Here is a 57,671-nt window from a genome sequence, read left to right on the forward strand (position 1 = left end):
CATGGTATTTTAATTCACCTTAGTTTATAATCTTTGGTGAATTATATCACAAGAGGAAATCATGAATCTGATCGACGCATCATCCGCCAAAGTGTTTACCATGCATGACGCCACATTCACTGGCCTTGCATCCCCCAGCCGCGGCTCAACAGAAAATTCAGCCTGGATCGTTGAACTAAGTGCCAACAAACCCGGCGTCGCGCACCAACTGACACGGGAAGAGATATTTATCTGCCTTTCAGGAACTGCGAAAGTAAGCCTCGGAGACGATCATTACACGCTGAGTGCAGGTGCATGCCTGATCGTACCTGCCCATACCCGTTTTTCAATCAGCAAGACCAGTGATGAGAATTTCAGAGCCGTAGCGATCTTGCCAGTAGGGGCTGAGGCAGTGCTGGAAGATGGCAAGACATTCACGCCACCATGGGCGCTGTAACCACACATTAACTACACATTAACGACTCATTAGCGACACATTAAAAAAGCAAGATGACTAGCATATCATCTTGACAATATCCGGGATATCCAGAATATGAAATGGATGATAAGGTCCATATCAAATTCAAATGATGATTCCGTATTTTTTTGCACTATACTCAAGTACGGCTCAACAACTTAGTCAGCTTTGCTGCCTGGGTTGTCACTTCCCGCGTCCGCCAGACGCATCATGGAGTCGTTATGCATATAGAAGAAACCCTCAGGCTGGATTTCAAGGACGTATTAATACGCCCAAAAAGGTCCACCCTCACCTCGCGCTCTCAGGTCAATCTGGAACGCGAATTCGTTTTCCATCATTCCCGCAAGACTTATCACGGCATCCCCATCATTGCTGCAAACATGGATTCTACCGGCACCATGGAAATGGCCGCTGCACTGGACCCGCATCAGTTATCGGTAGCCCTGCACAAGCATTACGATGAAGACGCACTGGTCGACTATTTCTCTGCTTTGCAAAAGAAATCGACGGCCTTTTATTCGATGGGTATTACCCAGTCCGATTTTGAGAAATTCTCTGCCGTCATGGCGCGCGCTCAGAACGCCATAGAATATGTCTGCATCGATGTGGCGAATGGTTATACCGAGGGCTTTATCAATTTCGTCAAAAAAGTGCGCACCACTTATCCACACCTGACCATCATGGCAGGCAATGTGGTGACCGGTGACATTACTGAAGAACTGATACTGGCCGGTGCCGACATCGTCAAGGTGGGCATAGGCCCGGGCTCAGTCTGCACAACGCGCAAGATGACAGGCGTGGGTTATCCGCAATTATCAGCCGTGATTGAATGTGCGGATGCTGCGCATGGCCTGGGCGGGCAAATTTGCGCCGACGGTGGCTGCGTTGTACCGGGTGATCTGGCCAAGGCGTTTGGTGCCGGTGCAGACTTTATCATGCTGGGTGGCATGCTGGCTGGTCATGATGAATGTGCTGGCGATCTGGTAGAACGCGATGGTCAGCAATTCAAACGCTTCTACGGCATGAGCAGCCGTGCCGCGATGGACAAGTACGCAGGTGGCGTTGCCAAATACCGTGCGTCAGAAGGCAAGGAAGTATTGATTCCTTACCGCGGCCCGGTAGAAACAACCTTACAGGACATACTCGGTGGCGTGCGCTCAGCCTGCACTTATGTGGGCGCGCACAAACTCAAGGAGTTGACCAAGCGCACGACCTTCATCCGGGTCACCCAGCAATTGAATGAAGTGTTCGGAAAATCCTGACCTGAATAAATCCTGTTTAGTACTAAACAAAATTAACATAATCTCGTAACAATACTACAAGCCAGCTTCGCAAGAAGTTGGCTTTTTTTTCATAATTATTATCAATTAAATGATTTAGCCTGCATTTGGCATAAATCATGCATAGATATGCGATATTTATGCCATTTTGACAGGTGAATTTTCATGATTTCAATCACATCTGTGATTTGAATATTGCTAAGTGCCTACATCCATGGCAGGATAGCCGTTCGGATTTGTGAAAATTTCCTGCGCAGCGAGCAAAATGATTTTGCACCAATTTATTGCAATTGTTTTGAAATGCACTATTTTCATGCGAACATTCTTTTCGCTGTAATACAGCCGATTGCTTGATTTAACTTTAGCTTTAAAAACGGTCTTTTGTCTGGAGTAATATGAAAACGGTAGTTACTAAAACAACAGGGAAGTTATCATTTCTCACTTTCAGCCTGGCATCCAGTGCCTTGCTCATTACTGCCTGCCAAAAAACACCGGAGCCTGCTCCTGTTACCAGTGCACCAGAGGCACCTTCATCGACAGCCATGCCAACTGGTTTGGTAAAAAATCCGGTCAAACATGCTGATACTGCCGATGTGACGAAGTGGATGGATATGGCATCCAACAAGTCAGCCGCGCAAATCGCCAAAGAAGAAAAACTGGCGAAAGAAGCTAAAGAGGCCAAAGAAGCAAAAGAGGCTAAAGACGCCAAGGATGCAAAAGCGGCAGCAGAAGCAAAAGCCCTGGCAGCCAAGGTAAAAGATGCGCCCAAAGCGGCATCAGCAACGGCTACTGCACCTGCCCCGGTACCTGTCGTCGCTGCACCCAAGCCGGTAGAAACGCCACCGCCAGTAGTCGCTGCTGCACCAAAGCCTGCACCAGTTGCGGCACCGGTTGAAAACCTGACTTTAAAAGTCGTCTCCAGCGTCCAGCCCAAATACCCCAGCACTGCAGTACGCGCAGGCATCACCTCAGGTGTAGTCAGCGCACGCGTGCATATTGATACGGATGGCAAGGTCTCGCAGGTAGAAATTGTCAAAGCCAATCCACCCAAACATTTTGACAGGGAAGTGATTGCGGCGGCATCTCAATGGAAGTACGCGCCGATTTCCAAGCCACTGACCACTTTGCTGGAATTTAATTTCAAGCTCGACAATTAAGACTAGCCATAATAAAAAGAGCCTGCCTGATGAAAATCAGGCAGGCTCTTTTATTTGCAGCTGTATTAAGGTAAGTATTCAGTCCGGTATTCAACCCAGACGCAAAGTCTTGCGCTGGTCCTGGTTGGCGGCTTCTGCCTTTTTGAACTTGCCGGTCTTGATGACATTGCCGCCCTCGGGCAGACCTGCGACCTTGAACACACCCACCACCTGATGCAGATTATCTGCCTGCTCAAGCAGGCTCTGGGCCGCAGCGGCGGCTTCTTCTACCAGAGCGGCATTATGCTGGGTCACCTGATCCATCTGTGTGATCGCCACATTCACCTGTTCTATGCCGCGGCTTTGTTCGCCCCCTGCGGCGGCAATTTCACTCATGATCTCGGCCACCTGTTTGACGGATGTCACGATCTGGTCCATGGTCACACCGGTTTCATCCACCAGTGCAGTGCCTGCATCGACTTTAGCCACAGAGTCACCGATCAATTGCTTGATCTCTTTGGCAGCACTGGCTGATCTTTGCGCGAGATTGCGAACTTCAGAAGCGACTACGGCAAAACCGCGCCCCTGTTCACCTGCTCTTGCCGCTTCCACCGCTGCATTCAAGGCGAGGATATTGGTCTGGAAGGCGATGCCATCGATGACGCCGATGATATCAACGATCTTGCGTGAGCTGTCCTTTATCGCACCCATGGTACTCACCATTTGCCCAACCACATCACCGCCCTTGCTGGCAAAGTCAGATGAGGACATCACCAGTTGATTCGCTTGCGAAGCACTGGCTGCATTATGCTGCACGGTTGAAGTCAGCTCCTCCATCGATGAAGCTGTTTCTTCGAGTGAGCTGGCCTGACTTTCAGTGCGCTCAGACAAATCCAGGTTACCGGCGGCAATTTCGTTCGATGCGGTGAAAATCGTGTCAGTACTGGTCCTGACCTGGCTGACGATGTTAATCAGGCTCTGATTCATATTGAACAAGGCTTGCAATAACTCACCTGTTTCATCTTTGGAACTGATCTTGATATCCTGACGCAAATCACCAGCGGCAATATTGTTGGCGATATCAATCGCGTAATTCAATGGGCGGGAAATACTGCGCACCAGCCACACACCCATGGCAGACCCAAACAATACAGACAATACAATGAACAGGGCTGCAAATACCTGGAAGCTGCGGAAGAAACTTTGCGAAGCTTCATACTCAGATTTACCTACGCTGAGCTGCAATTGTATGAGCCCATCCATCGATTCTTTCATGGATAAAAACAAGGGATCTACTTTGCCATGGAATAATTTTGAAGCCGCATCCATGTCCTTATTTTTTAACGCTGCCAAAGTCGGATTCAGCCCCTCGTCCAGAAATAATTTGCGCCTTGCTGCAAACTGGTCTGCCAGGACTTTTTCTTCTGGCGTCAGGTAAGTCGCCATGTATTCACCCCAGATCTTGCTCGCCTCAGCCTTGCCAGCTTCAACAGCAGCAATGTGGGCAGACGCTTTTTCCGGGTCATCAGTGATGGCCTTGGCGGTAATGACCTGATTTCTCATGATCAGGCGTATCACGCCATCCAGTTGGCCCAGCGCTACCAGCCTGTCGTCATACACAGTCTTGATGGAATTATTGCTGGCGTTCAAACTCAGAAACCCTGCAGAACCTATCGCCAGCACCAGCAGTGACAATAGAATGAAGCTGAAAATGAGCTTGGTCCTGATGCGAATATCCTGAAACATACTGGCCTCCGTAACGTCGGGCGGATGATGAAGAAACATGATTAAGCGTATTGCCTGCCTGACAAATTAATTCAAAGTACAGGGCAAAGTACAGGGCAAACGGGGACATGCGCATCTGGGCTGGCCTGATGCGTGATTTGACTTTAAATGCTAAAAGGCAATAACTCAAGGCATGACAAGTAATTCAACAATGCTGAGCTATTTTCCCCACAAAGTATGAAGAATTGTTTCCATACGCAAATATCGATATGAAATTTGGAAAATGTGAAAATTATTTTGCCTGATTGTCTATATCACTGGCAGCCAGCTTGCGCAAAACCTGCGCTGCTGCCATCAGGCCAAAAGAAGCAGTGACAACGATGGAAGAACCAAAACCGGCGCAATTCAAACCTGTCACAGCAATATTGGCATTAGTACTGGCATCGGCACCTGCACCAACTTCGCAAGCCTCGGCAGGCTCAGGCATGCTGAGCGCTTCCATGGAAAACACAGCATCAATACCAAATTTGCTTTTTGCGCCACGCGGAAAACCATGGTTCTGGCGCAGGCGCTTGCGTACCAGTGCCAGCAAAGGTTCTTGCTCGGTGCGTGAGAGATCACGAATTTCTATCTTGCCGGGATCAGTCTGCCCGCCTGCTGCACCTATGGTGATCAGCGGTATCGCATGCTGGCGGCAATAGGCGATCAGTGCGGTCTTGGCTTTGACATTGTCGATGGCGTCAATCACATAATCAAAACCCGGCTGGCCCAGCATGACATCGAGATTGTCTGGTGTGACAAAGTCTTCGACCTCATTTACCTTGCAATAGGGATTGATCAGTGCAATCCGTTCGGCCAATGCAGTAACCTTGGCTTTACCCACTGTATCGGTATTGGCCTGTATCTGGCGATTGATATTTGATTCAGCCACATTGTCGAGGTCTATCATGGTGATGCGGCCTATGGCACTGCGCGCCAGCGCCTCTACCACCCATGAACCTACACCGCCCACGCCTATGACGCAGACATGCGCCTGCTTGAAACGCTCAAGACCTGCCGCTCCATATAAACGGGCAATGCCACCAAAGCGGCGTTCAAAATCGATATCTATTACATCTTGCATAAGAAAATTGCGCCAAAAGGCTGGACATTGTAAGCAGGCGCTATTTTACTTGATGCGGCTCCAGACGTGACTTTAACGCCCGGCTTTGCGCTTCAAATCAGAGAATAGCGAAAATACCCATGGCCGGGTCGCCATCAACAGGGCCATGCCCTGTCTTTGTTCTGATGACAAGCTGGCATCAATATCTGCCAGCTCATTAAACTCAGTCAGCAACCGTGCGATTTTTCTTTGTAAAACAGCAATCGAAGCAGCACTGAGCTCGCGCGTTTCAAAACGCAAAGTCGCCTGCTCATCATGAAAATCATTCTGCAAGAATTCTTCCATAACCTTAGACTGGTATTTTCTGCGTATAGGCCCATCCTCACGCCATTGCAGAGTGGTATGGGTCAGTAACTTGATGCGGTTATGTGGATGCAGCTCTATCAATTCCAATCGTTCCAGCTTCATCAACAACTGCAATAACTCCGTTTCTGCAATCTCAAATTGCCTGGCAATTTCACGGACTTGCCACTGATTCAGCAAGAGATAAAAAACGCCCAGCAACCTGGGCTGGTCCGCCAGGGTCTGCTCTTGCAAGTCAGATAATTCCCCCTTGAGTTCCTGCTGGCCGCGTGCGAGTCTGGCCAGCTCCAGGAAATCCAGTTCCAGTAACTGACATATCGCCTCCAGCCTGCGCACAGTGAAAGTCGATTCAGAAAACAGGCGTTTCACGCTGGCTTCACTGATTTGCAGATGTGCCGCCAGTTGTGCATAGGTCAGGCCTTTTTGCTTCAGGTGCTTTTTCAGGGCAATCGTGATTTGCTGAGTCAGGTTCATGGCGCGTCCATTTTTGGGATAAATAGAATTGTATGCATTAAGGCAAGACCAAAAGGCTCACTGCAGAGACACAGAGACTCTGAGAAAAGCACGGGCACTCACCTCAGTTGTACTTCGCTTTTCTCAGTGCCCCCTCTGTGCCTCTGTGTTGAAAGGTCTTCTGTAAAAACTGAACGTGGCTTCATAAACGGCCAAGAGTATTGATATTCAATACTAATTTTTATTAGATTGTATATCAATACCTCGAATTGCAAAATGCAATCTTCTATCAAGGAGAAAAAGCATGCACGAGAACCACACCACGTACACGGTCAATGATATTCATTCCGCATTGAACCTCACCAGGGTCAGCGAGATCATAGAAATAAGCAACCTCCCTCAGCTTGCCGCCACGCTGGAAAAAGCCAAAAGCCAGGGGAAGAAAATTGCCATCAGCGCAGGCAGGCATGCGATGGGTGGGCAACAGTTTGCAGAAGATGCCATCTTGCTGGACATGCGTGGCATGGACAAGGTACTCAGCTTTGACCGTGAGCTGGGCATTATCACGGTAGAGGCTGGCATACAATGGCCAGCTCTGATTGATTATCTGGAAGCTGCGCAGAAAAACAGTATGCAGCCATGGGCAATACGGCAAAAACAGACCGGTGCCGATGACCTCAGCATAGGCGGTTGCCTGTCAGCGAATGTGCATGGTCGGGGCTTGCAAATGCGCCCTTTTATTGCTGATGTAGAGAGCTTCAGTCTGCTGGATGCACAGGGCAGATTACAGCACTGCAAGCGCGATACAAACAGCCATTTATTCAGACTGGCAATAGGCGGCTACGGTGCATTTGGCGTAATCACCAAAGTCAGTCTGCGCCTGAGCCAAAGACAAAAAATGCGGCGCGATGTCAGCATCATCTCGCTGGATGAATTGATGCCTGCATTCCAACAACGCATGGAAGCTGGCTATGTGTATGGCGACTTCCAGTTTGCCATTGACCCTGCCAGCCCTGACTTTTTGCAGCGAGGTGTTTACTCCTGTTATTGCCCGGTATCAGACGCCAGCAGCATACGCGAAGAACATGCCCTCAGCGATGAGCAATGGCAGCAATTGCTGATGCTCGCGCATGTAGATAAGAGCCGCGCCTTTGATTGTTACGCCCAGCACTATATGGCCAGCTCAGGCCAGATTTACTGGAGTGACAGACTGCAGCAAACAACCTATCTTGACGGCTATCACAAAAAAATAGACGAAATGCTCGGGCACCAGGGTTCGGAGATGATAGGTGAATTATATGTACCCAGGGCTGCACTGCCAGCCTTCATGCATGATGCCGCACAAGACTTTCGCCAGCATGCTGTCGATCTCATTTACGGTACCGTGCGTTTGATAGAAGCCGATACAGAAAGCTTTTTGCCATGGGCGAGACAAGACTATGCCTGCGTGATTTTCAATCTGCATACTGAACATACAGAAAGCGGTATCGCCGCAACCGCTGCAGCTTTCCGACGACTGATTGATCTCGCCATCAAACGCGATGGTAGTTTTTATCTGACCTATGGTCGCTTTGCCACAGTTGAGCAAACTCGCCATTGCTATCCAAACTTTGAAAACTTCCTGGCGTACAAACAGCGTCTTGATCCTGAGTCGCTATTCCAGAGTACCTGGTTACGCCATCATACGGCCATGTTTGCAACACACCTGGAGCAGGCGGCATGAAGACAGATCAGGCCAGCAACACCGCTCTTATCGTTGCAGCCGGGGTACAGATGCTGGCGCGTGATCCGGCTTACGCAGGTTTGGTACCGGCAGCCATGGCGGCGCATGGCCAGCGTTTATTACGGGTCAGCCACCCGCGCCTGTCCAGTCTGACTGCACGGCACTGGTTTCGCAGCCTTGCCTACGCAGCGGCAAAAATTACCCTGCCCGGCATCTTGCAGCACTATGTATTGCGCAAAATACTCATCAGGGAATATGTCGTCCGCGCAATCACTGCCGGTACCCGCCAGATCGTTTTGCTCGGTGCGGGTTACGATACCTTATGCATGGAGCTTGCTACGCCATATCCAGACTTGAGACTGATAGAAATCGATCACTCGGCTACCCAGGCGATCAAGCGCGCTGCGGCTGGAACATCGGGGGCAGCAGCGGCCGCAGGAGCGCATCGCATACACTATATAGCTGCCGAACTGGGTAAGCAAAAACTGAATGAGGTATTAAACAACTGCAAGGCATTCAATCCTGACCTGAAAACCCTGTTCATCGCAGAAGGCTTGTTGATGTATTTAACATGCAATGATATAGCCAGTTTGTTGAAACAAATGCAGATGGCAGCCACCAAAACAGCATTGGTTTTTACCTGGATGGAGATTCAGGCAGATGGCCAGCCCAATTTTCGGCCAGCCAGCAAGATTATCGACTTTTTCCTGAGGAAAAAAGCAGAACCCTTTTTATCTGGCATGCCGCAAGACAGGGTTCCGGTATTTTTAAAGCAACTAGGCTATGCCTTGCAAGACTTGAAGGAAAGCATTTCTGTATGCCCGCAGGACTGCCGTATCAAACCGATTGCCGGAGAATATATCTGCATGGCTGAGAGTCTGTGAACCTGAATTTGATATGACGCAAGCAGGGCCAGCCTGTCTATTGCATAATAAGCGTATCAATACAGGTAAAGTGAACATGAATACTCTATTCGACAGCGCCCCAGGCTTTGATCAGCCCCTGGCCGTTCTCAAGCATTGCCATGACCGCATACGCAAGCAACTGGCGACCATGGGCAAGTTGCTGGAACATTTGCCTAGCCACGGCGCAGACCAGGATGCGCAGCAGGCGGCGCAGTCTGTCTTGAATTATTTTATCAAAGCAGCCCCCTTGCACCACGAAGATGAAGAAATCAACCTCTTGCCTGAACTGCAAGCAACGGCCAGGGACGAAGATGCCAGCTTGCTGGCCACCCTGCTGCCAAAAATCCTGAGCCAGCATGAAGACATGGCCGCGCAATGGGGCAAGCTAGAAAAGCAGCTAACTGCCATTGCCGCTGCAAGTGCAGCAAATCTGTCTGAGGCCGCGGTAAAAGACTTTCAAGCCCTGTATAACGAGCACATGCAGACAGAAGAAACACAGATCGCCCCGATGGCGAAACGTCTGTTTTCTGATGCACAAATGGCCGCCCTGGGTGCTGCCATGCAGGCAAGGCGTGGCATTGCTGCATAAAACAAGCTGCAAAGACCCTGCAATATTTCTGACTATTTTATGAAGGATGAACATGTCCATCGCTGATATCCGCACCGACTACAAAAAAGCCAGCCTGGCTGAAGCTGATGTACGGTCTGAACCTTACAGCCAGTTTGCCAGCTGGTTCGATCAGGCCTTGAAAGCTGATGTGCCAGAACCCAATGCCATGACACTTTCGACAGTTAGCACTGATGGCAAGCCCAGCTCACGCATCGTCCTTATCAAGGAATTTGATGCGCGCGGCTTCTCGTGGTTCACGAATTATGATAGTGCCAAAGGCCAGGACCTGGAGAACAATCCTCATGCTGCGCTGCTGTTTTTCTGGATTCCTCTGGAGCGCCAGGTGCGTATAGAAGGCCGCATAGAAAAGCTCAGCGACGCAGAAAACGATACCTACTTCAATAGCCGCCCGCTGGGCAGCCGTCAAAGTGCACTGGCGTCGCAACAAAGCCAGCCTATCGCGGACAGGCAAGCGCTGGAACAAAAAATGGCTGCGGTGGTGGCAGAATTCGGTGATCAACCTCCTCGCCCTGCCCATTGGGGCGGCTACCGCCTGCTGCCAGAGCGCGTCGAATTCTGGCAAGGCCGCAGCTCGCGCCTGCACGACCGTATCGTCTATACCTGCGATGAAAATGGCGCATGGAAAATTTCCCGCCTGCAACCTTAAAGCTGTTCAACAGCCCTGACTATTCTCTTTGAGAAGATATTGACGAGATAGTCAGGTGCCCAAATTGGCATGAGGGTATACAGAGCATGATATCCTCGGTGTTTTTTTACCGACACCAAAGTCCATGCCCAAGAAAAAAATCTTGCTATTAAGCGTATCCGCTGGCGCTGGTCACAAGCGTGCCGCCCAGGCCATACAGGCAACGGCGCTGGCCTATCCCGCCGATACTGAAGTCTTGCATCTGGATGTAATGGATTTTGTTACCGCCGGATTTCGCAAGATTTATACTGATTTTTATATCAAGCTCGTCAATAAAGCGCCGACGCTGTGGGGTTATCTCTACCATGCGTCCAATGAAGCGCAATCTGATAGCACCATGGAAAAACTCAGGCGTGGCATAGAGCGCCTGAATGCCCGCCCATTGCTGCAAGCCATAGCTGATTTTGCGCCAGATGTCATCGTCTGCACGCATTTCTTGCCAGCAGAAATGCTGTCCCGCCTGTTACGCAAAGAAAGGCTGCATTGCCCGGTCTGGGTACAGGTCACCGACTTTGATTTGCACAGAATGTGGGTCCATGATCACATGGCTGGCTATTTTGCCGCCAGCGAAGAAGTGGCAGACCGCATGCGCATCAATGGCATACCGGCTGAGCGCATTCATGTCACTGGCATCCCTATCATGCCCGCCTTTACGCAGCATCTGGACAGGAAAATCTGTGCGGCAGAATTTGGCCTTGATCCTGCGCTGCAAACCTTCATGCTCATGGGCGGTGGTGCGGGCCTGGGCGGCCTGGATGAAGTCGCAGAGCGCCTGCTGTCATTGCCAGGCAATTTCCAGCTCATCGTGCTCGCGGGTAAAAATGCGCCTGCACTGCAAGCCTTGCAAAAACTCGCCCTGCGTTATCCTGGCCGCCTGCTGCCTCAGGGCTTTACCGACAAGGTAGAACGCCTCATGGCTTGCGCTGACCTGGTCATTACCAAACCCGGCGGGCTGACTACCTCCGAGTGTCTGGCCATGGGTTTGCCCATGATCGTCAACTCACCAATACCGGGGCAAGAAGAGCGCAATGCTGACTTTTTGCTGGAACAGGGCGTTGCGTTGAAAGCCTATGATGATGTCAGCCTCGCTTACCGCTTGAATTACCTGTTGCAGCACCCAGATAAATTGCGCGACATGCATGACAAGGCGCAGGCTTTGGGGCGCCCTAAAGCAGCAACGCAGGTCTTGCAAGCCATATTGGATACACCGGTTTAAGTTCTGGTTTGACTATGATATCTGCTAACAACTCAGTTAACAATTCAGCTAACAATTTAGCCAATCGTTCAGCTAAAAGCGCATTCGTGCCCTTCCTGGCCTGTTTTGCCTTTGCCTGCATCCTGGCGCTATTTTTTGCGCAAGTAGAAATCCAGATAGAAGGTAGCGCAGGCTGGGCCGCCAACTTGCCTACCTGGCGCATAGAAAAACACTGGCTGCTCGATATCTTCTGGGGTGGCCGGGCGATGACGGGTTACCATGCCTGGGTGTTCCCTTTCATCACTCTGTTTTTTCATTTCCCCTTTGCTATGCTGCAGCAATGGACGCTGAAGCTGGAATGCCGTGCGATTGCCAGCATCATGACATTCTGGGTAGCAGAAGATTTTTTATGGTTTGTCATGAACCCGGCCTATGGCATCTCGCGCTTCAATGCCCATGATGTACCATGGCATGTGCACTGGCTACTGGGCGTGCCCACTGATTATTGGCTAGGCTTCATCGGTGCGACTTTTCTCTATATTTATTCGTACAAACAACATGCAAAACAAGATGCGAAATAAACGATTCAGGACCGGCCTGAAAACCTGGACTTCATTGGCCAGGCTGGCCGCTCTATCCTGCTCCGGTATGCTATTGATGTCCACAATAGCTAGCGCACAAACTGTAAGGCCTGAAGACTGGGCCACTCCGGTTGCAGAGACTCAAAATCTGTATCGTGTGAACCAGGACTTTTACCGCAGTGCCCAGCTCGGCAGCAAAGATGTGGCGCTATTGCAATCACTCGGCATAAAGACTGTGGTCAGCCTGCGCTCGTTTCATTCTGATACCAGCATATTCAAAGATTCCAATATCAAGCTGCAACGCATAGGTATCAATACCTGGAGTATCAATGATGCCAATGTCATCTCGGCTCTGCGCGCCATCAAGGCGGCAGAGAAGGACGGCCCCGTGCTTTTGCATTGCATGCATGGTGCGGACCGTACTGGTCTGGTAACAGCCATGTACCGCATCCTGTATCAGGCCTGGAGTAAAGAGAAGGCGCTGGAAGAGTTGATGAAGGGTGGCTATGGCTACCACAGCATGTGGAAAAACATCCCGGAATATTTGAAAAACGTGAACATAGAAAAAATACGCGAAGGTATCGACAAGCCATGAAGCATGCAATTGTTTTAATCGGTATCACTGCGAGTTTACTGGCGCTATCGACCACACAGGCAGCACAACTGGACGCCAGCAAATTCACTGAAACACAAGTACAGTTAATTGACCAGAGCAAGCCAGACAGCAATGGCAAAACCTTTGCCGCAGGTACTATCCTGAATGCCCCGGTTGCCAAAGTCTGTGCCGCCATACAGGCGTATGAAGATTACCCGAGCTTCATGCCGAATACCGCCAAGGCAAAAGTCACACGTCAAGCCAATGAATCTGCCCTGGTTGATTTCACCCTGAACCTGCCATTAGGGAAAGTGAAAAAATACCGCCTCAAGATGACGCCCAAAGTCAGCCCGGCCACATGCAACCTGAGCTGGAAGTTACAGCCCTGGGAAGGCCTGAAGCAGGAAGAAACCATCGCCGACACCTCAGGGTATTGGGAACTGACTCCTTTGGCAGATAACCCCAGAAAGACTGTCGTCAAATATCAGGTATTCACTGATCCGGGGCCTGTGCCCATGGGCCTGGGCTGGATAGTCGATAGCATGAGCAAAGACAGCATACCGAAAATGATGGATGCACTCAGGACCAAGCTGCGTTGATCATTATCATTGACAGCCTGCGTTGATTACGTAAAAAAAGGAGAGTCGGCAACTCTCCTTTTTTCTATGCAGCGAATTCGTTGATTCAACACCATTTCAACCCATGCTAGCCTATCAGCTTGCTGGCGAACATCTTCCTCGCTTTGGCGACTTTAGGCGCCACCACGAATGAGCAATAGCCTTGCTCAGGATGCTGGCGGAAATAATTCTGGTGGTAGTCTTCCGCAATATAAAACATCGGTGCCTGGCTGACTTCAGTGACGATGGCGTCATCCCAGACCATTGCCATTTCCTTGACCACTTGCTCAGCAGTTGCCTGCTGTTGTGCATCATGGAAAAAAATGACGGAGCGGTATTGAGTGCCAGTGTCATTGCCCTGACGGTTCAGCGTAGTAGGATCATGGATGGTGAAGAAAATCTCCAGCAATTCCCGGTAACTGACGATGGCAGGATCAAAAGTCAGGCGCACTACTTCTGCATGTCCGGTTTTGCCGGTACAGATTTGTTCATAAGTAGGTTGATGCACTGCGCCGCCAGAATAGCCGGACTCTACTTTCAATACCCCGCGAATTTGCTGGAATACCGCCTCGGTACACCAAAAGCAACCGCCGCCTAAAGTGGCAAATTCAGTGGATGTCGTGCCCATGTCTTTCTCCTTGTTTAGATACAAGCTTAGTCTGTATCTGGCCCATTTTCTTACATTTATGAACTATTTGCTCACGATTTGCGGGCTAAGCCTTATTTGCTGACGCACACCCGGCTTATCCGGCTTCTTGCTCGGGCTGAACGCTTACCACCTGCATTTGCATCTGCATCTGAGCAATATGAGGACGATGAGCAAAAATACATTAATCGAAACCTGGTCAAATGTGAATTAATGTAACGGGACAACTGAAAGATTACAAAAACTTACACGAGAACATGAAAGGAAATACTTGGTATACGACTAAAATATTTCCTCAATTTTGGTACTGTCTGCTTCCACTTCCAGACGCAGTGGCGAGTCAGTTTAATATCCTCAGACATCCGGTAGAGATAGTGGATACCAGAATTTAATTGCCAAATCCTGCTGGCACATATTTTTTCTTTGTCATTTCAATAAGTACATCATGTTAATTGACGTTATCAAAAACGGTTTCAGGACTATCTTCAGAGTACGCCATGACCGCGAACTGCCACCACCTGGCCCCAAGCCGGCATTTGGCAGCACCGTGGTCTATAAACGTCTGAAGATGCAATTAATTGTACCAATTGACTATGAGCAATGGGATTGGCTGACCGAAAAAGGCTGGCGCACACTGGATATGCGTTCAAACCGCCGTCGCTACTTCAAGGTGCCGCGCAAAGCGGTGACACGTCTGTTACATGCCAATGAAACAGACCGTGAAGTACTGTTACTGCAAATCATAGAACACCGCTATGACAGGTCACGTCTGCACTAATTGCAAAAACGCAACAAAACCCAATATCCGGCATATTTTATAAACCATTGCAGCAAAACTTGCATTCGCATTAAGAAACTGGATTTTTGGCAATATGCCCGACAGCATTTTCTTGATGCACACCGTCAAAAATTAAAATCCTGACAATACTCAAGCAGGCTGCAAGCGGTTAAAATGCCCGCATGCAAAATATAAGTCATGACGCTGAGGTTCAGAACGAAGACGATCTCGCTCTGCAGACCTATTTCAAGCCTGGTATTACTCCCGAAGACGTTTCCGCTGTATTCCCCCTGAAGCGTGGCCAGCCTGTACTACAGGCTTTTACGGCTTTGTTTCATGGTGGCTTCAACGGCGTATTGCTGCGCCTGTTGGTTTTGCGGGAATTGACAGCCGATGTGGAAACGCCGTCGCTGAGCCGGGCCGATATCAATGCCAAACTCGGTTATCTCGAAGCAGATGCTTTGGAGACTGTGCTGTCACGCCTGCGCTCTACCGGCCTGCTGATCTGGGATGCCAGCCAGTCGGTCTATCGCATTGCGCCAACTGCGCGCAATGTACTGGCGGCGATAGAGTCCTTGCTGCAAGTCGAAGAAAACAATGACCAGGCTGAGATGAGCTATATGCTCACCCAGGTCGCCGGTGCCCAGGCTGTGGGCGGGGTCTCGGTAGAACAATTGCATCATTTGCTGGGCCGTCTGATTGAGTTGACGGAAGAATTCTCGGATGCGATTGCTTCCGGTTCAGAATTCCAGTTGCGCACTGCCCAGCAAAAATGGCATACCGCCTGCGACTGGGTGGAAAAAGGCTCAGAGATTATCCACGCCATCACCAATGACAGCCGTGCAGATGCTGCGACCCACAGGGCAGCGCAGGCCATAGGCCGTGCCCAGAGTGCCTTGCTGAATATGCAGGGCATGTTCTCAAGAGCTTTGAACCAGATTGAGCGCCAGCGTGTACACCTGGGTCAGTCTGGCTTGTCGACTACCGATATCAAAACCTGGTTGCTGCAAAAGGATGACCTGGCCGCACTGGCTGACGATGCATTGGCCAAGCCGGTAACGCCGATGTTCATTACGCCTTCAGAAATGATAGACGTGGCCGAGAGTGAACTGCTGAGCCACCGTGTATCGGCGCTTGTCGGTGCCTTGCCTGCCGGTGAAAATGCACCATCGATCGCCAATGATGATAGCGATGCCCTGCATGAACTGGATCACTGGCTGGCCTTGCTTACCGAGGCTGACGCATCAGACAAACCGATCTCGCTGCAAGATATTTTATTACCGTCGAATTTTTCGATTGCGTCTTACCGCGCGTCCATGCTGCCTTTGCTGGGTGACCCCAATGAATCCGCCCTGCAGGGTGCAACCGGGATACTGGCACGACTGCCGCTGGTCTTCAATTCCAAAGACAAAATGCAAAAGGTCCATGATGAGCATGTCGCAGCCATGTCCATCGCCAGCCTGAACGCTCCCGATGCTGCGCCAACTGCCCCACAGCCAGCACGCAAAGCGAAGCCAGCTGCACCCGCTGAACAATCTGCACCATCTGCACCACCTGTACAGACAAGAGAAACACCATGACCGAAGATGCACAAATCCTGATCGCCCGCTTGCTGGCGCACCAGACCCTGCGCCGTGAAGACAAGCTGGTTAAACGCGCCTTGTCGGATGAATTGTTTCGCACCGAGATAGATACGCGCCTGAAAGCCTGCGGTATGAAGTTTGTCGATAATGTGTATGCCGACTATGTGACTCTGGCACTGACACGCGACAGCGAATCCAAGGTATTTGGCACTAAAGAGACCTGGCAGAATAATAATTTTGGCCTGGCCCGCGATGGGGTGGCGCTGTTGGTGGTCCTGTGGTCGCTGATCATTTTACCGAAGCGTGAACGGCAGGAAGCTCATCAACTGGCAGAAGAAGACCAGAATGACATGTTTGGTAAAGACAAACCCATGCCGCGCGCAGAAGATACCTCGATAGGTATTTCCTACCGCGCCTTGCTGGCAGATTTTGGCGAAAAGCTGGGCAAGAAAACCCGTATGGACATGAACCTGGGCCAGCTGGCGCGCGTAGGTTTTATCGAACGCAAGGCAGACCTGATCCTGGAAGGCCCACTGCTGGATTTACTGATGGACACCGACACCCTGAAAGACCGCATCATCAATGGCGCGCTGTCGGATATTTTCCAGATCCCAGTACCAAGGACACCAGCCATCATCACACCCGTTGCTGCCCAAAGAACTGAGGCTGAAACTGTTTCTGTCACTGAACCGGCTGTAGCAAGCGTGGACACACCCGCTGCCAATACCAATGCAAGTGCAAAAGCTGATACAGACGCAGGTCCTGACACCAATACCGACACCAATACCGAAAAAGAATAAGCACCATGTTTCATATCAAATCGCTGGAACTTGTCCATTGGGATTATTGGCAACGCATCAAGAACATCCCTCTCGATGCCAAGATCATTACCATCGCCGGGCAAAATGGCTCGGGTAAAACCACGTTGCTGGATGCATTGCGCACCCTGTTTGGTCTGGAATGCTCGATGGGGCGTTCCTACAAGCATTACGCCCGTCACTCAGGACAGCAAACGGCATGGATACGTGCGGTGGTGGATAACAGCGCGGTAGGTCCACAGATTTCCAACCGCCCTTTCCGCATGTCTGGCCTTTATGAAGATGAAGTCACGCTGTTTTGCAAGATAGAAAAAAATGGTGGTGACTGGAAGCGCCAATACCTGATGCGCAGCGGCAAAACCGAAATAGAAGAAATACAGGAAGCCAATGACTGGCTGGGTGTGGAAAGCTATCGCAAGCGTTTGTCACATGCCGGTTTGTCGAATGCCATGGGCAAGGTACTGGCACTGGAACAGGGCGAGACAGACAAACTCTGTGAATACGCACCGCGCCAGTTGCTGGACCTGGTGTTCCAGGTGTTTGGCGACAAAGAAGTGCTGGACGCCTATGATGACGCCAAACGCCATCAGCGTGATACAGAAACTGAATTACAGCGTTTTGAAACCGAGCTGGAAGGTGCAAAAACCAATCTGGAAGGTTTGCGCCTGCGGGTTGCCAATTACCACCAGTATGAGAGCCTGAACAAGGAAAAGCGCGACCTGCAAGAAGAGATACTGCCTACCCTGCAATATCATGAAGCATTGGAAAAAGCCGGTACTACCAGCCAGGCCCTGCGTGCCAGCAAGCGCTTTTTAAAGACGCAAGACCTGGCACTGTCTGACCGTCGCCAACACCTGGCGCAACAGGCGCAGCAGGTGTCCGACGCCAAACTGGCAGAAGCTGCACTGGAAGCCGAAGAATCATCACTGCGTGAAAAACTGGGACAGATCAACAGCAAACTGAAGCCGCAAGAAAGCCTGCTGGAACAAAAAGCCCGTTTGCAAAAACTGGCTGCGGAGGCAGATGCTGATGTCGCCAATATTGCAGATGATCTGGAGAAAAAAGAAGCCGAGCTGTCTCGCCAGAAGTTGGAACGTGATGCCCTGACCCAGCGTATCGCTGGCGAGATGGAAACCATCGCCGCCCTGCAAGGCAAGTCTGCCCTGCCGGACCCTGAGAATGTGCGCCAGATGCGCCGTGCCCTGACGGATGCGAATATCCCGCATTGCATGTTGCCAGAGATCGTCGAAGTGACCGATCCCAAATGGCAAGCAGCGGTAGAAGGTGTATTGCGCGGCTATACCTCGGTCATCTTGCTGGACAAGGCGACTGATGCCTCTGCAGCTTACCGCATCGGTGAGAAGCAGCGCTATAGTCACTTCATCGTGCCTGACCGTATCAGTGCGCCGGTGGTCAAAGACCAGAGCCTGCTGTCCGTCGTCAACTTCACTGGCCAGGCACCGGGCTGGCTGATCGAACAATTGCAGCGTATCGATACCGTGGGCTCGATAGAACTGGGCATGAAGTTGCCCAAGAACCAGGAATGGATTACGCCTGACGCCTATCATTTCGAGCGTCGTGGTGGTCGTTCGCTGTTTGTGGAAGTGTCGCGCTACCGCTTCGGCAATGCTGGCCGTACCCAGCGTCTGGAAGCCTTGCTGAAGTCTTTGCCACGACTGCAATCGCAAGAAGATGTGTTGACCATGCAGATCAGCAAACTGGCAGGCGAAATCAGCGCCTACAAAGCGCGCCTGGCAGGTGTTGATGCAGCAAAAGAACTCAGTGCCCGCCACGCAGAATTTGAAGAAGCCAGCCGCAATACCCAGCCGCTGAAACAGCAGCGCATGGAAGTCGGCGGCCGCCTCGGTGAAATCGCACCTTTGCTGAAAGCCGCTACCGAACAACGCTCGGTCGCTCACCTTAAATGGGAACAGGCAAAAGCCGCGATTGCCGACGCAGAAGCACAATTGCGCACATCAGAAAAACGCCATGCTGATGAGCGAAAGGAACAATTCGAAACCCTGCGTGCCATGCGCGATACCTGGCATACCCTGCCACACAACTGGAAGCGTGCGTCGCACCGCAAGGAACTGGTGGCCGAGCATGAAAATGTCCACCAGATCGAATTGCGAATACGCAGCCTGACGAATAATCTGGCACGCGATGACTGGGAAACCGACTCTACCGTGGTCGATCAGTACACCCGCCTGAACGCCCTGCTGCAAGGCCGCCAGGCAGAAACCGATGAACGTCGCTACCAGAACAACCGGGCGATAGAAGCCACGGTGAATGCTCGTGCCGCCTATATGGACAGGCTACGCTTCACGATCAAGTCATACAGCAAGAATATCAAGCAACTCGGTGAACTGGCAGGCATAGAAGTGCATACCGATCCGGTCAAGCTGGAAAATGACGACATACAATTGGCCCAGGCTGGCTTGCATGTACGCTTCAAGTTCGACGGCAAAGGCCCGATAGGTATGAACGACGGCGAAGCATCCGGTGGTCAGCAGGTCATGAAGTCACTGATCCTGCTGATAGGCTTGCTGAAATCTGATGATGGCTCTGGCGGTTTTGTATTCATCGATGAGCCCTTTGCTCATCTCGATATACGCAATATCCAGCTGGTTGGTGAGTTCCTGAAAAATACGGATGCCCAGTACCTGATGACGACGCCGCTGACACACAACACTGACGTCTATGACCCTTCAGAATTGACACTGATTACCAGCAAGAAAAAGAAAGATACCGAATGGGCTCAGCCTATTTTTGTCTTGCAAAGAAAGACTGAAAAAAACAAGGCTGCCAAGGCATGATGTATATCCCCTGATATCACTTGATATCAGGGGATATTTTTTCTGGCAGCCACTTTTTCCATGTACACGCCGCCAACGCCCTCAGAAGGCATTAGCGGTGTAATCAGAATGACCACTTGCAATGTTGTTGTTTCCGCCTGTACAAGCAAAATGACCTATAGATTGCTGGCGAAACCATGTAAACTGCTTTGATGTTACAGCCTGCCCAAGCCTGCGGTAGAACAAGCAAGCGACCTCAAAATACATATGAAAAAAACAAGCAAAGCTGTCTGGTCTGAAAACCCAAAACAGAACAGCATATTAGCTGCGCTACCCAAGGCAGATTTCGAGCGTCTCTTACCAGATCTGGAACTGGTTCCCCTTCCTTTGAAGTGGACCATGCTTGAATCTGGTGACCATGTACATTTCCTGTATTTTCCTATTTCTGGCATCGTTTCACTGATCTACGCGTTAGAAGATGGCTCATCAAGTGAAGTGGCACTGGTAGGCAATGAGGGCATGGTAGGCATTTCCATTTTCATGGGTGGCGATAGCATGCCGTCCAGCACAGAGGTCCAAAGTACAGGCAAGGCTTACAAGCTAAGCAGAAAAATCATGAAACGGGAATTTGCCCTGGGTGGCAAGTTGCAGCAGTACGCTTTGCTATATACACAGGCGCTGATTTGCCAGACTGCCCAAACTGCGGTTTGCAACCAGCACCATTTACTGGATCAGCAACTGTGCCGCTGGCTCTTGATGAGTATGGACAGATTGCATTCAGAAGATATTGTGATCACCCAAGAAATGATTTCAAATCTATTGGGCGTACGCCGTGAAAGCGTGACCCAAGTCATAGGTGAATTACAAAAAGATGGTTTGATTGCATGCAGACGTGGGCATGTCAAAGTGATAGATAGAAAAGCAATGGAAAGCCGTGTCTGCGAATGCTATGAAGTCGTTCGGAAAGAATATCAGCGCCTGCTACCGCCAGTTCCTGATGCTGACCCTGCAGCATGACAGCAACAATTGTTCACGCGGCATAAATTATGATAATCAAAGGTCTTCATTGGCGGGAAGTTTGCAAACTGTCAGATGGTCGCGATCATTATTTTCATGTTCACTGCTGGATGGTAAGCATAGTTCCTGCAGTTTTAATCTTAGCGACCGTGATTGTGCGGCTTTGCCATAACCCAGTCGCCCCATGAAGCAGGTTTTGATCAAAATGTCTGGCTGGCAAAATGTGGCCAGGTCTTGCTGCACTTCCTGCATCTGTTCCTGTATGCCTGCGGTATCACTGCAAGAGCGGCCAGCCCTGATATACCAGCTGAAAATCAGCGGTGTCATCTCTGGCTGCAATTGTATGCCCAGCTGTATCGCTGTCAGCCAGAAGCGTTGCATGCTACGTCCGGCAGCGACAAAATCTTCTACCGTTTGCGGTTCTTTCTTTGCCACGATCATGAAATGTCGGGCGCAAAACAATGCCGGGATCAAGTCAAGTTGCAGGCGTGGCAGCCAGGTGCCTGCCATATAGCGATTCATCCAGCTGACCCGTTGCCAGTTCTGCATGGCCCAGCGCATCAGCAACAGGCCCAGCTTATCCATACCTAAAGCCTGATCAGGTATGCGGTCATTACTGAATTGCTTTCCCCAATCGATGATTTTTTTATGAGCAGGGAAAGCCTCTGGCATGGTCAGGCGGATTTTTGCATTACGCGACAATAATTTCGCCATCTTCCAGCGCTGCTGCCAGCCACCAAACCAGCGGATGTCATAGTTATCACCCACTGCCTGCTCCAATATTCTTTGATGCTCAGCATTCACGTCCTGGGGAGACAGCGCGCGTCTTTGCACACTTCTTTTTTCTATCATGCCAACCAAAGGATGCGGCACGCAAATATCAACGGGCAAGAGTCTGACCTGATATGCAATCGAGCTACTATTGTCTGGATGCCTGGGACTGTCTATACGCAAGAATTCTGCATGACGGCGCTGGTGGCTGGCAGCCAGGCTGATGTTTTCCAGCAATGCACCGAGAGCGATCTGGCTGGGTCGGCCATCGAAATCATAGACCACTGTATCGCGCGTATCAAAGGCACGGATGATGAAGGCATCTTCCGAGACAACTTCAAAGCGCCAGTTCTGTACATTGTCACCGCTGGGTGCCCAGCGTGCCTTATCCAGTATGTATTCAAGCGGGCTCATGCTGTCTTTCTTCATCGGCCAGTTTCTGACCCAACATGCGTCTGGCAATCGCCAGCTTGATTTTTTGCAAGGGATTGCGGTTACCACCTGGCAGCCAGGTTTTTTTCAACTCTTGCCGGTAAGCGTCGTAATGGATGCCGCGTGGTGCAGCAACCACTTTGCCACGTCCTAGCAATATCTTGGCTGCTTCTGTTGCAGCCACACCTGCACACAACTGACAGGCCATTACGGTTGACGGGCCTTTTTTCAGATCCAGCCGCACTCGGCTGGGATCAACCAGATAAGAGCCATGCAAACGTGCCGGCGCCAGCCCGATTAAAAAGCGTATGCCTTGCTCAAACTCTGACTGCCCCTGTATCTGGAAATAATCATCGAAACTCATTTTACCCGGCATGAACGCCAGCACCGCAGTGCCCATGCCCAATGGTGCAGCAGTCACAGCCGGTATGCCTTTGCGATAGCAGGCAGCAAACACTGCGCGGCGGGTATCGAAGGCAAAAAAATCCAGGCTGTCGATATAGATATCTACACCATCGAGAAGGGCATCCATATTGGCTGGCCCTATACCCTGGGCAAAAACTTCTATCTGCAACTCAGGATTGATATCCCTGGCCATGGCTTGCATGACTTGTGCCTTATCCTTGCCAAGGGTGGATTGCATGGCACCAGCCTGGCGGTTCATATTAGGCAAGTCAAACTGGTCAAAGTCTGCAATATGAAAAGCACCTATGCCCAGTCTGGCCAGTGTCAGCAAATGTGCACCACCTACGCCACCCATGCCCGCTATGGCAGCCCTCTTGCCACGCAGTTGGGCCTGCTCTGCCTCGGTGAACCAACCCAGATTACGGGAAAAAGCCCGGTCGTAATCAAAAGATGAACCTGACTGAGCAGGATGTACTAATTGCGGTTTCATTTGTATTGCTCACTCAAGCCCTGCATGCGGGCAGCCAGGCGGGCTTCTTCTTCATGGGAAAAAAGGTAGGGATAAAATGAACGCTCGGTATCAGCTAGTTCTGGTTTGCCGCCAAAAATCTCTATCATCCTGGCAACATAATGCAAATCGATACCGAGCAGGACAGATGGTGCCTGCACCTGCTGGTTATCCCTGACATCACTCAGGACAGTAAATTTCAGCATGCGCTGATAGAAGGCCACATGCCTGGGATTGACCTCTATGCAGATGTAGTTATATTGGCGTACCCGCAATGCCCAGATCTCGGCCAGATGAAACAAGGACGCGAGCACGCTGCGGGACTTGACTTCTTTTTCTATCGCCAGCTTGGTGAACTGACATAGCTTTGCACCTCTCCTGCGCAAACTGTCCAGTTCAAACTGGTACAGCTTATCGAGCGGCAGGCCTTCACCGGCATCGAACTGCACACTGAGCGTGCCAACCACGCGGTTTTCTATAGTCGCCTGCAGGCTGAGGATATTGCCGGTTTTGCTCGCCTCAGGGTGGGCATAACCACGCGAGGAAAAGCGTTCATTGACCAGCATGTCGATGGTTTCTCTGTCATTCCGTGTATTGACCAGTTTGACCTTGAAGCCCGGAATCTGCTTGTCTGGCCAGGGATATACTGGTGTCTGTGGTGTCAGAGGCGTCTGCCGCTTGAAAGCATCTTCCTTATTATGACGAGGGACGTCCAGTGGCATACCAATGATGGTATTTGTCTGTGCAAGTGAGTGCATGATCTTATCCAAAGTGTAAGCAGTTTGAGGGACTACAAAACCTTTCCTGTGGAGTGCGCACCCACCGTTAGGAAACAGAAATATCGTTTCTGTGCAGTAAGTATATTCATGCTTACGGAAAATTAATAAGCTAAAATAGACAAGCGATGTGCTGATTCAGCCATGACTTGTAAGCAAATCTATGTAATCAAATGTTACCGCTACGCTTTGATCTCTTATTTCTGGAAGGCTGTATGCCTGGTGCCATGCTGACCAGCATTGATGCCATTACGGCAGGCAACACCTTGTGGAGTTTGAGAAACCCTGAAAAATTAAGCCAGGCTGGCAGGCGTGCCCTGCCATTTCGCTGGCGCATCATTGATGTGCATGGAAAAGCCCTGCACCTGCCATGGCTGACAAACGCTATGGACCCCGGCTTTAACGGCACCGATGAATATCTGCCCGCGAGGCAAACGGTACTCGTCGTGCCTGGCCTGCAAATAAGTAGCATCTATGAACTGGACCGGCGGGTTAAAACTGGTGCTGCAGAAAAAGCCATGCTACAGGCGCGTTATCAGTCTGGCGGCATAATCGCTGCGAGTTATAACGCCACAGGTTTTCTGGCAGAAGCGGGCCTGCTTGAGCACAAACAGGCCACCATGAGCTGGATGATGAGTGGATGGCTGACCGACAATTATCCGAATGTCTTGCTGAATTTACGCCACGAGGTGGTAATAGACGGCAACCTGCTCACCACGGGTGCACCGGCAAGTAATTACCGCCTGATTTATGAAGTCATGCGCCTGCTATCTGGTGACGCATTGGCCAATAGCGCCATTGATGCCACGTATTATCGCGAAGAACGCTATAAGATCAGTGCCGACATGAACCCTGTGCTCTCCACCAAGGCGCGCGATGGCATCGTCTTCAAGGCCCGTGTGTGGCTGGAAGCAGACCTGAGCCGCAGCTACAACCTGCAGGACGTGGCGCATGCCGCCGCCGTCAGCCCACGCACGATCAACCGCTATTTCAATGAAGTGCTGGGAATGTCGCCGCTCTCGTATCTGCAAAAACTGCGCATACAAAGAGCCAAGCAATTACTGGAAATCAGCATGCTCGATGTCAGCGCCATCGTTGAACAATGTGGCTACCGCGACAACAGCTCATTTTGCCGCCTGTTCAAAAGGGAGACGCAGATGAGCCCCTTGCAATTCCGCCGCCGTTTCAACTTCAGGACAGACAAGCGCTGGTGGCGCGCCACTGACGCCACCTCTTACGATACTGACTGAATCCTGCCACGTCTGAGTTTACACGGCACACATATTGGCTCAGACTGAGTCTATTTTCTCCCAACAAAAAGATGGAAACTGAAACATGTTAATCAACTGCGTTACTTATCAGGAAGGTCGCAAACTGTCTGACATACCCGTGGCAGAAATCAGCGACTATGTAAAGCATAAGGACCAGTTTGTGTGGGTGGCCCTGCGCGATGCGTCGGACGAAGAATTACAGGAAATGCAGGTAGAGTTTGAATTGCATGAGCTGGCAGTAGAAGATGCCCGCCACGGTTATCAAAGGCCAAAGATAGAAGAATATGGCGACTCGCTGTTTGCCGTCATCCACACGGTGGAAATGCTGGAGGGCGAGTTGCATACAGGCGAACTTAATCTTTTCGTTGGTGAAAATTATGTGCTGTCTGTACGCAACCGTTGCCAGCAAAATTTTCTCGGCGTGCGCCAGCGCTGCGAGCGTGAGCCGCATTTGCTCAAGCATGGTTCTTCATTTGTGTTCTATGCCCTGATTGATGCCGTGGTCGATCGTTACTTCCCAGTCGTGGAAGCGCTGGAAGAAGAACTCGAACTCATCGAAGAACAGATTTTTACCAAGGGCAGTGAGCGCGCCAACATCCAGCGCCTGTACCAGCTCAAGCGCAAGATCATGATTGTTAAACATGCCGTCACACCATTGATGGAAGCCTGCGGCAAACTGTTTGGTGGACGTGTGCCAGCCCTGTGTGTAAATACCCAGGAATATTTTCGCGATGTCTATGATCATTTATACCGCATCAATACCTCGATAGAAACCATACGCGACACCATCAGTACAGCGATACAGGTGAATTTATCCATGGTCGCAATCGATGAAAGCGAAGTCAACAAGCGCCTGGCTGCAGGTGCGGCAATTTTTGCGGTACCTACCGCCTTTGCCGGCATCTGGGGCATGAATTTCAAGGCCATGCCAGAACTGGAATGGCATTTAGGCTATCCCATGGCTCTGGGCATCATGTTCTCGGCCTGTGCCTATCTGTATTACCGCTTCAAGAAGTCAGGCTGGCTGTGACTTGAGTTCACTCGTGGCACGACTTACAATGTATTGGACAAGTCATTATCGGTTTCTCAGCGCTGCAATGAGGTCTGGACTCCTTGCAGATGAAGCATGCGCTGTTCATTCAATTCCAGTATGCACAGGTAGCGCCGGTGCGAACCGCCGGTGCCCCCAGCGGCGAGCGCAGCTTGCAGCTCGCATTGCTCTTTACGGTAGAGCAAATAATGCTTGCCTGCGGATAAGAGATAGCGCTGCACCCGGCCACGGTTTGCCGGCGTATCGTCCCAGCGCAACACCAGGGCTGAGGTATCTGCTTCTGTTTGCTGGAGCAGCGTGTCACTGGCCCTGACCCGTTGTTCCAGGCAAGTGCGTGCATCTGCCTGGCCGCCAATGAAAAAGCAGTCTTCTCCAGATGCAGCACGTTGCGCCCATGCACCGGTGCTGGAAACTGCCAGGGTCAAACACAACAGTAATTGAGGCAAGCGCATCTTGTTCCTGTTTATCTGCAAAATGAGTCTTGCATATTATCAAATCCACACCTTATTGTGCTATCTTGCCGGACTGAGGGAAGTTCAACACGGTGCATAATCAAAAAAATCAGAGAGCAAGCATATGAACGTGGATGTGGAAATTGCAACGGATGTGGCAACAGCAGCCGTACTGGTCAATGAAGCAGAAAAGAGCGCCGCACATGCGACTGGCGAAGCAGAGCATCATCATGCATGCGCCAACTGTAATACTCCCCTGCAAGGTGCCTATTGCCACGCCTGCGGCCAGTCTGGCCATATACACAAATCCCTGTTGCATCTGGTAGAAGAGCTTTTGCATGGTCTGTTTCACTTTGAGACCAAGGCCTGGCGGACTATTCCAAAACTGATCTGGTCACCTGGCAAACTGACCCGCGACTATATAGATGGCCAGCGCACACGCTATGTGTCGCCTCTGGCCCTGTTTTTGTTTTTGATCTTTTTGATGTTCTTTGTGTTTTCTTTCACGACGAGTAATCCGCTCGAGAGTATTACTGACAAGCCGCATACTAAAGAAGGTATCAGCAGGGTTTTGCAAGAGAATCAGGCGAAGCTGACATCCCTGCAAAGTGAACGTAACAAACTGCCGGCAGGAGACTCGAAACTGGAAGAGCTGGATGAAAACATCGCCGATCTTAAGTCAGAGATCACCGCACTGGAAAGCTCATTGAATTTACTTGGCATCAAAAATGATGGAAACGGCCAGGTAAAGGACGATGACAAAGACCAGGGCTTGGGAAAACTCGCGCAAAAACTGGATGAAAAACTGTTTAAAAAAATAGAAGAGAATCAGGCCAAGCAAGCGGCAAAAAAACAAAAGGTCACGGTTACCTCATCTCTCCCATCCATACAGGAAAAAATCAAGCATGCAGTCAATACACCTGAATTGACCTTATACAAAATGAAGAGCAATGCTTCGAAACTTGCCTTCATGCTCATGCCTATCTCATTGCCTTTTTTATGGCTGCTATTCATCTTCAAGCGCAGATATGGCATGTTCGATCATGCGGTGTTTTCACTGTATTCCCTGTCCTTCATGGCCTTGCTTCTGATGACGACGGCCATACTGAATACCATGGGTTTCAGCACCACTGCAGTACTGCTATTTGTTTTTGTGCCTCCCCTGCATATGTTCAGGCAGTTACGTGAAGCCTATCAATTGGGAGTGGCTGCGGGCCTGTGGCGCACAATAGCCTTGCTGTTCGTGGCTGGATGTTCTTTGCTCATGTATCTGTTACTGATTTTGAGCGTGAGCGCCTGATCAGATTGTAGTGTGCAGTGTACGGTGTATGGCATGTAACCGGGAAAAGCCTGAACTTTAGGTTTCCCAGGTAACCCGGTTGCGGCCATTGCTTTTGGCCTGATACAAGGCCTTGTCAGCGCGTTCAAGCAAACGGCCAAGGCGGTCGTCCTCGGCCCGGTATATGGCTATGCCTATGCTGACGGTCAGTGAGAACGGCTCGCCAGCGGCAGAATTCAGCAGCAGGGACTGTACATGGGCGCGTATGCGTTCAGCCACGAGCAAGGCTTCTGGCTGATTAGCCTGTTGCAAAAGCACGCAAAACTCTTCTCCACCAAGACGGCCAAACAGGTCGGACTCCCGTAATTCCAGTTTGACGGCCTCAGCAAAATTTATCAACGCCAGATCACCAGACTGGTGACCATATTTATCATTAATGCCCTTGAAGAAATCCAGATCAAGCATCATCAGCGTCATCTGGGTTTGATAGCGCTGGCAGCTTTTGAAGATATGCTCGGCATGCTCAAGAAAAGCGCGGCGGTTGGCAATGCCAGTCAGAGAATCCGTGGTTGCCAACCTTTGCATTTCTCGTTCAAGCAATTTTCGTTGAGTGACGTCCCTGCAAATGCCTTCTGCACCGGCATAATTGCCCTCATCGTCATACAGCGCCTGGCTATTGACTGATATATCGATGATGCGACCATCTTTGGTGACCATTTGTCCGGGGAAATCACTGACCATACCATGCAGCATGATCTCTTTTCTAAAGGCTTCCCTGTCGCCCATTTGCGGATATAGTTCCGCTGCTGGCTTGCCCTCAATTTCTTCAGGGGTGTAACCCAATATTTTAGTAACTGCAGGGCTGACTTTTTGTATGATGCCATTGACGTCAGTACGGTAATACACGTCCTGCATGTTTTCAAACAAGCGCCGGAAATTGAATTCGCTCTGGCGTAATTGCTCTTCCATTTCATTATGCTCGGTCATGTCCATGCCGCTGATCATGACCGCGTCTTTGCCTTCAAATTCTATGGCATTGCTAATCACCAGCAACATGCGGAAATTGCCTTTGCTGGTGCGTATGCGAAATTTGCTATTCGCATTTGCCCAGTTGCTGCCCCGCTTCTTCAATCGCCCCTGTGATCTTGGCTGATCAATGAGATGGACAAACTCATCGACTGATCGGCCGAGCAATAGCTGCTCATCGCTGACCTCAAGCAATTGCACTGCAGCGGGATTGAGTTTCACCAATTTGCCATCGACCACAATCGCCACCGCGACTGGCAAGATATCAAAAAGGTAAGTATGATAATTATCTTTGTTCAAAAATGATCCCATCAGGTCCGGCTTTAATTGATAGACATGCAGAAAAGCATCATTTCATTTTACTGCCGGGCAATGATGAGTAAAGTAAGAAAATGCAAGATCAGGCAGATTGTTTTTGATGCGCAACAACAAGAAAACTGAAAGCAAAACTTAATAACTAAATTTAATAGATTAGGACTTACGCAAAATTGTCCCAACAAGGCGTAGCGACGAAGACAGTACTTCAGTACGGCTAGGAGCTGCAACGCAGTTGGGGCGGTTTTGCGTAAGTCCTATAGATAAAGAATACATGCCGAAAAGTTTATGTATTTTGCTCAAGATTTACTTTGTCATCAAGCTGTCAGATGTATCACTTAGTGTATGCTAGCCTGGGCGCCGATGATAGCGAGAGTCGGCTCCTGCCTGGACCACTTTTGAGCAATATTGACCATCATTGACCCGCACTTACCACTCAACAATACACCATGAATAATTCCCTGTCCCGCATCCCCCTGCCCATGCGCCGCTTATTTTTACTGACCTGCCTCGCTGCCTCTGCCAGCATGCCTATACAGGCTGCAACTGTCGCTGAAAAACCGGCGCAAGCCAAATTGATCGTGGTGCTGGTCGTCGATGGCCTGCCTCAAGAGCAAGTTGTACGCTACCGCGACCAGTTTGGGCAAGGCGGCTTGCGTCGCCTGCTTGACCAGGGTGCGTGGTTCTCTGATGCGCACCAGGCACATGGTGTTACGGTGACTGCCGTAGGCCACACTGCCGTGCTCACAGGTGCATACCCTTATCAACATGGCATTATCGGCAATAACTGGATAGACCCGGTCACGCTGGAATCTGTGTATTGCACTGAAGACAAGCAATATACCTACATAGGCGAAGAAACCAAGGCCAGCGATGGTACATCGCCGGCCAACCTGCGCGTCAGCACCCTGGGTGATGAATTGCGCTATTCGAATGGCGAGCATAGCAAGGTGATCACGGTGTCCGGCAAGGACAGGGGCGCAATCCTGCTGGCGGGCAAAACCGGTACCGCTTATATGTACATGAGCAAGACAGGCAATTTTGCCAGTTCCACGTATTACATGAAGTCTCACCCGCAATGGGTGCAGCAATTCCAGGCGGCAAAACCGCAAGACAAGTTTTATGGCAAGGAGTGGCGTCCTCTGCTGCCGGATACTGCGTATGCAAATGATGCCGACGACGAACTGGTCATCAACCAAAAGGAAAAAGACAAGCGCTTCCCTTTCAAATACGTCAGCAAGTCAGGCAAGCCTGATGCTGAATACTACAAGGATCTCTACACCAGCCCTTATGTCGATGAAATGACACTGGACTTTGCCCGTGCCGCCATCGAAGGCGAAAAACTGGGTCAAAATCCGGCTGGCGTGCCGGATGTACTCGGTGTCAGCCTGTCCAGCCATGATTATGTGAATCACAGCTTTGGCCCTGAAAGTCGCATGTCGCATGACCACCTGCAAAGACTGGACAGGATGCTGGCGAACTTCTTCACTTATCTGGACAAGCGCGTGGGCCTGGAAAATACCATGGTGGTGCTGACAGCCGATCACGGCTTCCCGAATGTGCCTGAATTTGCGCAATCCATCAAACGTGATGCACAACGTCTGGAGAGCAAGAAAATAACTGCAGACCTGAACCAGTATCTGTCAGACAAGTTCGGGCAAAAGGATCTGGTACGCAAATGGTCGAATCCTCATTTCCTGCTTGACTACAAACTCATGGAGCAAAAAAACCTCAAGCGCGAAGAAGTGGAACTGGCAGCAGCCAGGTTCCTGCAGGGTGTGCCAGGCATTGCTGACAGCTTTACCCGTACCCAGTTTGAAAACGGCAATCTGCCACGTACCCGCATAGGCACACTGGTACAACGTGCGTGGAATAAACAGCGCTCGGGCGATGTCATGGTCGTCACCAAACCTTACTGGTATTTTTCCACCGAGGCACATGGCACTTCACATGGCTCACCTTATATCTACGATACCAACGTACCACTGATACTGATGGGCAAACCTTTCAAAGCCGGTTCTTATGGCCAATATGCTGAGGTCATGGATATTGCACCTACCTTGGCCCATCTGTTGCGCGTGCGCCCACCTTCTGGTTCTGAAGGACGGGTACTGACAGAAATATTGCGCTGATTCCAATCACGCTAAATTACAGGACGAAAAAAAACCGCATGAATAAAATCATGCGGTTTTTTAATATCATGCAATCAGTTTATTTCGCCTGACGGTAATTGTTTTGCATCGTATAACCCCGTGCATACAGGGCAAACAAGAAGGCTGCCAGCAAGGCAAAACCGGCAAAGAAGAACATCTGGAAAGCTGTGACGCTCATACCAGTTGATTTGATTTGCTCAGTCACTGCCTCACTCTTGACGCTGGAATTGGCCAGCAAGACCCACAGGTTACCAATCGTTACCGACAGATTCCAGAAACTCATAATCACGCCCTTCATCGCCAGCGGTGCCTGGCTATAGGCAAACTCCAGGCCCGTCGTGGATACCAGCACTTCACCAAAGGTCAGCAAGGCATATGGCAGAATTTGCCAGACGATGGTCAGGGCATTGCCACCATCAATGGCCACTTGCATGAAACCAACCACGATCCAGGCCAGGCCAGAGAACGCGATACCGGTGCCCATGCGACGCAAGGCAGTGAGCTCGACGCCTTTACGTTTCAAGAATGGGTACAAGACCAGGTTATTGAAAGGAATCAGCAACATCACCAGCATAGGGTTCAAAGCCTGCATTTGTGAAGACTTAAACCAGCCAGGTTTGGTCATCTGATCAGCCTGCAAGACCCAGGTCGATGCCTTTTGATCAAACAAGGACCAGAACGGTGTCACCAGAGCAAACACCACCAGGATACGCAATACCGAACGCACACCATCCACCGCCACATCAGGATGGATGCCACGGGCACGCTCAAGTTGCATCCATGTGCCCATACCACCAAAGCCCATTACCAGCACCAGCGCCAGGCACAGCGCAGCGACGATACCGACTTTAGGAATCAGGAACATGGAGCCTATCGCCAGCAACACGCCAGCGACTGCGATGAAATAACCAGTTTTAGCCTGTCCTGGCACATTCGTGGTCAGTGCGGTACGCACAACATTGAGGAAAGAGTGCGGGTCACGCGGTGCTGGTGGTACATGGATATACTTGGTACGGCCAGACCAAAAAATAATCGTCGCAATAAGCATCAGCAAACCAGGAATACCAAAGGCATATCTAGCGCCCAATTCATCAAGGAAATAAGGCATCAACAAGGACGCGAAGAAAGAGCCAAAATTGATGATCCAGTAAAAACCATCAAATACTTTTTGCGCCAGTGATCGATTAGTCTGATCAAACTGGTCACCAACAAAAGATGTTACCAGTGGTTTGATACCGCCCGACCCCAGGGCAATCAAGAATAGTCCGGTATAAAAACCGTTGCGGCTATCTTCAAAAATAGCCAGGCATGCATGGCCGCAGCAATATACAAGGCTGAGCCATAGCACCGTATTGTATTTACCAAAATAACGGTCAGCCAGCCAACCACCCAGCAAAGGAAAGAAATACACGCCGATGACAAAGGTATGGAACACTTCTTTCGCCATTCCCTTACGCATTTCTTCTGGCATGGACAGCAGCAGGCTGGTCGTCAGGAAAGTGACCAGAATATTGCGCATGCCGTAAAAACTGAAGCGCTCGCAACCTTCATTGGCGATGATATAGGGTATTTGCTTAGGCATGCGCGCTTTGTCGGCGCCATCCATAGCCACGGATTGAGTCATTCGTCTCTCCTGTTCAATTGTTTTTTTCACAGCCTTGGCAAACTGCCTTTTGTAAAGACAGGCTTACCTTTTGGGATCATGGATAAGTTTGCCAGCATATAAGATGGATATATCTGGAAAAACAGTGGGCGAAGTATCCAGATTTGTGCAGGGGTAGTCAAGCCTGAAAACGCCCGCGTTTGATAGAGAAAAGCTATGGTTTTAAGCTTGCTTGAACAATCAGGTAGAAATGATGTCAGAGAGCTACCGTAATGCAGTATCACTCAAACCAGCAACCAGGCTGCAAGCCGCATGGATACTGGGTTTGTGCACCGCAAAAATAAAAAACTCATGAGTTGATGACGATACGGTTATGAGTAAAATTCAGACAAAATAATTTTTTCATATACCGTCCATATGCACCACCTTTGCTCTACCTTTGCTCCACCGTTTCTTCACTTATCTGGCGTAAAAATAAAAATGCCCACTTGTAAAGTGGGCATTCATGTCATCAGGTCAGCGCAGGTTTGCCGCTGACCTTACGCCACAACCTGAATGGCAGGCGGAAGATAAAACGCAACATAACGAGTGTCAGCAGGGCTTCAACAAATGTCATGATGAAGGCAAAGAAAGTATTCCAGCGCGATTCACGACGATGGAACTTGGCGACCATACGGTCAACGCTGATTTCTATACTGTCATAGAAAGTCGGCACCACCAGCAAGGTCAGGAAGGTGGAAGTGATGGTGCCGCCAATAATTGCAATCGCCAATGGGCGATAGAACTCACCACCCTCACCCAGACCGATAGCCACGGGCAGCATACCGGCGATCAATGCAAAGGTGGTCATCAGGATAGGACGCAGACGCTTGCGGCCAGCATACATGAGTGACTCTTCGCGGTCATAGCCTTCTTCTTCGCGCTTCCTGGCACAGTCAAGCAAGAGAATCGCATTCTTGGCGACCAGCCCCATGAGCATGATGATGCCGATAAAGCTCATCAGGTTCAGTGTGCCCTTGGTCAGCAACAAGGCAACCACCACACCTATCAGACTCAAAGGCAGGGACAGCATGACAGGAATAGGTGCAGTGAAGGAGCCGAACTGCATGACCAGTATCAAGTACATCAAGCCTATGCCAGCGACCAGGGCAATTGTCATTTCAGTGAACAGTTCTTTTTGCGAACGTGCTGCACCGCCAAGTTCTATACCAAAACCAGTGGGGAAGTTCATGGCCTTGGCGATCTTCAAAGCCTCGGTGGTGACTTCACCAGAAGACTTGCCCTGTGCATTGGCAGATACTTCTATCATGCGTTTGCCATCAGTATGCTGGATCTTGGCTGGGCCCTTGCCCATGGTGATTTTGGCGATTTGTTCCAGTGGTACCATCTTGTCGCTACCAGCCACGGCGATAGGCAGGCGTTCTATATTTTCTGCGCTGATCCTGTCATCTGGATGCAGGCGCACTGCCACGTCACGCGCTTCACCGGTAGGATCGACCCAGTCACCAATCTCGACACCGGCAAACGCCACACGCAAAGCCTGGGCCGCATCATTGACTGAGATGCCGAGGGAATTTGCCAGGCCGCGATCCAGCTCTATCTGCAATTCATCTTTGGGATCTTGCTCAGACAAGCCTACATCCACTGCGCCTGGCACCTTGCTGAGCTGCCCCATGAAGTCGGTGGCAATCTCAGTGAGTTTTCTTGAGTCTGGGCCAGAGAACCGGATTTGCACCGGTTTTCTGGCACCATTACTCAGATCATCCTGCACCACATATTCTGCACCGATGATGGTTGCCACCAGCTTGCGCAACTCAACCCCGACTTCACTGGCCGAGCGCTTGCGCTCCGTACTCTTGCCGATATCAACATAGACACGGCCACCACCGGCATTGATAACACTGTTGGTTGCCTTGGTTTCTTTGATGGTACGGGCAAGTTCGGCAGCTTTTTCCACCTTCATGCGGCCATAGTCAAGGCTGGCACTGGATGGTGTGCGGACATCAATCACCAGGGTCCCATTGTCAGACACAGGCAAGAAACTGGTGCCCCCCATACTTGCATGCAAGGCGATTGCCCCTATAAAACTGAGGCCAGCGATCAAGGCCATCCAGACACGGTGATGCAGGGCCCAGGCGATCACATTGCCATAACGGTCAGCCTGGTGATCAAACCAGGTATTGAATTTGGCCAATATCCGGCTAATGCCGCGCTTTGGCTCCAGGTGATGCCCTACCGGGTCACCCCAATAGGCAGACAACATCGGGTCCAGCGTAAATGAAATAAACAGACTGACCAGCACTGAACTGGCAACGGTCAACGCAAACGGCCTGAACCATTCACCAGAAACACCGGGCATGAAAGCCACAGGAATAAACACGGCAATGATAGAGAAAGTGGTGGCAGCCACCGCCAGGCCTATCTCCTTGGTGCCATTGCTGGCAGCAGTACGGCGGTCTGAACCCATTTCCATATGCCGCACGATGTTTTCGCGCACCACAATTGCATCATCAATCAGCACACCAATTGCCAGCGACAAGCCGAGCAAGGTCATGAAGTTCAGGGTAAAGCCACATAACCAGACTGCGATGAAAGCCGCAATTACCGAAGTTGGCAAACTCATCGCCGTGATCAGGGTAGAGCGCCAAGAGTTGAGGAACACATACACGACAAAGATCGTCAGCACCGCACCAAACATCAGGGATTCAATGACGTTGTTCAGGCTGGATTGCGCATCCTTGCCACCATCTTGCGTGACTTCCAGCTTGCTGCCTTTTGGCAAGGTCTTGTTGATTTCTTCTATCAAGTCCCGCACTTTGTTGGCAACTGTCACAGTACTGGCATCGCGCGAACGGGTGACCGAGATACCAACATTGGGGTTGCCATTACGCACACTGAAGCCGCCTATCTCGGCAAAGCTGTCAGCAATCTCAGCCACTTGCGCGAGCCTGACCAGGTCAGTGCCACGGCGCTTGATGACAATGTTCTGGAATTCTGCAGGTGATTCTATGCGGCCTATCAGACGTATGCTTTGTTCATCCAGCTTGCCACGCACTTTGCCTACCGGTGCCGTGGTATTTTGATTGCGCAGTGCAGTGACCACTTCACCGACGGAAACATTGTATTCACGCAGTTTTTGCGCATGCAGCAGCACAGTCAATTCCCTACGCAAAGAACCATTCACACTGACCGTAGCAACGCCATCTATGCCACGGAATTTATCGGACAACTCATCTTCGGCCAGCCTTGAAATCTCGGCGTGACTGAGTGTGCTGGATGACAGTGCCATCTGCATGATGGGCTGCGCAGATGGGTCGCTGCGCTCCAGTATCGGCTCGCGCATTTCCGTCGGCAGTTTATAGCGCACCGATGCGATCGCATTGCGCACCTCGTCCGAGGCTTCAATGAGATTTTTATTGAAGTTAAAAACGATCACGACTTGCGCACGGCCTTCAAACGCAGTCGAACGTACCTGATACACGCCGGTAATACTTTGCAGCGATTTTTCCAGGCGGTTGATAATCTCGCGCTCTACCGTTTCTGGAGACGCACCTGGATAGGGGATGCTGACCACCAGTACCGGTTCCTCAACGTCTGGTATCTGGTTAACCTTGAGTTTTTTTAGCGCCAGCAGGCCCATGCACATGAGGGCGATGATGATGACGATCATCGCAATGGGGCGCTTAATACTGAAATCAGAAAGGAACATGATTATTTCCCTTTAGGACTGGCAGTTGCAGGGGACGAAGCCGCCGCAGATGCTGATGCTGATGCCGGTGCAGAAGATACAGCAGTTGAACTGGCTGGAGCCGCAGGCAAATCCGCACCTGCCGTAGCAACCATTTTTACCTTCTGCCCATCCACCAGGGTAGAAATAGGATTGCGTATGACCTTGTCGCCATCCACCAGACCGCTGCGTATTTCAAAATCACCACGGCGGGGATCACGTTCACCAATCACGATACTGACTTTTTTCACTATGCCATCCTTGATGCGCCAGGCATAGGCCTTGTCGCCATCACGTATCAAGGCTGTGCTCTTGATCATCAGGGTCTGGGTCGAACCTGTTTCTATACGGCCTTCAGCATACAGGCCAGACACCTTTGGTGGTGTTGCGTCGGCAAAAGCCACCAGCACTTCTACCTGTCTGGTAGTGGCATTCGCGGCCATATCGACACGCTTGACCTTGCCAGCAAATTGCTGGTCGCCATAACCATTGACACGGAAACTGACTGCCTGGCCTATCTTGACATTGTTCACCTTGTCAGCCGACAGCAAACCTTCAAAACGCATGCTGGTCGGGTCGATGACCTTAACCAGTTCCTTGCCGATCTGGGCGGTGTCACCGGCAGACACCTTGCGTTCGCTGACCACGCCATCAAAAGGTGCGCGTACTTCTGTGCGTTGCATTTGCTGGCGTGCCTGCGCCGCACGTGCCTTGGCAGCGACCAAATCACTCTGGGCATTATTGCGGCGTATTTCTGCATCTTCCAGTTGCTGGGTCGATGTCATGCCGGAGGCGCGCAAAGTCTTCAGTCGCTGGAACTGGCGTTCAGCCTGCTCCAGCGTTTGCGCCGATGCCCTGGCAGCTTCGTCTGCCGAATTGCGGCTGTCGCGTATCGATGTGTCATCCAGACGTACCAGCAAATCATTGCGTTTTACGGTCTCACCATTTTCTTTTAATACTTGCAAGACGACCGTAGATAACTCGGAACGCAGGTCTGCTTTGCGTTCTGGCTGTATTGAGCCGGTAATCACTGGCCCGGAAGAGAGTGCACTATTTTGTATGACTTGCACATCTTCTTCCGTCACGAGCAAAGGACTGTCTGGTATCCTGGCACTGGCTGACTTTGAGCTGGCTGACCCTGCGCTGGCTTTGGACTGGTCCGTTTCCTTGCCATCTTTTCCTCCCTTGCTGCATGCCGTCAATGCCAGGGCAAGGGAAAGAAAAATCAGACTGGGTCGCAACATGGTGGTTCTCCGTATATTTATAATAAATGTTTCACTAAGAAGCTAATTTGTAACAAAAAGTTCCAGAACTTGCCAAGTATCCATGAGCATGTACACCAGTGTCAATCGCACATTACCAGCCTGCAACATTATCTAAATACTAGCTAAATATCCGCGAGTTTCTTGCATTGTCAGCACAAGTCCGGTAGGCTCCCGCCTCTTGCGTATCTATCAAGCTCTTATTGTGTCTGTTTCTGTGTCTGCTTCTGTTTCTGTTAATGCGTCTGCTAATGTGTCCGTTAATGCGTCCGCTGCCAAGTCTGCTCCGGCTTCACCACCCGTCTTGTTGATTGTTACTGATGTTTTTGGCAATACGCCTGCGATTGCCAGTTTTGCCCGACAATTTCCCCTGCCCTGCCTGATCGCCTCGCCTTTTACCGGCGAAAGAACACAATACCCCGCAGAAACACTTGCCTATCATGCATTTATTGCTGAAGGTGGTGTGGCTGCCTATGCAGAAAATCTGTCTCAGCTTATCCAGACTCATCAATCCAGCCTACGTTATGCCATAGGCTTTAGTGCCGGAGCCAGTGCCCTGTGGCTGAATAGTGCTAATCCGGCCATGGCAAATCTGCAACAGGCGGTATTATTTTATGGTTCGCGCATACGCGATCACCGTGATATACAGCCTGCCTGCCCTACACGCCTGATATTTGCCGAGCAAGAAGCCGCGTTTGAACCGGCAGAACTGGTGGCCGACTTGCGACAGCGCAATCAGAATGCGGAACTGGTCAAGGGCAGCAAACATGGCTTCATGAATCCGTATTCCGCCGGTTTTTGCCTGAAGACCCAGGAACGCTTTATGAAAGAGTTGCTTGATCTGACGCAAATCAGCGCAGCTGCATAAGCAAAAACCCTGCTTGTAGCTGACTGGCAAGATTGAGTTTCACACCCTATTCCCCTATACTGCGCACGCGTGACACAATCACCGCCCTGCGTTTTTGATTGCACCAACCCGTGATCAAAGACAGTTTTATTTGCATGACAACACCACCTATTTAACTAACTTTTTTTGCGGCACCAGTGCATCTGCCTGATCTGGCAGCTCGTCTGGTTGATCCGCGCGGAGCCATAAGCATGACCGCCTTTGTATTTAATGAAATCAATTTCGACGACCACGAACAAGTCGTGTTCGCATCCGAAGCCAAATCCGGCTTGAAAGCCATCATCGCAGTCCACAACACCAATCTTGGCCCGGCCATGGGTGGCTGCCGCATGTGGAATTATGCAGATGAAGCTGAAGCCGTACGTGATGTATTGCGCCTGTCGCGCGGCATGACCTACAAGAACGCCGTTGCTGGCCTGCCTATAGGCGGCGGTAAAAGCGTCATCATCGGCAACCCGAAGACTGACAAGACCCCTGCCCTGTTTGAAGCCCTGGGTGAAGCCCTGGAGCGCCTTGGTGGCCGTTATGTCACCGCAGAAGACGTAGGCACCAGCCCGGCTGACATGGCCAATGTTGCCAGCAAAACCAAATACGTTGCTGGTCTGGGTGACCGTGGCGACCCATCTCCCTATACCGCACTGGGCTGCTTCGTCGGTGCTCAGGCAGCAGTAAAACACCATTTAAAACGCGACAGCTTTGATGGCCTGACGGTGGCCCTGCAAGGTCTGGGTCATGTCGGTTATGACTATGCCCGCCAGTTGAAAGAAGCCGGTGCCAAGCTCATCGTCACCGATATCGACCAGGCAGCATTGAAACGTGCACAGGAAGAATTGGGTGCAGAAGTCGTCGCCATCGACGCCATCTATGATGTGCAGGCCGATATCTATGCACCATGCGCCCTCGGTGCGACACTGAATCCGGACACGCTGTCACGCCTGAAAGCCAAGATCGTTGCCGGTGGCGCCAACAACCAGCTGGCGACACCAGAGATGGGCGAACTCTGCCGTCAAAAAGGTATTTTGTATGCACCTGACTTTGTCATCAATGCCGGCGGCATCATCAAGGTGTGCTATGAATACCTGAATACCCCGGAAGACGGCATGGTTGCCCATGTACGCCGTATCGGTGAAACCCTGGCAGAAGTATTTACCCGCGCAGATACAGAAGGCTTGCCAACCAGCGTCGTGGCCGACCGTATTGCGGAAGCCAGGTTCAAGAAATAAAGCGATGCAAGCTCCGGCTTGCAGATGCTCAGATCAAAAGCCACCAGACTGATGTTCTGGTGGCTTTTTGTTTTTCAATTGTTTCTCGCATTGTATCTGCAGTAATCGCAAACATCTGTATCTACTGGCACAATCTCAACAAGCATATTCTATCTGGGAGGCAAGTTTTCTTATCCAACCGGAGAATATGAATGACGATATTATCGAATATACGCATGCTGACCCACTATAAAGCCTGGGCTGATGACAAAATGTTTTCCATGTTGAGTGCCCTGCCTGAAGAAGAGGTATTGCGCCCCCGGCTGACCCGCTTTGGCAATATGCTGCATACCCTGAACCATGTGTATGTCATCGACGATATCTTCCGCGCGCATCTGCAAGGTCAGCAGCATGAATATCAGGACCGCAATACTGAGACGACACCGCCACTGAACGAACTGTGGAACGCATCAAAAAAGTTGAATGACTGGTACCGAAATTTCACCAAAAATTTAACTGAAGATGATCTGGAACGCGTCATCCATTTCAATTTCATTGGCGGTGGCGAAGGCATCATGAGTTGTCAGGAAATGCTGTTGCACGTCGTCAATCATGCTACTTACCATCGCGGTTTTGTCGGTGACATGATGTACCAGGCCAAGGTCATGCCGCAATCAACTGACCTGACCGTATTTGTCAGGGATGTACTGCGCGCATGATGCATAAGCTTGTCATGCGGCGTGCTGCTTGAAAGAGTTAAATTTCAGGCTTACACTCGTATGTTCTATTTTCAACAAGCCGCCTGATCATGACCATACTCACTACTGCACGCCTGCGCCTGGAACCAATGAACGACAGCCATTTTGATGGCCTGTTCCACATGAACAGCCAGGCAGAAGTCATGCAATACATTACCGGCAAACCAGATACGCCAGAAGACACACAGGCCATGATAGAACGCGTCAAGGCGCGCTGGATAGAGTATGGTTTTTCGTGGTGGAGCTTCATAGAACTAGACAGCAATGAAGTCATCGGCGCTGGCTGCATACAGCATCTGGGCCGCGACCCGGCTAATCCTTTGGAAACTGGCTGGCGTCTGCGCAAGGAAAGCTGGAACAAGGGTTATGCGTCAGAAGCCGCGCAGGCCATGGCGGCATTCGCCTTTGAAAATCTCAAGGCAGAATCCTTGTGCGCGGTCTGCCATCAAGACAATCATGGTTCAGCAAATATCATGAAAAAACTAGGCATGCAACACCGTGGCATAGAGCGCTGGTATGACATGGACACTGCGGTTTATTCCATGGATAAGACAGACTGGTTGGCAAGCAGAAAATAAGGTTTAGTCTGCCGCAACAATAATACGGTTACGGCCAGCTTCCTTGGCGCGGTACAAGGCCATGTCACTGGATGAGAGCGAGACATCTGCATCAATATCACTGGCCTGCATAAGCGCGATACCTATACTGACCGTGACCGGAATAATATGGGTACGCGCATTGACCGGCGTATCCAGTAATTGTTTTTGCACGCGCTCAGCAAAAACGGTGGCATCGGCAATGCTGGTGCCGGCCAGCACCACAGCGAATTCTTCGCCACCTACCCGGCCTGCATAATCGCTTTTACGCAGTTCATCATGCAGGATATGGGCAAAATGCCTGAGCACGAGATCGCCTATGGCATGCCCATAGGTGTCATTGATGAGCTTGAAATTATCCAGGTCACACATCAATACCGCTGCCGCCTTGCTGGCACCACGCTGCATGCGCGCCAGCTCTTCTTCCATGCGCCCCATGAAGCTGCGGCGGTTAGGAATCTGCGTTAAAAAATCGATGGTCGCCAGCTCCTGCAACTCTTGCTCTATGCGTTTATGTTCAGTGACATCGGTAATAAAACCATGCCACAGGGTAGCGCCATCCGGCAGGCGGCGTGGCCTTGCATCCATTTGACGCCAGCGTATGCCCTGTTGTGGCAGATTGACGCGGTATTCCAGATGCAGGTGTTCCAGCCTGCCGGCTGATTTCAGGACGGCATTGCGGTAGGCAGGAAAATCATCAAGGTGTATGCGTGCGTGTATCAGCGCCACGGCTTCCTGCATCTGTAACGGGCTTAATTCATAAATATCGCGTATGCCTTCGCTAAGATAGGTAAAGCGTTCTTCGCCATTGGCTTGCATGCAGTATTGATATGCGAGGCCTGGCACTTCATTGGTCAGACAAGTCACCAGGTCTGCACTTTCTTGCAGACGCTGCGACAAAACCCGCATGGCAGTGATATCAGTGGTGGTACCTATCATGCGCAAGGGGCTCCCATCTTCCGCACGGCTGACTACCTTGCCACGGCTGGATATCCACTTATAACTGCCATCCTTGCAACGGACCCGGTGCTCGACGACATATTGCTCAGTGAGCCCGTCAAAATGCGCCTGTATGCTCGCTTGTACATACGGGCGATCATCAGGATGCAAGCGCGCATAACTGTCTTCTATACGTCCGATGATTTCTGCATCGGCATAACCGAGTATGGCTTTCCAGCCGGGTGAATAATGAATTAGCCCGGCTGGCACATCCCTGTCCCAGATGCCGGTGCCACTACCCTCTATCGCCAGTGCCATACGCATCATATTGGCCTGGCTTTGCTCAGCCAGTGACTGTGCTTGCAGGGATTTTTGCTGCGTGTGCTTGTGTTGTATGAGATTGGCGATCAGGCTGGCAAGCTCTTGCAAGACTTGCTGATTGGGCTTTTCTTGAATTACCCCATTCTTTGCAAAGAAATACAAGCCATCTGACTGCCTATGCTCATCATTGAAAATGGGTATCTCAGCTAGCAGCCAAAGGTCATGGTCCTGCGCAAGTTCCTGCATTCGGCTGACACGCTTGCTGTGCTCGGGAATTGCGCCTTTTGGATATGCGTCTTCGACCACTGCATACATATTGCGCATGTCATCAAGGCAGGCCTGGGGCAAATTGGAGACCAGCAGCAGATCAGTCTTAATATCGGCTTCAATACCACGCAACACGATAGCAGACAGCAAACCAGAATAATGGGCATCCAGGCTGCTGACAATGAGAAGCAAACTATCTTTCAGCTCAGTATTACGCGCAATATCATTCATGCATAGACGATACAGGTCCAGCATGTGCTGACCGTCTTCATTGCTCTTGTGCAAATTATCCAGACTCATATTCACCCGGCATTCCTGATAAGAGTGTGCTTGCACGTATTTAGCAGGCCCGCTATACCGACATGACATATCGGGCTAGGCGCAGGTCATTACCAGCAGAGATCGGTAATGCCCTATTTGATCATATACCAAAGAGAGGAGGCGTGATGGCGAGCAACAATTTTTAATACAAATATTGAATACAATGCGGTGTTGCACTATTTTGCTGAGATTAATGCAACAGTAAATTGCTTGACAGAATTTACGGTGCTCATCAAACACCGCGTAAATGAATACAGTCAGCACCAGCTTTTTGGCGCATGAAGGTGGCAACCTCATCGTCCCATGTTTGCGGATTCAAAGTTGCCGAACTGCGGGTAATGAAGCGACGCATTGGTCTGCGGTCAAACGCCTGCGCCAGCAATTTTTGCATGTCATTCAATACACTTGGATTGATATGCAAGCCCTGAGCGACTCGCTCACTGACCATATTTACTTGCTGCAAAATAGCGCTCTCCCGCCTGGGATCACCTTGCACGGCAATTTCATAAAAAGAACTAAGCACCGCAAAAGTAGGCCGCACATCTTCAAACAAGCTAGCTTGCAACCGGTCGTGCCCATCCAATACCAGATAAGCATTTAGGCCGTGAATGTACCAGACGAGTATTGGTGGCAATTGTCCATTACGAGACAATTTTCGCCACCACTTGACGCGCCCACTATCCTTGTGTTGCGGGGCAAACAAATTCAACACCTGCCCGTTACCATTCAAGTTCCAATCCAGATAAACTGTAGGCGCATGCAACAACTGCATATCATCGCCATCGCGCTGCCAGCCGCGCAAGCGATAGCTACCACACCAATGTGGATGATAAATTTGGGTACCGTCACAATATTCCAGCGACCATAAACCGTTGGACATACAGTTAATGTCAGCAGTACGCAGGACCTGAACAAAATACCTAAACCATAACTTCAATTGCTGATCAGGAGTAAATTCGTTGATGCGCTGAACCTCAGTTGAGCTAATTGAAGGGAGCCAGTTTTGATGTTGCGGCAAATTGCGATAGATAGTGACACCGTGATAACCATCAAGTATTTCTGCCCACAGAAGACTCAAATCTCCCGCATCCAAACGCATCCGTCTGTCGAATGCAGTACGCAAACGCAATGTCGGCCTGGGCGCATCACTGACCGATAGCAATAGCCCCCTCCACTGCCCATACTCTCTCTCATAGTCGCCGGTATCGTCTTGATAATGAATGTTGATCGCCATGTTGCAATTCTCAATTACAGGAAAAATCCGATTACAAACCCTGCAGCTTCAATTGCTCAATCTCAAAATCACCATCATCGACCAAACGCTCTCCGCCAGGATACTTGCCCAAACCCAGTATTCTGCCCATGGACAACAACAGGCTTTGTCCCGACGCCAGACGATCAGGTATCAATTGATAAACCGGATCATTAAAGGCTGCCGCCGGTGTCGTGAATTTCCAGCCCATTTCTTCAAACTGGGCGAGAACATCATCAAGCCACATGGCATTGATGAGGTTATGATGCATGAGCAAGACTTGCGGTATGTCGCGCCCCTGCAATTGCCACGACAGGGCACGGTAGGCCTCGGCGCGCTGGCGTATATGGGCCAGGTAAGCGCGCTTGATGGCGCTCACATCTGCCTGGGGATTTTTGCCCAGCACTTCTACCAGTTTCTCATTCAGGCGCCAGTCGCTGGTATCCAGGCTGACATAGGCATTACGGTAGTTATTCTGCTTCAAAAAGCTGCGCATGCCATCGCGCTTTTCTGGCGTATTACCTTCGCGCAGATAAGTATAGCGATACCATTTCTGGTAGCCGGGCAAAGTGCTGATGATGGCATCGCAATCAAGGATTTCCTTTTGATATTGTGCAAGACTGACTTTGTCGCTATGCAGGTCAGGATGACTCATGCTGTGGTTGCCGACAGCATGCCCCGCATCGCCCCAGGCTTTGGCCAGCGCATAACCGGCAGGCTGAGTGGCTGCATAATTGGCAGTGACAAACAGGGCAGCAGTGACACCATGTCTGGACAGCGCCTTGAGCATGGCCAGATTGCGCTGCTCAGGGCTCAGCCTGGGCGTCTGTTCCAGATTGGGGCCATCGTCGATAGTGATGGCCACTGTTTGCGCACTTGCATCTGCTGCCAACGAAATACAGGCAATAAAAAATACCGAAGCGGTGGCGCTGCTTAAATAAGCGGAGAGTTTCAATTTGATTTCATTTTCCAGAATTTAATCTACGACATAATCAGCAGATTTTGTTGATACCTCAGCAGCGTCCACGAGCATGAACTGCTGACCATTCCATAGATAAGCTACGGCTTTCTCTCCAGCTGTTGCGGAGATTGCCAGTAGAGATTTCTTATTTCCGGCTGCATCATAAGTCCACTCAAATGCGCCGGCCACCAGGGTTTGCAGCAGCTTGTATTCGCCCTGAGCCAGGCCATATACCTGCAGCTCTTCATAGGCAGCGCCTTGCTGTATCTTGAGGATGAATACTGGTTTTCCCGCCAGGGTGAATTCGGTATGTAACTGCAGGCGGGGGTTATAACTATCGGCAAACTGCTTTTGCGAAATGACCCTCCAGGCTTGCTTTTCTCTTTTCAGTATGCTGACAGTGCTTGAGATTCCCCCCTTGATCTTGTTGCCGGGCTGGCTTACCGCTTTGCCGGACCAAGTGATGATCTTCCATTCATCCTGCGTGCTGAGCACGCTGTAATTCTCGAAGTCACCCACATTTTCCTTGCTCAATGCAGGGATAGCATCTTGCTGCGGGACCTGGTTGACTGCGGATTTTCCGGCAGGCTGACAGGCTGTCAAAGTCGTCAGGATGAGTAGTGAAAACAGCGATTTTTTTAGCGGCATGAATACAGAGGGGCTGAGGGATTTTCTTTTGATGCCAGTGCAAATTGCAGGTGCGCAACAAAACCATGTGCGATAGCATAACATTAAGTTTTGCCAAGCGCACAAGCTGCCTGCATCCACGCAAATTCTCATTTCATATTTGGAGCGGCAGCTTATAATTCCTGAGCTGCACTGTTATATTTTCACTCCTCTGGCAACTGCCCCACCCCATCGTTTTCCAACCGACATAAAACTGAAGGAGATATCAGCATGAGTATCGTAAGCGCACATGAGCCTGGTGCCTTTTGCTGGGTAGAACTTGGCACTAGTGATCAAAAAGCAGCAAAGGCATTTTATGGCGACCTGTTTGGCTGGGGCCATCAGGACAATGAGATGGGACCGGGAAGCTATTACACGATTTTTCAGCTCAAGGGTCACGATGCCGCAGCAGCTTATACCCTGGACCCTGAACAGCAGGCAGGTATACCGCCGCACTGGACTATCTATGTATCGACAGCAGATGCAGAGGCCACGGCAAAGCGCAGCGCAGAATTAGGTGGTGAAGTCGTCGTCCCGGCATTTGACGTATATGACCTGGGCCGCATGGCAGTATTAAAAGATCCTAGCGGCGCCTTTCATAACATCTGGCAGCCGGGTAAAAACACTGGTGTGGGCATACATAATGAGCCTGGCGCTTTTTGCTGGGGGCAACTCAATACCAGTGACACGGCAAAAGCAGAAGCCTATTACAAAGCCTTGTTTGGCTGGGATGCCAGCACAGGCAGCGATGGCGCCATGACTTATACAGAATGGCAGCAACATGGCGCTGCCATAGGCGGCATGATGGTTTTGCCAGATGGTGTCATGGCACCATCACACTGGCTGGCCTATTTCAGCGTTGAAGACTGCGACGCTACAGCTGCAAAAGCACAGGCCCTGGGTGCGGCGACGTATGTGCCACCGAGTGATATTCCAAATACTGGTCGCTTTGCAGTTCTGGCTGATCCTCAGGGTGCCGTGTTTGCGATTTATGAAGAAAATTAGCAGGAAAATTTGCCAGAAATTAGCAGTCACAGTCCCTGGTTTGCATGTGTCAAGCGTGTATCAAGCATGTGTCAATGCACTGATGGCGCGTGCCACACCAAGCCGGGGACTGGACAACACCTCAGTACCCAGATCACTTAACTCTTCTGCCGCTGCTGCCATTGATGCCTGTGCCAGTACCACGACATCAATGTCAGCCGTTGCATCCTGCAATGCCGATCTGACCGCATCACTGATCGCTTGCAGATAAGCTTGTCTGTCGCCTTGCAGGAAATGCCCCCAGGCCTGCTCAGGCAAGAGAGTACTGATCTCTATCGTTTTACTTGCAGCCCTGGCCGACTCCATCAACAACTCTGTCGTTGGATCAAGCGTGCTTTCCAGCGCGGCGACCAGCAAAATGCGCGGCCCCAAAGCGACTGCGCGATCTGCCATGGCACGGTCTATCCTGGCCGTCCGCAAACCTGAACGCCCGTTCATGCGTTCGGCAATCCCGCCTATGCTGGAACAGGTGCATACCACCATGCCCACATAGTCAGTTGCACAATTTGTGGAAGCCACATGCATCGCTGCCTCCACTTTTTGAATGACGGCAGCATCTGTTGCACCAAACTGCTGCGCAGCGATGAGCAGGCTTTCATCAACATGGTGATGTACTTTAAGTCCTGGAGCCAGTTCCTGCATCAGGGCATCAAAGCCCGCGACATGTACCGGTGAAGTATGTAAAAAAACGAGCTGAGCCTGCATATGATCCTTAGCCTGGCACTTGCACTGTCAATTGAGTTTTTTCATATGGGCGACCAGTTGATCGAGGGCCGTGCCCCAGCCCTGATGGAATCCCATTTCCATATGTTTTTGCTTGTCTTCTGCGTTTTTATGCAGGACGACTGCTTTATACCGGGTTCCCGTTTCATGCGGCTCAAAAGTAATGATGGCAGTCATGAAGGAGTTGCCGGTAGGACGAAAACCTGACCCCAGTGCATCGGTGAACACCAGTTTCTTGCCGGGTATGACTTCGAGATAGCAACCGGCATTGTCGTGATCGACACCTTCAGGCGAACGCATGACCGTGCGGAAGATACCGCCAGCTTTCAGGTCTATCTCGCAATCCACGGTTTTCCACGGAGCAGGCGTGAACCATTCCAGCAAATGGGCGGGCGTAGTCCAGGCAGCCCACACCAAAGAAGGTGGGATATCGACTATACGCTCCAGCACCAGATCAAACTTACCTTCTTCCGTCGTTGCTTCAGACATCATGGTTCTCCTTTATCTTGTTTAAATAAGCATCCAGTTGGTTAAAGCGTTTTTCCCAATCGCTGCGCTGCGCAGCCAGCCATTGCTCTGCTTCTCGCAAGCCCGCTGGCGCCAGTTGATATGTCCTTACCCTGCCATTTTTTTCAGACACTACCAGGCCAGAATGCTCAAGTACCCGCAGATGCTGGGTAAATGAAGGCAGGGCCATGTCGAATTCCAGCGCCAGCTCGCTGACTGCTGCCGGCCCCTGGCACAGGCGTGCCAGTACAGCACGCCGTGTTGTATCACCGAGGGCAGAAAACAGATGATCGAGTTGAGTTTGCTGATTTGACATGGGGATAATATAGCGCAAACCAATACTTAGGTAAACACCTTTATATTGAAATTTCGCTACTGTGCGATTTTTTCTTCAGGCCGCATGTTCCTGAGTTTTTGATCGAAGATCTCTTGCAGATATTGATAACGGGGTGACAGGTATAAATAAACTGGCTTGAAAAATAAATCTTGCAAGTAGTAGCTGCCTGCAGCAGCCTGACTTCCTTCCAGCATTTTCAACGCCAGCGATTTGGTCATGATGCAGGCGTCCCCCAGATTTCTTAACACCATGTAGGCGCAATCATGTTCTGAGCCTACTGGTATCAGATGATCCAGTTCTTTATGCGCTGCAATTGCCGCATTGCCGCGCACATAAAACACTTTGTGCCTGTTCAGGTCGGCCATGGATTTCACGACTATATTTTTGTCACGCGTCAGCAAACTGAAGCTCAGATAACCCAAAGCCGTAGGAACGCGGCTGGCTGTTGGCGCCAGATTCTGAAATTCTTCAAAGCGCGGCAACTCGCCTGCGGTTTCACTATCTTGCAGCATCTTCACCGCACGACCGGGTGGATATGCTGTCAGGCTACAACTCAGGCCGCTCTGCCTGCACAGTTTTTCCAATAAAATTTTGCTGTCTGCGAAGGCCTCACCGGCTTCACTAAGTGAAGAAGAAAAGCGCAACAGCTCGCGTTGCACGGGCTGCTCACGAGCGTGGGCAAACGCACAGGTGCAGCAAAAAAAGATGAATAGAAATGTGCGCACGATGATGGACTTTCAAGGCTTGGCAGGCATTTCTTTTCCTTACATGATGCTTAAATAAAGACAGTGACCATGAATAATTGAGCCTTCCCTGCTCCAGTATTTAGCAATTTTCAGTGGCTTACAAGCGGGACTTGTCGCCATGTTGCAAGACTGGTTCAGACTAGTCATTTTCATATTGAAACTTATGGCTATGACATATCAAATCCATCATCTTCTGAAATAATTTAACAATCATAGCCATGCTCAATCAATATTGACTTGACGCCAAACACAGCCTCGAAAACGGCAGTCATCGCTTCCAGCCATGCCAGACCAGCTTCATTAAACGTAAATGACTCAAGCAACACCAGAGGTTTGTCCTGATCTGTGAGCACAGCCTCAAAAGAAACCCAGCCCGCCCCTTTGGCGCGCCGCAAAATATTGATTGCTAATTCAAGCAGGCGGGTGCTTTCAAAGTCGATGACGCTGCCTGATCTAATCAGGCCCATCGTTGCGCTATCCGTATCGTTCCAGGCCAGCAAATGGCAGGATGATGCACCCTGATAAAACTCCGGCAAACTGGCGGGCAGAGCTGCCTTGATGTCGCCGGCCACTACCGCAGACGGGCCGAATTGCAAAGGCAAATAGGGGCTATCATCGAGTATGCTGATGCGCGTCATCGCGATAGACTCAACAGCCCGTCAGCGTTATCAGGCTTATGCTGCCTGACGTTCGACAATCTCAGCTTCCAGCGCTTCTGCTGTACGCTCAGCATTATAGAGTTCCAGATTCAGCAAACCCAGGCGCTTGGCGACTATGGTGGGCACCAGTGCCTGGCCAGCGACATTGACTGCGGTACGGCCCATATCGATGATAGGTTCCACAGCGAGCAACAAACCGACACCTTCCAATGGCAGGCCCACGGTAGATAAAGTCAGTGTCAGCATGACAGTGGCACCGGTGGTACCAGCAGTCGCGGTTGAACCCAGCACAGAAACCAGTGCAATCAAAGCCAGTTGCGTGACATCCAGATGCAGGCCATAGAATTGCGCGATAAAGATAGCCGAGATCGCCGGATAAATCGAGGCACAGCCATCCATCTTGGTGGTTGCGCCGAGTGGCACGGCAAAAGCTGCATATTCACGCGGCACACCGAGATAACGCTCGGTCACTCGCTCTGTCAGGGGCATGGTACCCATGGACGAGCGTGAGACAAATCCCAGTTGTACTGCAGGCCAGACGCCTGTGAAATACTGGCGCACGGACAAGCCATGCAGCTTGACCAGCAAGGGATACACCACGAACAAGACCAGCAGCAAACCTACATACACTGAGGCGCTGAAGCTGGCGAGTGAACCCAGCGCATCCCAGCCATAACTGGCTACCGCATCACCCAGCAGGGCCAGCGTACCTATCGGTGCCAGGCGTATGATCCACCACAATATTTTTTGCACCACAGCACCGACTGCATCTGTAAAACGCAGTAGCGGTTCGGCACGCTCACCGACCTTCAGAGCCGCAACGCCAACAGCAATAGAAATCACCAGCAACTGCAAGACATTAAAACCCAGCTGGGTGGAGGCAACAGCTTTCTCCCCCACCAGCTTGACTGAGCTGCTGGCTGTCATGCCCAGGATATTGCCCGGCAAAAGTTGATTCAGAAAAGCCCACCATGAGCCTGTTCTTGACGGTGTACTCGCCTTGGCAGCATCAACTACCGCACCGGCACTGGGATTTGCCAGCAAGCCTATTGTCAGGCCTATGGCTACTGCGATAAAAGCAGTAATCGCAAACCAGATCAAGGTCTGGGTTGCCAGTTGCGCTGCATTCTGCAAACGGCGCAAATTGGCAATGCTGCTGACCACTGCTGTCAATATCAGCGGCGGGATCATAAGTTTCAAGAGGCCTACATAGGCATTGCCAATTGCACCAAGCGCAACCTGCAGCCAGTTGGCCTCGCTACCCTGGGTACCCATGTTGCGTGCTATCAGCCCCACCACTACCCCGGCCAATAAACCTATGACTATCTGCGGTCCGAAAGACTTCCACCAGCGTGCGCCATGCCCGCTGGGCAATGCTGATACAGTCGCCTTGTTATTCGAAGTTTGCATATCCAAATTCCCTGTGCTTCTGACATGATGATTAATGCCTGCCATCATGCACCAAAGACTGTGCTATTTGCAAATACAGAAATTCATTCCAGCAATGAGCTCAGCGTATAAGGGGAAATATGCCCACGATGTAGTAAGATTTAGCAAGAAATCCCTGGATTGACCGAGCCAGCATCAACAGGCTTTTTTCTAGCCCCACCATTCAGAAAGCGCTCTATCAAGCCACGGCGCACCAGCAGATGGTAGCTCAGCAGGCAAAACAGGCTGGTCAGCACGATATTGCACATCATTCTTCCAACAGCGCCAAAAGGGCTGTGATATAGCAAGATACCAAATCCCATCGTCCCCAGCATGTGCACCAGATAAACCCAGTAAGAACTGTCTGCCAGATAAGACAGCAAACGGTTCTGCGTTGGCAGATAACGCAGAAACAAGCCTATCAGGGCAAAACTCCAGAGCCAGCTCACGCTATTATATAAATACGCCATGACGGCCTGCATGCCTGGGTTGGCAGGCTCTGCATTGCCATCACTTTTAACCAGCGCCAGGAACACGATGAAGACCGGCAAACCGGCGCAAAGATATGACCAGCACCAGCGCTCAAAACAGGACAACAAATCTGCCTGAAAACGATACAGGAAAATCCCGCAGCAAAAAAACATGCCGCTATGGATGAATTCTGCCGGGTGCGGCATGAAAGAACCCAGCGGCGTCACCATGCCATTGCGGTAAAAACTCCCGGTCAACGCCAACGGTAATGTCAGGAAAAATATACCCCACCAGTTATGGCACAGTGTTTTCCAGGTATTGGCAAAACCATCTTGTAACCCCAACGGAATAAAGGCCGACCAGCGCAGCAGCAGCGCATACACAAGGCAATACAGGAACAGGTAATAGATGAACCACAGATGCAGCAGCGATACCTGCGGTCTGCCAGGTACTTTCGGAATCAACTCAAAATCCACACCCATAGTCCCAAAAGCATTCAGATGCGCATACACTGCCACCAGCAAACTCATGCAGATCAACAGCAAAGGCCAGAACACCATGAAAGGCCAAACCAGCTTGCGTACACGCTGACGCAGCATGGCTGCCATGCCACGCTTTGCCACCAACATGGCAACAAAAAATCCAGCCAGGATGAAAAACACAGGCATGCGAAAAGCATGGATGAAGACGATCAATAAGTCCGCCAGCAAACTGGTCTGGCTATCGCGCCAGGGCGTAGGTGATGGATTGATCATATAATTCACCGATACATGCACGACTATGCCCAGCCACATCATAATGGCCCTGAGATTATCAAGGGAGTGCAAGCGCTGATCAGTGTTAGCAGTATTCATAGGGTAAGTTCAAGCTTAGCATGGGACAGCTCTGGTTGGCGTCTTGCTTATAGACGGTAAATCCAGTCGCTTTCATTTTTTCTGACATCGTTGAGCAATTGCTGTGGGCTGCGCCCTGATACTTCCTTGCAGTCGCGAATAAGGTGGGATTGGTCGGCATAACCCAGGGCATCTGCATGTTCCGCCCAGTTTGGAGTCTGCCCATGCGCCAGGTCACTCAAGACCTGGCTGTGACTGCGCTTGGCGCGCCATAAACGCGACAAACCCAGCAAAGGCAGACCTGCTTCTTTCCTGACCCGTCTTTGCAGCTGGCGCGCGCCTACGCCGAGCAGACTGCAACTCAGGCGCAAGCTCAGGTTCTGCCCCATCTTGCGCAAACGTGACCAGGGGCTGGAAAGCAGGAAACTGCTGTTTTGTGCGACATAGCTTTCAATCAGCGAGCGCCTGTCAGCATGTGTATCAGCCAGGGCAACGGCCTGCAGCAATGCAAGCCCTGACGGATTCAATACCTCCATCGCATCGACAAATCTGTCCTGCACTGTCGTCAGGTCCAGCTCAAACAAGGCATGAAATGCATCTGAGTAAAACACCGCCATAAAACTATGTCGGTCACCGAGGTTCATCGACACCCCATACTGGCTCTGGCAACCAGCTACAAAGATCTGCGGCAAACGCTGCTCACGCTTGGTTTTTCCCTGTTGCAGCAGACTCACCTCACCTTCCAGCATCCAGGTGATGCAACAGAATGGCGTAGCAGGGTAACGATTCAGTTGGTCCGGTCCATCCAGATGACATCCACGGGTATCGCGCACGATATACATCAACACATGCTCAGCCGCCTGACCACTGGCTGGGCAGATATGCGTTTGCGCTTTGGGGGTAATGTCAGTCCTGTGCATGTAGTGGATGCTACCTGCTTACGTCGTGGATGTATTGGACGTTTACGACATTTTTGAAGTTTTATGAGGGCCAGTGTTTGATTTGTCTGGCCATTGTTGGCAATTTGCTCAGATCATATGTATTGCTGCCGAGGGGGGGGTTGCTGTTGCTGTTGCTGTTGCTGTTGCTGTTGCTGTTGCTGTTGCTGTTGCTGTTGCCGTTGCTTTTGACTTTCCGCAGTTCCCATGTGTCGACGCCGTTTGTACATTACAGAAAATGGATTAAGAAGGACCGTTGTCTGAGCGAAGCGAGTTTCGGGCCTTCCCATTTTTTGTACTGCACAAACGGGAACCCCCTTTAGGGGGCGGCGACGCCTGGGTCGCCTTTCTTTGAATTCTTTCTTTGGCGACGCAAAGAAAGAATTTCGGCTGCCGGGCCGAGACCCGGCTTGTATCCACGAAGGGCAATCGCTTTAATAACGACTCAAGTGCACGACGAACGCCACTGGAGCGCCAGCCCGGTAGCCTCCAGCCTTCGCTGGAGCGACGATAATTTGAATACGGTTTATCGAATGGACCCCATCCTCACCCTTACCTCTCCCGCTGCGGTGCTTGCAAATGGCTTGGAGATGAAGCTAAAACATTCCAGCACGGGCCAATCTGTCAACCAGCAAAGAGCCACGAATGGACTCTGTTGCCTTAATCAGCCTTCACCCCCACAGGCTTGAACTGCCCCATCACATCCCGCTTACCCCGTTCCAGATAAGGCACAGGCTTGTCCATCCATTCAGGGCGCGGGCTGCCCAGCAGGTAATGATCAAAGAACTCAGCCATGTGCACCGTGAAATACTTCATGTTGTCACGTTCTTTGAGGCCGTGTTTTTCACCATTGAAATTGAACCAGTAAGCCTCTTTACCCAACTGACGCAAGGCGGTGAAAAATTCTATGGCCTGATACCACGGCACTGCATCATCATCATCGTTGTGGATGGTCAGGTAAGGTGTCTGCACTTTATCGACAAAGAATATCGGTGAATTTTCTATGTACTCTGCCGTCTTGTTCCAGGGTGCACCACCAATACGGCTTTGCTGTTTTTCATACTGGAAGGCGCGACTCATGCCTGTGCCCCAGCGTATACCGCCGTAACCGCTGATCATGTTTGCCATGGATGCGCCAGCTTCGACAGCACGGAACATATTGGTTTGCGTGATCAGGTAATTGACCTGGTATGCACCCCAGCTATGACCTTGTATGCCTACGCGTTTGGGATCGACATAACCTTGCGCCAGCACTTTTTGCACTGCCGGTACCACAGCGTTATAGGCGCTCTTGCCTGGGTGTCCGGTTTTATAGACGATGTCCGGGCGCAGCACGATGTAGCCATTACTCAGGTAGCGGGTGACATTGATGTTCTGGGCAGGAGCAGGTGCAACATAGCGATGCAGATTGTCTGACATGTTTTCATAGATATAGACCATCATCGGGTATTTTTTGGCAGGATCAAAATTCTCAGGCTTGGCCAGCAAGGCTTTGAGCTTCTTGCCGTCGAGGCTGGTGTATTCAATCATCTCTTGCTTGCCCCAGTTGAATTGGGCTTGCTGGGGATTGGCATTACTGATTTTTTGCGGATTTTGCAAAGCCAGGTTACTGCTCCACAAGTCCGGGAATTCTGTAAAGCTTTGCTGCGTGAACAAAACCGTATCGGCCTTCTTGGCCTTGATCAGGCCGGCAAACATTTTATCGCCATGTATGAGTTTTACCGGCTCGCCAGATTTTGGGTTTTGCTGGTAATAACCAGTGGAGCGATTGCCTTCATTGGTGGCTGCCAGCATCCATGAATCTGCTGGCAAAGCCTTGGATTCAGCGACAGGTGATGGTTCATCTGCAGGCGGCTTTTTCTCAGTGTCGACGGGAACATAACGCAGCTCCAGATTATGCTTGCGGCCATAGCCGGCAGTCACATTGCGGCTCGCTTGTGTCTGCGGATTGACTTCCCAGAGACCGAACTGATCATACAAAACGACGCTGGCATCATCTTCTGTCCAGCCCGCAAAACCATAGGCGTCCTTGACTTCTGGCGTATCGCGTTTGGCATCTTCAAAGCGTGCCTTGATTTTGCCTGTCAGGTTGATCTTGCTGCCGTCAGCGGTTGACCAGCAATACCAGATACTGCTATTGGCATCAAAGGCCATGACGTATTTTCCGCCTGGCGACAGGCTGGGCACATAGCGCAGTTTTTGCGCCAGCAAACGGGTCTGGCCAGTTTGTAAATCTACTGCGTAGGCATCGTGATACAGCGCATCCCAAGACTGCTGCATTTTGTATGGCACATCGCTGGCACCCATGGCAAAACGCGGATTATCATTGATCAGCACATTTGGAATATTCTTGTTGGCAAGCTGGACAAAGTGTTGCTCGGCAATGTGGAAAACTGCTTTATAGCTGCGTTGTTTTTCTTTCTCTGCCTTGACCTTTTGCATGGATTGCAGCTCAGGGTCTTTCCAGTGCCAGAGATCAACCTTGAAAGGCTCCGGAGCATCCTTCGGATCAGCCTTGGCCAATTCTGCGGTACCAAAGAACAGGCGCTGGCCATCCTTGCTAAAACTCAGACTACCGTGCTCGCTGGGCAACCAGCCTGCTGGCATGCCAGCGGTGCTTGCAGTCACGACAGCTTTGGCTTCGCTATCACCTGCGCGCCAGTAATACAGGTTGAAAGCAGTAATTTCTTTTTCTGCCTTATCTGCCTTATCGCCCTTGTCAGCGTCGGCATTTTTCTTGCCAGACTTTTCGGCTTCCGCATTTTTCTTTGCGAGGTCATCGCGATTGCTGACGAAAGCCAGTTGACGGCCTGCCTCATCAAAATTCATGTGCTTGTAACTGCCTGCACCTGCCATGACGGTGCGCGGTGTCAGGTCTTGCGGGCTGATCAGGTAAACACCTTCGCGCGCAGCGTCTTTATTTGTATCTTTTTGCGCGTCTTTTTGAGCGTCTTTCTGTGCATCTTTGGTGATGATATTGAAGGCCAGCAATTCACCATTTTTTGCCCAGGTAAAATCAGCAACGTCCTTGAAGCTGGTGCGCTTGGCAATGGCAACATCAATCAACAAAAATTCTGTGCCTGTATCTTTTTTCTTTGCTGCAGCTGAGGCGGCAGCGGCTTGCTGATCTTCATCGTCCTTGGCAGCAGGCTCGGCGTCTTTCTTCGCTTCTTTCTTTGCTTCCTTGGGCGCGTCGAACAAGACTGCCAGGAAATTGCCGCCTTCTTCTGGCCAGGCAAAACGCTTTACCCTGTCCAGGTTTTCAACTTTACCCGTCGCCAGATTCATGATGCCCAGACCAGCCTTGGGCAACTCATCACCCTTCTTCTTTTCTTTCTTGGCCTTGTCCAGCTCTACCCTGGTTGGCGCAATCGCAAAAGCCAGGTAGCGGCCATCCGCACTGAAGGCTGGTGTCGTGCCGCGTGGTGCACGCCATTCCCGGCCATCTTTCAGATTCCTGACCACGACCTCGCCATCTGACTCTTGGCCTACCAAGGCATAAGCTGCCCAGTTGCCGTCACGGCTCAGGACACTGCCCTGTATGCTGCGCCAGTTTGCATAGACATCATGGCTGATGACTTTTTTTCCACTCACCGGAATGACTGCGGCTGCCGCACCTTCTGCCAATACCGGGGCAGCATGGACCGCAGGAACATAGGCACCATAGGCCAGACATACC

At 50.8% G+C, this 57,671-nt stretch carries 52 protein-coding genes (2 of these 52 cut by a window edge); 26 read left to right on the forward strand and 26 right to left on the reverse strand.

Going from position 1 to position 57,671, the window contains the following annotated elements:
* Positions 1-3, reverse strand: partial view of a MarR family winged helix-turn-helix transcriptional regulator gene (locus ACO0LN_RS15775; protein WP_422975375.1) — the beginning only. 450 nt of this gene lie to the left of the window's left edge; the window shows 3 of its 453 coding nt (coding positions 1-3); its start codon is at positions 1-3; the stop codon falls past the left edge of the window.
* A gap of 58 nt (positions 4-61) precedes the next feature.
* Between ACO0LN_RS15775 and ACO0LN_RS15780 the strand changes: the two genes are divergently transcribed.
* The 3 genes from ACO0LN_RS15780 to ACO0LN_RS15790 all read left to right on the forward strand — a co-directional run bounded on the left by ACO0LN_RS15780 (position 62) and on the right by ACO0LN_RS15790 (position 2,894).
* Complete coding sequence (locus ACO0LN_RS15780) at positions 62-436, forward strand: cupin domain-containing protein (protein ID WP_422975377.1); 375 nt, start codon at positions 62-64, stop codon at positions 434-436.
* Positions 437-678: 242 nt separating this feature from the next.
* Entirely contained in the window at positions 679-1,719 is a 1,041-nt protein-coding gene (locus tag ACO0LN_RS15785; RefSeq protein WP_422975379.1) for a GMP reductase, read from the forward strand.
* A gap of 413 nt (positions 1,720-2,132) precedes the next feature.
* A complete protein-coding gene (locus tag ACO0LN_RS15790) occupies positions 2,133-2,894 on the forward strand; it encodes an energy transducer TonB (RefSeq protein WP_422975381.1) in 762 nt (253 codons plus the stop codon).
* Between the two features lie 90 nt (positions 2,895-2,984).
* Here the strand turns inward: ACO0LN_RS15790 and ACO0LN_RS15795 are convergent, their stop codons facing one another.
* The 3 genes from ACO0LN_RS15795 to ACO0LN_RS15805 all read right to left on the reverse strand — a co-directional run bounded on the left by ACO0LN_RS15795 (position 2,985) and on the right by ACO0LN_RS15805 (position 6,537).
* The gene (locus ACO0LN_RS15795; protein ID WP_422975383.1) at positions 2,985-4,619 is read right to left on the reverse strand and encodes a methyl-accepting chemotaxis protein; all 1,635 of its coding nucleotides are present in this window, start codon (positions 4,617-4,619) and stop codon (positions 2,985-2,987) included.
* Positions 4,620-4,890: 271 nt separating this feature from the next.
* Positions 4,891-5,721 (reverse strand): tRNA cyclic N6-threonylcarbamoyladenosine(37) synthase TcdA, encoded by an 831-nt coding sequence (gene tcdA / locus ACO0LN_RS15800; protein ID WP_422975385.1) that lies wholly within the window; start codon positions 5,719-5,721, stop codon positions 4,891-4,893.
* Positions 5,722-5,793: 72 nt separating this feature from the next.
* Positions 5,794-6,537 carry a helix-turn-helix domain-containing protein gene (locus ACO0LN_RS15805; RefSeq protein WP_422975387.1) on the reverse strand — a complete coding sequence of 248 codons (744 nt, stop codon included), beginning with the start codon at positions 6,535-6,537 and terminating at the stop codon, positions 5,794-5,796.
* Positions 6,538-6,820: 283 nt separating this feature from the next.
* Here ACO0LN_RS15805 and ACO0LN_RS15810 point away from each other — a divergent pair, with 283 nt between their 5' ends.
* The 8 genes from ACO0LN_RS15810 to ACO0LN_RS15845 all read left to right on the forward strand — a co-directional run bounded on the left by ACO0LN_RS15810 (position 6,821) and on the right by ACO0LN_RS15845 (position 13,430).
* Positions 6,821-8,239 carry an FAD-binding oxidoreductase gene (locus ACO0LN_RS15810; protein ID WP_422975389.1) on the forward strand — a complete coding sequence of 473 codons (1,419 nt, stop codon included), beginning with the start codon at positions 6,821-6,823 and terminating at the stop codon, positions 8,237-8,239.
* Entirely contained in the window at positions 8,236-9,123 is an 888-nt protein-coding gene (locus ACO0LN_RS15815; protein ID WP_422975391.1) for a class I SAM-dependent methyltransferase, read from the forward strand. Before ACO0LN_RS15810 ends, ACO0LN_RS15815 begins: the two co-directional genes overlap by 4 nt.
* A gap of 76 nt (positions 9,124-9,199) precedes the next feature.
* A complete protein-coding gene (locus ACO0LN_RS15820) occupies positions 9,200-9,733 on the forward strand; it encodes a hemerythrin domain-containing protein (protein ID WP_422975393.1) in 534 nt (177 codons plus the stop codon).
* Between the two features lie 52 nt (positions 9,734-9,785).
* Positions 9,786-10,421: a pyridoxamine 5'-phosphate oxidase gene (pdxH, locus tag ACO0LN_RS15825; RefSeq protein ID WP_422975394.1), complete on the forward strand. Its 636-nt coding sequence runs from the start codon at positions 9,786-9,788 to the stop codon at positions 10,419-10,421.
* Between the two features lie 124 nt (positions 10,422-10,545).
* Positions 10,546-11,676 carry an MGDG synthase family glycosyltransferase gene (locus ACO0LN_RS15830; RefSeq protein ID WP_422975396.1) on the forward strand — a complete coding sequence of 377 codons (1,131 nt, stop codon included), beginning with the start codon at positions 10,546-10,548 and terminating at the stop codon, positions 11,674-11,676.
* Between the two features lie 86 nt (positions 11,677-11,762).
* Entirely contained in the window at positions 11,763-12,236 is a 474-nt protein-coding gene (locus ACO0LN_RS15835; protein ID WP_422975398.1) for a hypothetical protein, read from the forward strand.
* Positions 12,226-12,831 (forward strand): dual specificity protein phosphatase family protein, encoded by a 606-nt coding sequence (locus ACO0LN_RS15840; protein WP_422975400.1) that lies wholly within the window; start codon positions 12,226-12,228, stop codon positions 12,829-12,831. Before ACO0LN_RS15835 ends, ACO0LN_RS15840 begins: the two co-directional genes overlap by 11 nt.
* On the forward strand, positions 12,828-13,430 hold the full coding sequence (locus ACO0LN_RS15845) for an SRPBCC family protein (RefSeq protein ID WP_422975402.1): 603 nt from the start codon (positions 12,828-12,830) through the stop codon (positions 13,428-13,430). Before ACO0LN_RS15840 ends, ACO0LN_RS15845 begins: the two co-directional genes overlap by 4 nt.
* Before the next feature lie 106 nt (positions 13,431-13,536).
* On the opposite strand, the gene msrA is transcribed toward ACO0LN_RS15845, so the two are convergent.
* Positions 13,537-14,076, reverse strand: coding sequence for a peptide-methionine (S)-S-oxide reductase MsrA (gene msrA, locus ACO0LN_RS15850; protein WP_422975404.1), 540 nt, complete (start codon positions 14,074-14,076; stop codon positions 13,537-13,539).
* Positions 14,077-14,539: 463 nt separating this feature from the next.
* On the opposite strand from msrA, the gene ACO0LN_RS15855 reads away from it, so the two are divergent.
* From ACO0LN_RS15855 to ACO0LN_RS15875, 5 genes are all read left to right on the forward strand, one after another.
* The gene (locus ACO0LN_RS15855) at positions 14,540-14,872 is read left to right on the forward strand and encodes a hypothetical protein (protein WP_162057986.1); all 333 of its coding nucleotides are present in this window, start codon (positions 14,540-14,542) and stop codon (positions 14,870-14,872) included.
* Between the two features lie 182 nt (positions 14,873-15,054).
* The gene (locus ACO0LN_RS15860) at positions 15,055-16,452 is read left to right on the forward strand and encodes a hypothetical protein (protein ID WP_422975407.1); all 1,398 of its coding nucleotides are present in this window, start codon (positions 15,055-15,057) and stop codon (positions 16,450-16,452) included.
* A complete protein-coding gene (locus tag ACO0LN_RS15865) occupies positions 16,449-17,255 on the forward strand; it encodes a hypothetical protein (protein ID WP_422975409.1) in 807 nt (268 codons plus the stop codon). The genes ACO0LN_RS15860 and ACO0LN_RS15865 overlap by 4 nt, the downstream gene beginning before the upstream one ends.
* Before the next feature lie 5 nt (positions 17,256-17,260).
* Positions 17,261-20,089, forward strand: coding sequence for an ATP-binding protein (locus ACO0LN_RS15870; RefSeq protein WP_422975411.1), 2,829 nt, complete (start codon positions 17,261-17,263; stop codon positions 20,087-20,089).
* Between the two features lie 246 nt (positions 20,090-20,335).
* Positions 20,336-21,085: a Crp/Fnr family transcriptional regulator gene (locus ACO0LN_RS15875; RefSeq protein ID WP_422975413.1), complete on the forward strand. Its 750-nt coding sequence runs from the start codon at positions 20,336-20,338 to the stop codon at positions 21,083-21,085.
* 36 nt (positions 21,086-21,121) lie between these two features.
* Here ACO0LN_RS15875 and ACO0LN_RS15880 read toward each other — a convergent pair whose 3' ends face one another.
* From ACO0LN_RS15880 to ACO0LN_RS15890, 3 genes are read right to left on the reverse strand one after another with little or no spacing between them, the layout of a single operon-like run.
* Positions 21,122-22,270 carry a molybdopterin biosynthesis protein MoeY gene (locus tag ACO0LN_RS15880; RefSeq protein WP_422975415.1) on the reverse strand — a complete coding sequence of 383 codons (1,149 nt, stop codon included), beginning with the start codon at positions 22,268-22,270 and terminating at the stop codon, positions 21,122-21,124.
* On the reverse strand, positions 22,257-23,183 hold the full coding sequence (locus tag ACO0LN_RS15885) for a ThiF family adenylyltransferase (RefSeq protein WP_422975417.1): 927 nt from the start codon (positions 23,181-23,183) through the stop codon (positions 22,257-22,259). Before ACO0LN_RS15885 ends, ACO0LN_RS15880 begins: the two co-directional genes overlap by 14 nt.
* Positions 23,180-23,959, reverse strand: coding sequence for an N-acyl amino acid synthase FeeM domain-containing protein (locus ACO0LN_RS15890; RefSeq protein ID WP_422975419.1), 780 nt, complete (start codon positions 23,957-23,959; stop codon positions 23,180-23,182). Before ACO0LN_RS15890 ends, ACO0LN_RS15885 begins: the two co-directional genes overlap by 4 nt.
* A gap of 191 nt (positions 23,960-24,150) precedes the next feature.
* On the opposite strand from ACO0LN_RS15890, the gene ACO0LN_RS15895 reads away from it, so the two are divergent.
* Entirely contained in the window at positions 24,151-25,227 is a 1,077-nt protein-coding gene (locus tag ACO0LN_RS15895) for a GlxA family transcriptional regulator (protein WP_422975421.1), read from the forward strand.
* Between the two features lie 85 nt (positions 25,228-25,312).
* Positions 25,313-26,278, forward strand: coding sequence for a magnesium/cobalt transporter CorA (corA, locus tag ACO0LN_RS15900; protein WP_422975423.1), 966 nt, complete (start codon positions 25,313-25,315; stop codon positions 26,276-26,278).
* A 56-nt stretch (positions 26,279-26,334) separates the two neighbouring features.
* Here corA and ACO0LN_RS15905 read toward each other — a convergent pair whose 3' ends face one another.
* Complete coding sequence (locus ACO0LN_RS15905; protein ID WP_422975425.1) at positions 26,335-26,751, reverse strand: lysozyme inhibitor LprI family protein; 417 nt, start codon at positions 26,749-26,751, stop codon at positions 26,335-26,337.
* Between the two features lie 124 nt (positions 26,752-26,875).
* On the opposite strand from ACO0LN_RS15905, the gene ACO0LN_RS15910 reads away from it, so the two are divergent.
* Positions 26,876-28,051 (forward strand): DUF3667 domain-containing protein, encoded by a 1,176-nt coding sequence (locus ACO0LN_RS15910; RefSeq protein WP_422975427.1) that lies wholly within the window; start codon positions 26,876-26,878, stop codon positions 28,049-28,051.
* A gap of 57 nt (positions 28,052-28,108) precedes the next feature.
* On the opposite strand, the gene ACO0LN_RS15915 is transcribed toward ACO0LN_RS15910, so the two are convergent.
* Positions 28,109-29,356, reverse strand: a complete 1,248-nt coding sequence (locus ACO0LN_RS15915) for a sensor domain-containing diguanylate cyclase (RefSeq protein WP_422975429.1) — start codon at positions 29,354-29,356, stop codon at positions 28,109-28,111.
* Positions 29,357-29,820: 464 nt separating this feature from the next.
* Here ACO0LN_RS15915 and ACO0LN_RS15920 point away from each other — a divergent pair, with 464 nt between their 5' ends.
* The gene (locus tag ACO0LN_RS15920) at positions 29,821-31,503 is read left to right on the forward strand and encodes an alkaline phosphatase family protein (RefSeq protein WP_422975431.1); all 1,683 of its coding nucleotides are present in this window, start codon (positions 29,821-29,823) and stop codon (positions 31,501-31,503) included.
* Positions 31,504-31,582: 79 nt separating this feature from the next.
* Here the strand turns inward: ACO0LN_RS15920 and ACO0LN_RS15925 are convergent, their stop codons facing one another.
* The 3 genes from ACO0LN_RS15925 to ACO0LN_RS15935 all read right to left on the reverse strand — a co-directional run bounded on the left by ACO0LN_RS15925 (position 31,583) and on the right by ACO0LN_RS15935 (position 38,098).
* Positions 31,583-33,148 carry an oligopeptide:H+ symporter gene (locus tag ACO0LN_RS15925; protein WP_422975433.1) on the reverse strand — a complete coding sequence of 522 codons (1,566 nt, stop codon included), beginning with the start codon at positions 33,146-33,148 and terminating at the stop codon, positions 31,583-31,585.
* A 490-nt stretch (positions 33,149-33,638) separates the two neighbouring features.
* Positions 33,639-36,836, reverse strand: a complete 3,198-nt coding sequence (locus ACO0LN_RS15930; RefSeq protein WP_422975435.1) for an efflux RND transporter permease subunit — start codon at positions 36,834-36,836, stop codon at positions 33,639-33,641.
* Between the two features lie 2 nt (positions 36,837-36,838).
* Positions 36,839-38,098, reverse strand: coding sequence for an efflux RND transporter periplasmic adaptor subunit (locus ACO0LN_RS15935; protein WP_422975437.1), 1,260 nt, complete (start codon positions 38,096-38,098; stop codon positions 36,839-36,841).
* Positions 38,099-38,369: 271 nt separating this feature from the next.
* Here ACO0LN_RS15935 and ACO0LN_RS15940 point away from each other — a divergent pair, with 271 nt between their 5' ends.
* The 4 genes from ACO0LN_RS15940 to ACO0LN_RS15955 all read left to right on the forward strand — a co-directional run bounded on the left by ACO0LN_RS15940 (position 38,370) and on the right by ACO0LN_RS15955 (position 41,561).
* A complete protein-coding gene (locus ACO0LN_RS15940) occupies positions 38,370-38,984 on the forward strand; it encodes a dienelactone hydrolase family protein (RefSeq protein WP_422975439.1) in 615 nt (204 codons plus the stop codon).
* Positions 38,985-39,214: 230 nt separating this feature from the next.
* Positions 39,215-40,246, forward strand: a complete 1,032-nt coding sequence (locus ACO0LN_RS15945) for a Leu/Phe/Val dehydrogenase (protein ID WP_422975441.1) — start codon at positions 39,215-39,217, stop codon at positions 40,244-40,246.
* A 191-nt stretch (positions 40,247-40,437) separates the two neighbouring features.
* Positions 40,438-40,944, forward strand: a complete 507-nt coding sequence (locus tag ACO0LN_RS15950) for a DinB family protein (RefSeq protein ID WP_422975443.1) — start codon at positions 40,438-40,440, stop codon at positions 40,942-40,944.
* 89 nt (positions 40,945-41,033) lie between these two features.
* A complete protein-coding gene (locus tag ACO0LN_RS15955) occupies positions 41,034-41,561 on the forward strand; it encodes a GNAT family N-acetyltransferase (RefSeq protein ID WP_422975445.1) in 528 nt (175 codons plus the stop codon).
* Positions 41,562-41,564: 3 nt separating this feature from the next.
* On the opposite strand, the gene ACO0LN_RS15960 is transcribed toward ACO0LN_RS15955, so the two are convergent.
* The 4 genes from ACO0LN_RS15960 to ACO0LN_RS15975 all read right to left on the reverse strand — a co-directional run bounded on the left by ACO0LN_RS15960 (position 41,565) and on the right by ACO0LN_RS15975 (position 46,288).
* Positions 41,565-43,406, reverse strand: a complete 1,842-nt coding sequence (locus tag ACO0LN_RS15960; RefSeq protein ID WP_422975447.1) for a sensor domain-containing diguanylate cyclase — start codon at positions 43,404-43,406, stop codon at positions 41,565-41,567.
* Positions 43,407-43,659: 253 nt separating this feature from the next.
* On the reverse strand, positions 43,660-44,661 hold the full coding sequence (locus ACO0LN_RS15965; protein ID WP_422975449.1) for a hypothetical protein: 1,002 nt from the start codon (positions 44,659-44,661) through the stop codon (positions 43,660-43,662).
* A 31-nt stretch (positions 44,662-44,692) separates the two neighbouring features.
* Positions 44,693-45,634 (reverse strand): polysaccharide deacetylase family protein, encoded by a 942-nt coding sequence (locus tag ACO0LN_RS15970; RefSeq protein ID WP_422975451.1) that lies wholly within the window; start codon positions 45,632-45,634, stop codon positions 44,693-44,695.
* Positions 45,635-45,655: 21 nt separating this feature from the next.
* Positions 45,656-46,288 (reverse strand): hypothetical protein, encoded by a 633-nt coding sequence (locus tag ACO0LN_RS15975; RefSeq protein WP_422975453.1) that lies wholly within the window; start codon positions 46,286-46,288, stop codon positions 45,656-45,658.
* A 249-nt stretch (positions 46,289-46,537) separates the two neighbouring features.
* Between ACO0LN_RS15975 and ACO0LN_RS15980 the strand changes: the two genes are divergently transcribed.
* Positions 46,538-47,311 carry a VOC family protein gene (locus tag ACO0LN_RS15980; RefSeq protein ID WP_422975455.1) on the forward strand — a complete coding sequence of 258 codons (774 nt, stop codon included), beginning with the start codon at positions 46,538-46,540 and terminating at the stop codon, positions 47,309-47,311.
* Positions 47,312-47,371: 60 nt separating this feature from the next.
* Here the strand turns inward: ACO0LN_RS15980 and ACO0LN_RS15985 are convergent, their stop codons facing one another.
* The 8 genes from ACO0LN_RS15985 to ACO0LN_RS16020 all read right to left on the reverse strand — a co-directional run bounded on the left by ACO0LN_RS15985 (position 47,372) and on the right by ACO0LN_RS16020 (position 53,974).
* A complete protein-coding gene (locus ACO0LN_RS15985; protein ID WP_422975457.1) occupies positions 47,372-48,055 on the reverse strand; it encodes an Asp/Glu/hydantoin racemase in 684 nt (227 codons plus the stop codon).
* 27 nt (positions 48,056-48,082) lie between these two features.
* A complete protein-coding gene (locus ACO0LN_RS15990) occupies positions 48,083-48,562 on the reverse strand; it encodes an SRPBCC family protein (RefSeq protein ID WP_422975459.1) in 480 nt (159 codons plus the stop codon).
* Positions 48,555-48,896, reverse strand: coding sequence for an ArsR/SmtB family transcription factor (locus tag ACO0LN_RS15995; RefSeq protein WP_422975461.1), 342 nt, complete (start codon positions 48,894-48,896; stop codon positions 48,555-48,557). The genes ACO0LN_RS15990 and ACO0LN_RS15995 overlap by 8 nt, the downstream gene beginning before the upstream one ends.
* 56 nt (positions 48,897-48,952) lie before the next feature.
* Positions 48,953-49,576, reverse strand: coding sequence for a hypothetical protein (locus ACO0LN_RS16000; RefSeq protein WP_422975463.1), 624 nt, complete (start codon positions 49,574-49,576; stop codon positions 48,953-48,955).
* A 290-nt stretch (positions 49,577-49,866) separates the two neighbouring features.
* Positions 49,867-50,301: a hypothetical protein gene (locus tag ACO0LN_RS16005; RefSeq protein ID WP_422975465.1), complete on the reverse strand. Its 435-nt coding sequence runs from the start codon at positions 50,299-50,301 to the stop codon at positions 49,867-49,869.
* A gap of 36 nt (positions 50,302-50,337) precedes the next feature.
* The gene (locus tag ACO0LN_RS16010) at positions 50,338-51,732 is read right to left on the reverse strand and encodes a dicarboxylate/amino acid:cation symporter (RefSeq protein WP_422975467.1); all 1,395 of its coding nucleotides are present in this window, start codon (positions 51,730-51,732) and stop codon (positions 50,338-50,340) included.
* Positions 51,733-51,872: 140 nt separating this feature from the next.
* Entirely contained in the window at positions 51,873-53,075 is a 1,203-nt protein-coding gene (locus ACO0LN_RS16015; RefSeq protein ID WP_422975468.1) for an acyltransferase family protein, read from the reverse strand.
* A gap of 47 nt (positions 53,076-53,122) precedes the next feature.
* Positions 53,123-53,974: a helix-turn-helix domain-containing protein gene (locus tag ACO0LN_RS16020; protein ID WP_422975470.1), complete on the reverse strand. Its 852-nt coding sequence runs from the start codon at positions 53,972-53,974 to the stop codon at positions 53,123-53,125.
* 73 nt (positions 53,975-54,047) lie between these two features.
* Here ACO0LN_RS16020 and ACO0LN_RS16025 point away from each other — a divergent pair, with 73 nt between their 5' ends.
* Positions 54,048-54,239 (forward strand): hypothetical protein, encoded by a 192-nt coding sequence (locus ACO0LN_RS16025; RefSeq protein WP_422975472.1) that lies wholly within the window; start codon positions 54,048-54,050, stop codon positions 54,237-54,239.
* Positions 54,240-54,652: 413 nt separating this feature from the next.
* On the opposite strand, the gene ACO0LN_RS16030 is transcribed toward ACO0LN_RS16025, so the two are convergent.
* Positions 54,653-57,671 carry the 3' portion of a prolyl oligopeptidase family serine peptidase gene (locus tag ACO0LN_RS16030; protein ID WP_422975475.1) on the reverse strand. It continues 71 nt past the right edge of the window, so the window shows 3,019 of its 3,090 coding nt (coding positions 72-3,090); the start codon falls outside the window, past its right edge; the stop codon is at positions 54,653-54,655.

This window comes from Undibacterium sp. TC9W, from assembly GCF_049339865.1.
Lineage (GTDB): Bacteria > Pseudomonadota > Gammaproteobacteria > Burkholderiales > Burkholderiaceae_D > Undibacterium.

What these genes read in the sequence shown, in the direction of transcription:
- ACO0LN_RS15980 (WP_422975455.1), top strand. Translation starts at nt 46,538, where the DNA reads ATGAGTATCGTAAGCGCACATGAGCCTGGTGCCTTTTGCTGGGTAGAA.
- ACO0LN_RS15975 (WP_422975453.1), bottom strand. Translation starts at nt 46,288, where the DNA reads ATGCCGCTAAAAAAATCGCTGTTTTCACTACTCATCCTGACGACTTTG.
- ACO0LN_RS15910 (WP_422975427.1), top strand. Translation starts at nt 26,876, where the DNA reads ATGAACGTGGATGTGGAAATTGCAACGGATGTGGCAACAGCAGCCGTA.
- ACO0LN_RS15885 (WP_422975417.1), bottom strand. Translation starts at nt 23,183, where the DNA reads ATGAAACCGCAATTAGTACATCCTGCTCAGTCAGGTTCATCTTTTGAT.
- ACO0LN_RS15795 (WP_422975383.1), bottom strand. Translation starts at nt 4,619, where the DNA reads ATGTTTCAGGATATTCGCATCAGGACCAAGCTCATTTTCAGCTTCATT.
- ACO0LN_RS15895 (WP_422975421.1), top strand. Translation starts at nt 24,151, where the DNA reads ATGTTACCGCTACGCTTTGATCTCTTATTTCTGGAAGGCTGTATGCCT.
- ACO0LN_RS15785 (WP_422975379.1), top strand. Translation starts at nt 679, where the DNA reads ATGCATATAGAAGAAACCCTCAGGCTGGATTTCAAGGACGTATTAATA.
- ACO0LN_RS15840 (WP_422975400.1), top strand. Translation starts at nt 12,226, where the DNA reads ATGCGAAATAAACGATTCAGGACCGGCCTGAAAACCTGGACTTCATTG.
- corA (WP_422975423.1), top strand. Translation starts at nt 25,313, where the DNA reads ATGTTAATCAACTGCGTTACTTATCAGGAAGGTCGCAAACTGTCTGAC.
- ACO0LN_RS15925 (WP_422975433.1), bottom strand. Translation starts at nt 33,148, where the DNA reads ATGACTCAATCCGTGGCTATGGATGGCGCCGACAAAGCGCGCATGCCT.
- ACO0LN_RS15810 (WP_422975389.1), top strand. Translation starts at nt 6,821, where the DNA reads ATGCACGAGAACCACACCACGTACACGGTCAATGATATTCATTCCGCA.
- ACO0LN_RS15985 (WP_422975457.1), bottom strand. Translation starts at nt 48,055, where the DNA reads ATGCAGGCTCAGCTCGTTTTTTTACATACTTCACCGGTACATGTCGCG.
- ACO0LN_RS15790 (WP_422975381.1), top strand. Translation starts at nt 2,133, where the DNA reads ATGAAAACGGTAGTTACTAAAACAACAGGGAAGTTATCATTTCTCACT.
- ACO0LN_RS15820 (WP_422975393.1), top strand. Translation starts at nt 9,200, where the DNA reads ATGAATACTCTATTCGACAGCGCCCCAGGCTTTGATCAGCCCCTGGCC.
- ACO0LN_RS15905 (WP_422975425.1), bottom strand. Translation starts at nt 26,751, where the DNA reads ATGCGCTTGCCTCAATTACTGTTGTGTTTGACCCTGGCAGTTTCCAGC.
- ACO0LN_RS15990 (WP_422975459.1), bottom strand. Translation starts at nt 48,562, where the DNA reads ATGTCTGAAGCAACGACGGAAGAAGGTAAGTTTGATCTGGTGCTGGAG.
- ACO0LN_RS15965 (WP_422975449.1), bottom strand. Translation starts at nt 44,661, where the DNA reads ATGGCGATCAACATTCATTATCAAGACGATACCGGCGACTATGAGAGA.
- ACO0LN_RS15865 (WP_422975409.1), top strand. Translation starts at nt 16,449, where the DNA reads ATGACCGAAGATGCACAAATCCTGATCGCCCGCTTGCTGGCGCACCAG.
- ACO0LN_RS15950 (WP_422975443.1), top strand. Translation starts at nt 40,438, where the DNA reads ATGACGATATTATCGAATATACGCATGCTGACCCACTATAAAGCCTGG.
- ACO0LN_RS15815 (WP_422975391.1), top strand. Translation starts at nt 8,236, where the DNA reads ATGAAGACAGATCAGGCCAGCAACACCGCTCTTATCGTTGCAGCCGGG.
- ACO0LN_RS15805 (WP_422975387.1), bottom strand. Translation starts at nt 6,537, where the DNA reads ATGAACCTGACTCAGCAAATCACGATTGCCCTGAAAAAGCACCTGAAG.
- ACO0LN_RS15870 (WP_422975411.1), top strand. Translation starts at nt 17,261, where the DNA reads ATGTTTCATATCAAATCGCTGGAACTTGTCCATTGGGATTATTGGCAA.
- ACO0LN_RS15960 (WP_422975447.1), bottom strand. Translation starts at nt 43,406, where the DNA reads ATGAGTCTGGATAATTTGCACAAGAGCAATGAAGACGGTCAGCACATG.
- ACO0LN_RS15830 (WP_422975396.1), top strand. Translation starts at nt 10,546, where the DNA reads ATGCCCAAGAAAAAAATCTTGCTATTAAGCGTATCCGCTGGCGCTGGT.
- ACO0LN_RS15845 (WP_422975402.1), top strand. Translation starts at nt 12,828, where the DNA reads ATGAAGCATGCAATTGTTTTAATCGGTATCACTGCGAGTTTACTGGCG.
- ACO0LN_RS15880 (WP_422975415.1), bottom strand. Translation starts at nt 22,270, where the DNA reads ATGAGCCCGCTTGAATACATACTGGATAAGGCACGCTGGGCACCCAGC.
- ACO0LN_RS16020 (WP_422975470.1), bottom strand. Translation starts at nt 53,974, where the DNA reads ATGCACAGGACTGACATTACCCCCAAAGCGCAAACGCATATCTGCCCA.
- ACO0LN_RS15780 (WP_422975377.1), top strand. Translation starts at nt 62, where the DNA reads ATGAATCTGATCGACGCATCATCCGCCAAAGTGTTTACCATGCATGAC.
- ACO0LN_RS15855 (WP_162057986.1), top strand. Translation starts at nt 14,540, where the DNA reads ATGTTAATTGACGTTATCAAAAACGGTTTCAGGACTATCTTCAGAGTA.
- ACO0LN_RS15930 (WP_422975435.1), bottom strand. Translation starts at nt 36,836, where the DNA reads ATGTTCCTTTCTGATTTCAGTATTAAGCGCCCCATTGCGATGATCGTC.
- msrA (WP_422975404.1), bottom strand. Translation starts at nt 14,076, where the DNA reads ATGGGCACGACATCCACTGAATTTGCCACTTTAGGCGGCGGTTGCTTT.
- pdxH (WP_422975394.1), top strand. Translation starts at nt 9,786, where the DNA reads ATGTCCATCGCTGATATCCGCACCGACTACAAAAAAGCCAGCCTGGCT.
- ACO0LN_RS15945 (WP_422975441.1), top strand. Translation starts at nt 39,215, where the DNA reads ATGACCGCCTTTGTATTTAATGAAATCAATTTCGACGACCACGAACAA.
- ACO0LN_RS15860 (WP_422975407.1), top strand. Translation starts at nt 15,055, where the DNA reads ATGCAAAATATAAGTCATGACGCTGAGGTTCAGAACGAAGACGATCTC.
- ACO0LN_RS16005 (WP_422975465.1), bottom strand. Translation starts at nt 50,301, where the DNA reads ATGACGCGCATCAGCATACTCGATGATAGCCCCTATTTGCCTTTGCAA.
- ACO0LN_RS15875 (WP_422975413.1), top strand. Translation starts at nt 20,336, where the DNA reads ATGAAAAAAACAAGCAAAGCTGTCTGGTCTGAAAACCCAAAACAGAAC.
- ACO0LN_RS16015 (WP_422975468.1), bottom strand. Translation starts at nt 53,075, where the DNA reads ATGAATACTGCTAACACTGATCAGCGCTTGCACTCCCTTGATAATCTC.
- ACO0LN_RS15935 (WP_422975437.1), bottom strand. Translation starts at nt 38,098, where the DNA reads ATGTTGCGACCCAGTCTGATTTTTCTTTCCCTTGCCCTGGCATTGACG.
- ACO0LN_RS15955 (WP_422975445.1), top strand. Translation starts at nt 41,034, where the DNA reads ATGACCATACTCACTACTGCACGCCTGCGCCTGGAACCAATGAACGAC.
- ACO0LN_RS15890 (WP_422975419.1), bottom strand. Translation starts at nt 23,959, where the DNA reads ATGCACTCACTTGCACAGACAAATACCATCATTGGTATGCCACTGGAC.
- ACO0LN_RS16010 (WP_422975467.1), bottom strand. Translation starts at nt 51,732, where the DNA reads ATGCAAACTTCGAATAACAAGGCGACTGTATCAGCATTGCCCAGCGGG.
- ACO0LN_RS15920 (WP_422975431.1), top strand. Translation starts at nt 29,821, where the DNA reads ATGAATAATTCCCTGTCCCGCATCCCCCTGCCCATGCGCCGCTTATTT.
- ACO0LN_RS15995 (WP_422975461.1), bottom strand. Translation starts at nt 48,896, where the DNA reads ATGTCAAATCAGCAAACTCAACTCGATCATCTGTTTTCTGCCCTCGGT.
- tcdA (WP_422975385.1), bottom strand. Translation starts at nt 5,721, where the DNA reads ATGCAAGATGTAATAGATATCGATTTTGAACGCCGCTTTGGTGGCATT.